This window comes from Cetobacterium somerae, assembly GCF_022430525.1.
In the GTDB taxonomy this organism is placed as follows: Bacteria; Fusobacteriota; Fusobacteriia; order Fusobacteriales; family Fusobacteriaceae; genus Cetobacterium_A.
Genome location: NZ_CP092520.1, coordinates 403,699 through 461,369, shown reverse-complemented (window position 1 = coordinate 461,369; position 57,671 = coordinate 403,699). Strand labels below are relative to the sequence as shown.

Here is a 57,671-nt window from a genome sequence, read left to right as displayed (position 1 = left end):
TGTTTTTCCGGAATTTTTAACTCCAGAAATTGCAAAAAAATTAGTTTTTTTACTTTTAGTTAAGGAATTATAATCTTCTAGAGTATTAATATTTTTTAAGATGTTTTTATCATCAAAAATAGTATATTTTAAATCAATAAATTTAATATCAAGTTTGTTCATTAGGTTTAAAACTTTAAAATCGTCATTATCAATAGCATCTTTAATTATAGAAAGCGATTTTTTAGTATAAATCCCAAGTAAAGGATGAATAAATCCATCTTTATCTCTAACTATAAAAGCGTCATGATAAGGTGAAACGAAACTAGCTATATATTCAATAAAATCTTTAGTTAAGTTAGGAACATCACATGGAACAGTAAAAATATAATCTAAGTCACTTTCTAAAATACCTTTATATAAACCAGATATAGGACCAATTTCTTTATAATCATCATCAATTCTAATAAAATTATCTGTAGAAATATCCTGTTCACTATTTAAGGATAGATAAATTTTACTAAAATCGCAAAAAAGATGGTTTAGTCGATTTAAAAAAGTTTCGTTGTTATATTCCAATAAAGCCTTATTACAGTAATTCATTCGACTGCCTTTTCCACCTGCTAAAATTAAAACATTAATATCTTTAATTTTAATCAATTAAAATCACCGTAACCTTATCTCCTTCGTTTAAACATGGTGTTCCTGGTGAAATTTCAACAATAGCATTTTTTCCAATAAGAGATGATATAGTTCCTGAAGAATGTTTTTGATCGTTTAAACAAATATAACCGTTTTTAAAGTATCCTCTAATAAAACGTCTTTTAGAAGATTTTTTATTGAAACTACCTTTAACTATTCCTTCGACAATTGCTGTATTTTTTATACTGTTAGAACTAAGTTTAGATAAAATTGGTCTCCCTAAAAGTTCAAAATTAACTAAAGATGCAAAAGGATTTCCTGAAAGAGAAAGTATTAATTTTCCATCCTTTTCAGATGCTAAAACAGGAGTTCCAGGTTGGATATTAATTTTCCAAAAAAGTCTGTTGGCATTAAGTTCTTTTATTACATCGTGCATAATATCTTTTTTTCCAACAGATACCCCACCTGTAGTTATTAATAAATCTATATTTTTAAGTTCTTTGGATATAAAGTTTGAAACCAATATTGAGTCATCGCTCATTGGAGGATACATAACGCCTTCAATTCCTAAATGTTTTAATTTACTGATAAGAGTGAAAAGATTACTGTTATAAATTTTACCTTTTTCTAGAGTTTCTCCTGGCATAGTTAATTCGCTTCCTAAACTTAAAATACCAACTTTAGGTTTTTTTAAAACTTTAATAGTATTAATTCCTAAAGAAGCAAATACTCCAATATGATTATATGTAATGATTTCACCTTTTTTTACCACAAGATCATTAACTTTTAAATCTTCACCTAAGAAACAAAAATTTTCAAAGGGTTTAAGTTCTTTAGTTATATATAAAACTTTAGTTTCTTCGTTAAAAACTACATCTTCTTGTTTAATAACACAATTACATCCTTCAGGAATCGGTGCCCCAGTCATTATTCTAAAAGCTTCTTTAGAAGAAATCTTTTTATTAGAAAAATCTCCTGCAAAAATTTCAGAAATAACATTAAATGCTATAGGATTTTCGACACTAGCACCGTTACTATCGTTACTATTAAAAGTAAAACCATCTAAAGGAGAACGATTAAATGGAGGATTGTTCAAAGGAGATAAAATATCTTCGGCTAAGACAAAGCCTAAACTATCTAAAATATATTTTTCTTCAACAGTGTTTAAGGGTTGTATTTGTTTTAATAGAGTTTCAAGGGCGCACTCTAAGCTAATTTGCTCCATATCAATAACACCTCGCATAAATTTAATTAAATAATTTCTTTTTAATAATATAACATAAAATATGGAAAAAAAGTATTTAAAAATTATGATATAATATAATAAAAACTAGGGGAGTAAAATATGGAGATAGATATATATAAATTAGGGGAAAGATATAATTTAACAGAATCAGAAGAGTTAGCATTAAGTTATATAGTAAATAATATAGATAAGGCTTTGGAAATTGGTGTTAGGGGAGTAGCGAAAGAATGCTTTGCATCAACTTCAGTAGTTATGAATTTATCTAAAAAATTGGGGTATAAAGGATTTATAGATATGGTTTATAGATTAGAATTGACTTTAAAATCAAATGTAGAAAAAAAGAGTGTTACAGAAAATTATTGTTTAGATTTTTCTTTACAAAAAGGAATGAAGTTTAAGAATCTTTTGAAGCGAAAAAAAAATAAGCCAATTTTTGTTCATGGAGTAGGTTTTTCAAATCCCATTGCAAAATATATCTCGGATAAACTAATGGTAATTGGTTATTTTTCTATGATGTCAGAATATATGGAGAATGTAGAAAGAGATTATGAAGAAAGACCTGTATTAATAGTAGTTTCAAAATCAGGAGAAACAGCAGCAATTTTAAATTTATGTCAAAAAGCTAAAGCAAAAGAAGTACCTATAATAGTTTTGACTGGGATTAAAAATAGTAGTATGGAAGAGCTCGCTGAACTAAGTTTTGTAATAAAAAACAGTAATTTACTAGATGATAGAAATTTAGAAAAAAATGATTTTTTTGGAAATGCTATATTGTTTTTTGAAGAATTAGTAGAAGAATATTTAAAATAATGATGGAGGATTTGTTCCTCCATTTTTTATTTGGATTAATTAAATTGACAAAATTAGAATAAAACATTATAATTAAATCATCTTTTAATTTGATAATCAAATATTTTAAAAATATATAATAATTGGAGGGAGATGAGAGTGTTTAAAATAAGATATAAATCACATCATGATGTTAAGGATATAATTTTATCTAAAAATAGAAGAAAATTAAAGTTACCGCAGTCATATTGGAGATTGATGGAAAAAGAACCAGAAGATTTAGATGGTGGAATATATGTACATGTGCCTTTTTGTGATAAAATTTGTTCATTTTGCAATATGAATAGGAAGCAGTTAGATAATGATTTAGAGGATTATACAAAATTTTTAGTGAAAGAAATAAATAAGTATAGAAATAAAATTTATATACAGAAAAAGAAATTTTCAGTAATATTTTTTGGAGGAGGAACACCTACGATATTGAAGCCTCATCAGCTTGAAGTAGTTTTATCAACTTTAAGAGAGGTATTTCCTTTGAGAGAAGATTATGAATTTACATTTGAAACGACACTTCATAATTTGACTTGGGAAAAGTTGGAAGTTATGAAAAAGTATGGAGTTAATAGATTGAGTATAGGTATACAGACTTTTTCAAATAGAGGTAGAAAATTGCTGAATAGAACCTATGATCAAGATTTCGTAAAAAAAAGATTAAAAGAAATTCAAGTAAAGTTTCGAGGATTAGTTTGTCTAGATATTATATATAATTATTTAGACCAAAGTATCGAAGAAGTTAAAGAGGATGCTAGAATCGTATCAGAAATATCTCCTGATAGTGTAAGTTATTATTCTTTAATGATTCATGATGGATCTGAAATATCAAAAGATTTAAATTCTGGAGAGAAAAACTTTGATTATAAAACTGAACGAGATAAAGAATTACATGATGCATTTTTAGACTTTTTATTGGAGAGTGGGTACAAAGTTTTAGAGCATACCAAATTAACAAAAGGAACAGATTCATATAAGTACATCAGAAATGTCCATAAATTAAAAGATTTAATTCCAATTGGAATAGGAGCAGGAGGAAGAGTTCAAAATATAGAGTTGTATCATTTAAATAGATTAGTTTCTTTTTATTCCTTAGATACGGAAGAAATAATGAAATTAAAGAAAATCTCAGGTATCACTCAATATGAAGATGTTCAACTAGAAAAGCTAAGTAATATAGTGAAGGAAAAATATAATGAAATATATGAGGTTTTAAAAGAGTTAGAAAAAACTGGGTATATATCTATAGATAGAGAAAAAAATTTTTATAGATATACAAAGAAAGGAATATTTTGGGGAAATAATATATCTGCACTCTTAGTTGAAAAATATCTTGAAAATAAATTATAAAAAAATAGGCATAAGAATGTAAGAATTCTTATGCCTATAATATTTTATTTAGTTTGTTGAAGTATTTTCAACATCATCTAAATCTGATTTTATTTTTTTTAAGAAATCTACTGTTCCCCAAAATAGAGGAAATTTTTTTGTAGGAATATCAGTAGCTACTTGGACATCTGTTGCATTATCTTCTTGAGAAGGAGGAGGCAGTGTAGCGCCAAGAGCTGAAAAAATAAATCCAAGAGAAAAACTTGTTAAAAATATTCCTGAGATAGTTTCTAGAACGCAAAGTAATCGTATATATGCATTTAAAGGAGAAATACTTCCAGAACCTACAGTGGTAAGACTTCCTAAACTAATATAAAGATGATTAAGGAAATTTTCCAAATTAAATGTAGAGGGTTTATCAACACCTATAAAAAGATTGTCTTGTGCCATTAGATTTAAAATATAATAGAAAGAACCAAAAGCCAATCCTAAAGTAATGTATGTTAAAAAGGTAGTAAGAATATCTAATCCTTTAATTTGTCTTTTTTTATTTATAAGCATAATAAATTGTTTAGATACAATAATAATTATTAAAGACATTGAAACCAAGATGGAGATAATATGTAGAAATTTAATAATAAAACTATCTAAGAATATATTTAAAAATATATAATCAACTCCACCTAAAATTGGAATTAATAAAATAAAATATAAAATTAGAAAAATAGAAAAAATCACATGATTTCTTAAAAATCTTTTTAGTTTTGGTCTGAAAAAATAAACAAATGGATATATAATAAAAAACATAGATATTATCATTATAAAGCTACTAGTAATAAATTCTCGGGAGGAATTTATTGTGTTTGAAGTATAAAGTTCCCAAGCTGTAAATAAAATCGAAATTATTAAAGAAAAAGTTCGTATTTGTTCCTTTTTTAAATCATTTATACTTTTGATATTCTTAATACTTTTGATATTATTTAATAGTCTTAAGAAAAAATCTTTATAATTTATCATAATTTTAAGTATCCTCCAAAAAAATATTTTCTATAACAAAATTTACTGAAAGATTTTCAATTTCCTTTAAAAATTATAGAAGAAATATTTGACAATTAGAACAAAGAGTAATAAACTTGAAAAGTAGAAAGATATTAATAAATTAATTTAAAGGGGGAGAACAAATGTCAAAAGAAAAAAAAGATAATCTGATACTGAAGTTAGTTATTGGAGTTATCGCAGGATTAATTATTGGATTGTTTTCTAATGAATCAGTAATTGGAGTAATTCAAACTATTAAATTTATATTAGGTCAAATTATTTCATTTACAGTTCCATTGATTATTTTAGGATTTATAGCACCTGCTATAACAAAAATGAAAGCTAATGCGAGCAAAATGTTGGTTGCTATGTTAATATTAGCCTATCTATCATCACTAGGAGCAGCTATATTTTCAATGCTTTCAGGGTATATGATTATTCCGATGTTAAATATATTGACAGTGGTTGATGGCTTAAAAACACTACCACCAATGATATTTAAGTTAAATATACCACCGGTGCTTTCTGTTATGTCAGCTTTAGTTTTAGCTTTATTTTTAGGGTTAGCAATAGTATGGACAGATTCTAAAAAGTTAGAAGCAGCTTTAGATGAGTTTAACAATGTTATTTTATCGATAGTTTACAAGATAATAATTCCAATACTACCACTTTTTATAACAACAACTTTTGCAACACTTGCATATGAAGGTAGTATAACAAAACAATTACCAATATTTTTAAAAGTCGTTGTAATTGTTTTAGTAGGACATTTTATATGGTTATCTATTTTATATACAATAGGTGGAGCGGTATCAAAGCAAAATCCATTAAATTTATTAAAATCTTATGGACCTGCATATTTGACTGCTGTAGGAACAATGTCTTCAGCAGCAACTTTGCCAGTAGCTTTAGCTTGTGCTAAAAAATCAAAAAGTTTAGATGATGATATAGCAAATTTTGCAATTCCTCTAGGAGCTACAGTTCATCTATGTGGATCAGTTTTAACAGAAGTTTTCTTTGTGATGACAGTTTCTCAAGTGCTTTATGGAACACTTCCTTCAGTAGGGACAATGGTATTATTTGTAGTTTTATTAGGTATATTTGCAATAGGTGCTCCAGGTGTTCCTGGAGGAACAGTAATGGCATCACTTGGAATAATATCATCAGTATTAGGTTTTGATGATACTGGAATAGCTCTTATGTTGACAATATTTGCTTTACAAGATAGCTTTGGAACGGCTTGTAATGTTGTTGGAGATGGAGCTTTGGCACTTATATTAAATGGGATTTTTAAAAAAGATAAAAGTCTGCAAAATTAAAAAAATAAAAAACTCTCCAGACTTGTAAAAGGAGAGTTTTTTTTATATAATATTCTAATCATTGTTTTGCGGAGGAGAGATGTATAAAAGTTATATATATGAGGATATAGAAAATAAACTTGAAGAGTTTCAAGAATTAGATAAGAACTTTTTTTTAGATAAAGAGGGTATGTATTATACTATAGAAAATAAAAATGAAATTATAGCATATATTTTATTAGAAAAAAATGAAAATGATTATGAGTTAAAAAGAATTTTTGTAAGAAAGGATGAAAGATTTAAATCTTACGGAACAAAACTTTTACTTTTTATTATTAATAAAAAAATAAAAAAAGGAAATTTAATTGTAGGTAAAGATAATTCAATTTCAGATTTTTTAATAAAGATAGGTTTTAAAAAGAAAGAAGATGGAGAGTTTATAATAGAAGATGTAGAAAATAAAGATTTTAGAAAAAAGGAGGGACAAAAAACAGTAATAGCATCAATATTTTGGAATATAATTTTGGCTGCTACAAAAATAGGATTTGGATATATAGGTAAATCAAGAGCATTATTAGCAGATGGATTTAATTCGCTTTCAGATGTTGTAACTTCTAGTGGGATTTTATTAGGAATTCATTTTAGTAATATACCAGAGGATGAATCGCACCCTTTTGGGCATGAAAAGATAGAAAGTGTAATTGGAGTAATAATGGGAATTTTTATGATACTTACAGCTTTTGAGTTAGGAAAGGGAGGAGTAGAAATTCTTTTTTCAGGAGAAAAAAGAGAAGTTCCTGAAATGCTAACAGTTTATTTTGCCCTATTTTCATCAGTTGTAAAATATTTTATGTATAAACAGAAAATAAGAGTAGGATTAGAAACAGAAAATAGTGCTCTGATAGCAGATGCTAAAGATAGTAGAAATGATATATTTGCATCTCTTGGTGTGGTATTAGGAATTTTATTGTCTATTTATGTAAATCCAATATTCGATTTAATAATAAGTATATTAGTTGCTGTATTGATATTTAAAGAAGGAGTTAGTGTAATACTAGAAACAACAGATACTATCTTAGATAAACAAGATATGGAATTCATTGAAGAAATAAAAAAATATATATATGAAAATACAGATATAAAAAATGTTCATGATATTATGATGAGAAAATCAGGTGATAAGATATTTTTAGAATTACACATAAGAGTGCCAAAAGACATGAGTGTTTATAATGCACATAAAATATCAGATGACTTAGAAAATTCTATCAAAGAGGATTTTCCATTGGTAAAGAATGTTATTATTCATTTAGATTGTTTATTGAATTAAAAAAAGTCTGCTTAATTGCAGACTTTTTATACATCATCATACTTTTCAAAATCATTATGTTTTAACATTGTTTGCACCTTTTTTATGTAAGCATCCTTCAATTCAGAGTAATTAGTTAAACCATGTGCAATTTTTTCAGGTGGTTCACCTGCATGAACTTTAGTTCTAAGAGATTTGTAAGCATTAACTCTAGAAAGAGTTAGAACAAAATCTTTAACAGAGTCTTTAATAGAATCATACTCTTTATAAGTACGATTTGTATGCTTGAAAGCATTCATACCAAAAAGATTATTTTTTTCTTTAAAAACTTTTGATGTTCCCCAACCACTTTCAATAGCAGCTTGCGAAAGAATAAGTGACGTGGGATATTTAATCATTCTTTTTTTTAGTTCAGACCAATTATATGCTGAGACCTTATAAGATTTAAAAATTCTATCTAATTCTTTTTTTTCCTCAGGAGTATGAGAATTTTTTTTAGATAATATTTCTATTATAGAAATATCTCTATCAATTTCTTTGTTTACGATTTCAATACTAGGCAGGAGCATTGAAATAAAAACTTCTTTTCTATTACGTATGCTTAATTTTTTCAAATCCAATCCATCTAAAGAGTAAACATGATTTCCAGTAGGTTTATTCTCTAAATCTTTTAATGTTTTTACTTCGATAGTTTTATAGTTAATTTCGTGTGGGATATGGAAATCCCCATCAATAGAGAATGAAAAAGATGAATAAAGGAAGAAAATGAGCATACTAATAATTAATTTTTTTAACATAGCTTCTCCTTTATCAATATAATATTTTTAATATACGTTAAATTATACATTATGATATATTAAAAATCAATAAAAAATTTACACGGAGCTAAAGGTATAGTATAATGAAACGATATAAAATATTAAATTATGGTAGGAGAGGGCAATAAATGTTAGAGCAAAAAAAATCATTATTTTCAATAACGATTCCAATATTTTTAGAGCTATTATTAGTAACTGTAGTTGGAAATATTGATACTATAATGTTAGGTAGATTTAGTGATAAAGCTGTAGGAGCAGTAGGGGGAATGAGCCAAGTTTTATTAATCCAAAACACAATTCTAAGTTTTATTTGTTTGGGGACAACAATTCTTATGTCTCAGTATGTTGGTGCAAAAAATCATAAATCTACAAAAGAAGTTATAGCGGCATCCTTAGTAATGAATGTGGTTATTGGTGCAGTTTTAGGATTAATATATTTAGTTGCATGGGAATGGATTTTGATAAAGATAAAATTACCATTGAGTCTTAGAGAGATTGGTATGAACTACTTTAAATTAGTAGGTGGACTTTGTATATTTCAAGCAATATCTCTTACAAATGGAGCAATATTAAAAAGCTATGGAAATACAAAGCCTATGCTATTTATAAATGTTGGAGTTAATTTATTAAATATCTTAGGGAATGGAATGTTTATTTTTGGATGGTTAGGAGCACCAATTTTAGGAGTAACAGGTGTTGGACTATCTACAGTTTTTTCAAGATTTATAGGTGCGATAATTTCATTACTTGTAATGACAAATTATTGTAAATTTAAAATTGTAGAAGATTTGAAGAGATTTACTCGTGAAAAAGTTAAGCAAATTTTATCGATTGGAATTCCTACAGCAGGAGAACATTTAACATGGAGTTTGACACAAGTTATAATTTTAGCTATGGTAAATACGATGGGAACAATTGAGATAACAGCAAGAACGTATTTAGCACTTATATCTTCATTTATTATGATTTTTTCAATTGCTTTAGGACATGGAACAGCAATACAAGTAGGACAACTTGTGGGAGCCGGAGATAAAGATAGAGCATATAATCAATGTATGAAAAGTTTAACTTTATCTTTTATAGCAGCAGCGTTAGTTTCAGTTATAGTTTATTTTTTAAGATTCCAAATAATGGAGTTATTTACTAAAGATATGGAAGTTGTGAAAGCAACGGCAAAAGTTTTTCCATGGTTGATTTTTATAGAAACTGGAAGAACGTTTAATATTGTAGTTATAAATGCACTTCATGCAGCAGGAGATATAAAGTTCCCAATGATAATGGGATGCATTGTTATGCTAGGAGTAGCGGCACCGTTATCGTGGTTATTGGGAATAAGAATGGAATGGGCATTAGTTGGAGTATGGATAGCTAACGGAACAGATGAGTGGATAAGAGGTTTTGCAATGTTATGGCGTTGGAAAACAAAAAAATGGATGGCTAAAGGATTTGTATAGAAATAAAAAAACGGATTTTTAAATCCGTTTTTTTTATTTAAATTAATAACTTAAAATTCCAAATTTAACAAGTATCATAGCGATAGAATAAATAACAGGAAATGTAATAGCAGTTCTTAAAATAAAGAATTTAGCTACATCTAATATAGAGAATCCCATTTTTGAATTAACAAGAATCATACCAGTTTCACTTAAGAATATCAATTGTGCGAAAGAAAGCGTTCCAACTATAAATCTAGCTACTTCACTTGTTGTATTTTCAATAAATAAAGCAGGTAGATACATATCAGAAAAACCAACAATCATAGCAGGAGCCATTTGTGATGCTACTTCATGAGTAAAGCCTAATCCTCTTAAAATAGGCATTAAAGGCATAGATAGAATATTGAAGAAGCTAGTATTTTCTGCAATAACTAAACCAATAGATCCAACACACATAATAACAGGAATAAAAGTTACATAGATAACTAAAACTTTAAAAAGAGAATCCACAACAATCTCTTTTTCAGATGCTTTACCAGCTGTAGTAGTTGCTAAGTGAAGAGCTTCAGCAAAACTTCTAGCTCCACTATCATCAACTTTATTACCTTCGTAATACTCGTTTTTAAATTTTTTTAAAGGTAATCTAGCAATTATAAAACCAGCAATTATAGTTGAAAAAGCAATAGTTCCATAAAATATCCAAAATATTTTAGAAAATTTTAATAAATCAGCAACAACAGCAGCAAAAGATATTCCTACTATTGAGAATGATGTAGCAATAATTGCAGCTTCTCTTTGAGTATAATATCCTTTTTGATATTGTTGATCAGTAACTACAATTCCAATAGTTCCATCTCCAAGAAATGACGCAAGAGCATCGATAGCGGCATATCCTGGAACTTTAAATATTTTTCTCATAATTGGAGCGATTAAAGTTCCAATAAATTCAACTAATCCAAAAGATGTAAGAAGTGGCATAAGCATAACTCCTATGAAAAAAGTAACCATAAGAGGAGGAATCATATCTCCAGCCATTAATCCACCAGTGTTCTCATTACTTAAAAATTCAGGGGCAAGTCCAAGTGAGATTAAAATGAACATAAAAGAACCACCAATTCTTAAAATTCCACTTAATTTATCTGTAACGAATAAATCATTTAAGTATTGTTCTTTAAAATTCTTTTTGATAAATCCAAGAGTTGTTCCAGTAATAGTAATAACAGAACAAAACATTATTAAGAAATTAACCCAACTTGAAAAATTATTTAGAACAAAGTTTTTAAGGTGACCCATAATAATAGATGATTCACCACCAATTGTAATAGGAGCTAAGAATGCTAAAAGCCCTATGAAAGAATAAATACCAAATTTTAGTATTGCCATTATAAAAAACCTCCAGAAATTATAAAATTTCTGCCAAATAAAAAAACATACTTTAAATAAAAGTATGCCTGAATTGAGAACTTATGTTATTAAGCGTATTACTATGGCAGCTTCGTAATACTTAATTCACAGGAACATGTCGTCATCGCCATCGGCCTTAGGCTCAAAACATATAAGTGAACTAACCTCTGTTTAAATTGTCAGTTAAGTATACATGAAATAAAAGAGAATGTAAAGAAAAAAATAAAATAAATAAAAAGGTTAAAATAGAATTTTAAGTAGTTATCTTTATAAATATAAAATGTGGAGGCGAAGAGGTTATGTATTCAAAAGATGATATGATTTTATGGTCGATGATAAGTTCTATGGTTGTAAATATTGGCAAAATAGAAATTTTGGCTTTTTCACCTGAATACTTATTTCGAATTTTTAAAAAATCTAGTGAATTAGGTATAAATATATTAAAGGGTAATTATAAAGAAGTATTAGAAGTTATAAATATATTAAAAGATGGGACTGAAAAAGAAAAAATTAAAATTTTTTTTAGTGATTTTAAGATGTTAAAAAATTTAAGAAAGCAAATAGATGAAGAGAAGAAAATAATGGCTAAAAATGATATAAAGTTTATTACATACTTTTGTTATAATTATCCCCAAAAATTAAGAGCATCCAAAATACCTCCATTTGTGTTGTATTATAAAGGAGAAGAAATAGATGAAAAAAATCTAGATAATTCTATTTGTATAGTAGGAACAAGAAAACCAGAAGGAAAAAATATAGAGGAGTTTACAGAAGAAATTATAAAAAATATGAAGGGAGATTTGAAATACAACATAAGTGGATTAGCTGTTGGGTGTGATTGTATTGGACATAAAGTTAGTTTAAAATATAATATAAAAAATATAGCTATATTAGGTCAAGGATTAGGGAGTGAAATTTATCCAAAAGAACATTTAAATTTAGCAAATGAAATATTAAATAAAGGTGGAACGATTATCTCTGAAATACCTCCAAGTTTAAAAGTAAAAGGGATATATCTTCTTCAAAGAAATAGAATCCAAGCTTATTTAACAGAAGAATTATTAATCTTAGAAACAGGAAAAAAAGGTGGAACTGTGACGACTTTGAAAGTAGCTTTTTCTGAAAAAAAGAGAGTTTATATTAGAAATATAAAAATAAATCAAACTATATTTAATATGAAAAATATATCTAAAGTTACATTTATAAGTTCCTATTCTGATATAAATTTAATTAAAATTTTAACTTCTAAACCAAATACTCTTTTTACTTTTGAATTTTCTTGAGATATAATAGAAGAGAAATTTAGAAGGAGGTATTTTAGATATGATTTTATTAGATGGAGCTATGGGAACAACAATTTCAAATATATATAAAATAGAGGACAAGTGTAGGGAAAAATTAAATTATACAAAACCTGAATTGATAAATGAAATACATGAAAAATATATAGCGTCAGGAGTAGATTGTTTAAAAGCAAACACTTTTAATTGTTCTAAAGAAGCCTTGAGAAATTATGGTGAAAACGAAGAAAAAGCTTATGAATATGCATTTTTAGGAGCAGAAATTTGTAGAAAAGTTGCTAAAAAATATAATAAAAAAAGTATTGGTACTTTCTGTTTGCCAGATAAAGATCAAATAGATGGAATTTTGGATGGTAATGTGGACATAATTATGATTGAAACCATTTATAATTTAAACAAAGGTCTACAGAGTCTAAATTTAGTAAAAGAAAGAATGAAAAAGAAAAAACTAAAAAAACCTTTAATGATTTCATTTGCAGTTAATAAAGACGGAAAACTTTATTCTGGGGAAAAGCTTGTGGATATATATGAAAATTTTATAGATGATTATATTGTTTCAATAGGAATTAATTGTAGTGAATTAACAGAAGGGGTTATTGAAGCATTAAAAAAAATAAAAAAAGAAACAAATTTGAAAGTGTCATTTCATCCAAATTCTGATGGAAATATAAAAAAATTTGTAAAAGATATAAATAGATTATTAAAAATAAAAGTAGTTGATATAGTTGGTGGATGTTGTGGTACAGATTTTGATCATATAAAAATGTTGAAAATGAGTTTTGAAGAGAAATTATAAAAGTGGTGTACCTGACGAGAGTTGAACTCATGACCTACTCCTTAGGAGGGAGTTGCTCTATCCAACTGAGCTACAGATACACTTTATATTTTGAATGTAACATATAAAAAAATAAAAGTCAAGATAAAAAATAGTGATAAAAAAGAAGTTTTTTTACTTAGGAAAAAAACTTCTTTTTTAGTTTTTTCATATGCTTGACAATGGGTTTAATTATAAAGTATAATTAACAATATGTTTCATATAATTACAATTTTGGAGGGGTTTTATGAAAAGAGTTTCGGTTTTATTAGGAGCATTAGCTCTTACGACAATGGCATCAGCAGCACCAACAAAAATTGGAGTAACAGTTTATCGTTATGATGATAATTTTATGTCAACAGTTAGACAAAGAATTGAAGAAGTAGCAAAGAACGATAAGAATGTTGAAGTTTTAATGAACGATTCACAAAATGACCAATCTAAACAAAATGACCAAGTAGATGTATTAATTGCTAAAGGGGTAGATGCATTAGCAATTAACTTAGTTGATCCAGCAGCCGCATCAACAATAATTCAAAAAGCTAAAGCTGAGGATATTCCGGTTGTATTCTATAATAAAGAACCATCTAAAGCAGATATGGAGAGCTATGACAAAGCTTATTATGTAGGAACAGATTCAAAAGAATCAGGAGTTATTCAAGGGGAAGTAATAGCTAAGCATTGGGCAGCGAATCCAGCTTGGGATTTAAACAAAGATGGAGTATTACAATATGTTCTTTTAAAAGGAGAGCCTGGACATCCAGACGCAGAAGCTAGAACAACATATGTAACACAAACTTTAAATGAAAAAGGAATAAAAACACAAGAATTACATATGGATACTGGAATGTGGGATGCTGCTATGGCAAAAGATAAGATGGAAGCATGGTTATCAGGTCCAAATGGTGAAAAAATAGAGGTTGTAATTGCAAATAATGATGGAATGGCAATGGGAGCTGTTGAGGCATTAAAAGCTAATGGAAAAGCAAAAACTCCTGTATTTGGAGTAGATGCTTTAGCTGAAGTTTTAGTTATGGTTGAAAACGGAGATGTTGCAGGAACAGTACTTAATGATGGAATGAACCAAGGTCAAGCAACATACGAAATTGCAAAAAATTTAGCTGAAGGAAAAAAACCTACAGAAGGAACAAAATGGGAATTAAAAGATAAAGTATTAAGAGTACCTTATGTAGGAGTAGATAAAGACAATTTAAAAGATTTTAAAAAGTAGTGTGTAGGGGAGGTATGAGCCTCCCTTTCTTTATAAAATATTTAGATTTTAAGGAGTGGGTATGGAAAAATATTTACTAGAAATGACAGAAGTATCAAAGTCTTTTCCCGGAGTAAAAGCTCTAGATAAGGTAAATTTAAAAATAAGACCTCATACAGTTCATGCTTTAATGGGAGAAAATGGAGCTGGGAAGTCAACTTTAATGAAATGTTTATTTGGAATTTATTCAAGAGATGAGGGGAAAGTTTTCTTAGATGGAAAAGAAGTTAATTTTATTTCAGCTAAAGATGCTTTAGAAAATGGTGTATCAATGGTTCACCAAGAACTAAATCAAGTTTTACAAAGAACTGTAATGGACAATGTTTGGTTAGGGAGGTATCCTTTAAAAGGAATATTTGTAGATCATAAAAAGATGTATGAAGATACAAAGAAAATATTTAAAGAGTTGGAAATTGATGTAGATCCAAAAGCGAAAGTTTCAACATTATCTGTATCACAGATGCAAATGGTTGAGATAGCAAAGGCCTTTTCATATAATTCTAAAATAATAGTAATGGATGAGCCTACATCCTCTCTAACAGAAAAGGAAGTTGGACATCTTTTTAAGATTATCAAAAAGCTTACAGATAGAGGTTGTGGTGTTGTATATATATCTCATAAAATGGAAGAAATAAAAGAGATTTGTGATGATATAACAATACTAAGAGATGGACAGTGGGTTACTACAACGAGTTTAGAGGGACTATCTACTGACGAGATAATAAGTATGATGGTTGGAAGATCTTTAACTCAAAGATTTCCTGAAAAAACAAATATTCCAGAAGAGGTTGTGCTTCAAGTAGAAAGTTTAACAGCTAAAAATCAACCGTCTATAAAAGATGTAAGTTTCGAATTAAGAAAAGGAGAAATATTAGGAGTAGCTGGATTAGTTGGATCTAAAAGAACAGATATAGTTGAGACTATATTTGGAATTAGAGAAAGAGAAAGTGGGAAAGTAATAATAAATGGAAAAGAGATAGAAAACAAAACTAGCTTAGAAGCTATAAAAAATGGATTCGCACTTGTAACAGAAGAAAGAAGAGCTACAGGAATTTTTCCTCAACTTAATATTGAATTTAATTCATTAATATCTAATATGACTAATTATGAAGGTAAAAATAAAATTTTAAATTCATCTAAAATGTATGGAGATACAAAATGGGTTATTGACTCGATGAGAGTAAAAACACCAACTCAAAAAACACCGATAGGGAATTTATCTGGTGGAAATCAACAGAAAGTAATAATAGGACGATGGCTTTTAACGAGTCCAGATATATTAATGCTAGATGAACCAACAAGAGGTATAGATGTAGGAGCTAAATACGAAATTTATCAATTAATGTTAGATTTAGCAAATAAAGGAAAAGGAATAATAATGATATCTTCAGAAATGCCAGAGCTTTTAGGAGTTACAGATAGAATACTTGTTATGAGTAATGGAAGAGTAGCTGGGATTGTTAATACTAAAGATACAACCCAAGAAGAAATTTTAAAATTAGCATCATTATATTTATAAATTACAGGAGGAAGAAATGGAATTTTTTAAGGGTAAAGATACAAAAAAACTTCTATTAGATGGAGGGTTATATTTAGTATTGTTGATACTTATAGCAGGAATAATTATAAAAGAACCATCTTTTCTAAGTTTTAGAAATATGAGAAATATACTAACTCAATCATCAGTTAGAACAATATTAGCTTTAGGAGTAGCAGGAATAATAGTTACTCAAGGAACAGACTTATCTGTAGGAAGACAAGTAGGGTTATCAGCAGTAATTTCGGCGACATTATTACAGGCAATGACTAATGTAAATAAAGTATTTCCTAATTTAGATACATTACCAATTCCAGCTGTTATAGTTATAATTGGAATTATTGGAGCATTTGTTGGATTTTTAAATGGATTTGTTGTAGCATACTTAAATGTAACTCCATTTGTTGCAACGCTAGGTTCGATGATTATAATCTATGGTGCAAACTCTTTATATTATGATTATGTTGGAGCTTCACCAATAGCAGGATTTTCAAAGAGTTTTACTAATTTTGCTCAAGGCTATTTCACAATAGCAGGATTTAGATTTAACTATCTGATTATTTATGCAGCATTAGCAGTATTGTTTATATGGATTTTATGGAATAAAACAACTTTTGGAAAAAATTTATTTGCAGTAGGAGGAAATCCTGAAGCGGCTAAGGTATCAGGAGTAAATGTAAAAAAGACATTAGTGTTAGTTTATACATTATCTGGAATATTCTATGCTTTTGGTGGAATGCTGGAGGCTGGAAGAGTAGGAAGTGCTACAAATAACCTTGGAAATATGTATGAGATGGATGCTATAGCAGCTTGTGTTGTAGGAGGAGTTTCATTTTCAGGAGGAGTAGGAACAGTTCCAGGAGTATTAATAGGGGTTATAATTTTTACTGTAATAAACTATGGATTAACTTTTATAGGAGTAAATCCATATTGGCAATATATAATAAAAGGATTAATAATAGTTATGGCAGTTGCATTAGATACGTTAAAATATGTAAAGAAAAAATAGAAATAATAAAAAGAATCTAGAGGTATACTCCTCTAGATTCTTTTTTTAATCTATATATTTGATGGTTTCTTTTAACTCTAAACTTTTTTTTATATTAATGACTCTTTGATTTTTACTACCACGCCATTTAAGATTTAAATCTTTTTCTTCTATTCGAAACTTTCCATCGACTAAAATATCACATAATTCTATAAGAGATAATAACTTTGGGCTTTCAATAATAGCTTCCCAAGTAAAACCTGACCAAATCCAGATATCTTTTTCAGGAAAAAGATTTTTAAATTTCTTTATAAAAGACACAAGAGGATCTATATTGCTGATATATGTAGGATCTCCTCCTAATAAAGATAATCCTTTTATACTTTTATCATATTTTTTAAAATAGTTTAAAATATCATTTTCAATTTCTTCAGTAAATAGAGAACCATAATTTGGATCCCAAGTATCAGAATTAAAACAATCTTTACAATAGTGTGAACAACCACTTACAAAAAGACTAACTCTAATACCTTCCCCGTTAATCATATCTGTATATTTAATACCAGAATAATTCATAATCAATCTCCCATCATTTTACATATGTTTAACTCTATTTATAACCTCTTTTTGTTTTCCTTTATTGAAAGGTCTAGAATCAGGTTGAGCTAAGTAACCACATACTCTTCTTATAACATTCATTTTAGTAGAATCATGATTTCCACATTGTGGACATTCAAATCCTCTTTCTGTTGCTAAAAATTCTCCATTAAAGTTACAGATGTGACATTTATCAACTGGTTGATTAATTCCCATATAGTGAATTCCAATTGATTGAGCATATCTTAAAACTTGATATACAGCTTCAAGGTTTTTCTTTAAAGAATCAGTTTCAATATAACTGATATGCCCACCAGCTGCTAAAGTATGTCCAGGAGCCTCTAATCTCAATTTCTCAAAAGGATTTATTTTAATTTTAGAAGAAACGTGGAAAGAGTTATCGTAATATTCTTTATCAGTGATTCCTTCAATCGGACCAAACTCTTTTAAATCTATTTGGGCAAATCTATCGCAAAGAGATTCAGAAGGTGTAGAATAAAGAGCGAATCCTAATTTTGTTTCATCTTTAAATTCTTTAACTTTTTTAGAAATATATTCTAAAATTTTAAATGTTTTATCATATGATTCTTCATCTAAGGCAAAGTTTTTACCATATATAAGTTCAGAAACTTCGCTAAGACCAATGTAACCAATAGATACAGTAGCATATCCGCCCCAGATTAAATCTTTGATTGTTTCTTTAGCTTGTTTCTCAGAAAGAGCACCGGCCATCCAAAGAATTGGAGCAATTTCTGCAGGAGTATTTTCTAAATATTTAGCTCTGAATATACTATTTTCTTTACAAAGGTTTAAAATTTCATCTAATTCTTTATAGAATCCAGCTTCATTACCTCTATTTTTTATAGCGATTTTAGGTAAGTTAATTGTAGTAGCTCCAATATTAAATCTACCTGAGTATTTTTCATTTCCATTTTCGTCCCACCAAGGAGATAGGAACGCTCTACATCCCATAGGATAAACAACAGTACCGTTTTTAACTTGTTCTGGTGTAACGAATAAGATATCAGGATAAACAGATTTTGTCATACATTCAAAAGCAAGTTGAGATATATCCCAGTTTGGATCTTCAGGATTGAAGTTTAATCCATCGCAAACAGCATAAACGATTTTAGGGAATATAGCAGTCTCTTTTTTTGCTCCAAATCCTTCCATTCTAGTTTTGAATACAAATTTTTGAACTAATTTACCTTCCCAAGATGTTTCAGTTCCTATTCCTATAGTAGTAAAAGGAGTTTGACCATTAACTGTAGATAAACTATTGATTTCATATTCTAAACCTTGCATAGACTGTTTTACAGACTCCTCAGTCATGTCTACAGTATAATCAAAAGCATTTGGATATTTTGCTTTTAAAGATTCATTAGAGTAGTTGATATCAGTTGTAGAAAGAATTGAATCAATTTCACTTTGAGTTAATCTTTCTATATACTTTAATCCTTTTGCAAAATGTTTTTTAAATGTTTTAACAATATATGGAACAAGTGCTCTGTCAAGGTAAGGAATAGAACATCCACCATAAGTATTCGAAGAAACAGAAGCGATAATTTGTACAATATGTCCAACTGCAACTTCAACAGAGTTAGGTTCTAACATTTTAGCATTACCGATATTGCATCCACCTTTTAACATTTGTTCAATATTAACTAATTCACAATTTGTCTCTCTAAAAAGAAGGTAATCTAAATCATGTATATGTATTCTTCCGCTTTCATGAGCTTCTTTTAGATGCTTTGGTAGAATTCTATTTAGATAATAATCTTTTGATGAAATACCAGCTAATAAATCTCTTTGCACAGAAATTGTTTTTCCATCTTTATTGGCATTTTCATTTAACATATCTTCATTAGATGCATCAATTAATTCTCCAATTTTTTTATATATAACTTGTTCTTTTTTTCTTAACTCATTTTTAACAGTACGATATTCTTGATAAGAAAGTGCAATATCTTTTTCAGAAGATCCCATAAGTTTTTTAACAACAATATCTTGGATTTCCTCAACATGCATCTTAGGAGTATCAAGATTTTCTATTTGAGACGCTATTTTCTCAATAAGATCGGCATTAACTAATTTTTCTTTTTGATTGAAAGCCATAGTAATAGCTCTGACAATTCTACTTTTATCAAAGGTTACAGTTGATCCATCTCTTTTAATAACTTCTTTCAAAGAAATCACCCCATTTTTATTTTTTTCTTCAATCATTATACACATTTTTATATAATTCTACAAACGTGTAAAAAAGTAAAAATGGTTAAAAAAATGGTTAAAAAAAAATATTTGACAGAAAAATATAGAGTTATTAAAGCAAAATGAAGTTGAAAAAATAATCAAAATAAAAAAAATAGATCAAAAAAAATTCATAGAAAAAATAAAAAAACACAATATATATTGTTTGGTTTAAAAAAATAACACAAGATATTGTGTTAGAATGATTTTTTTATTTTTTGAAATATAAAAAAATAAAAAAATATCAAAAAAATATGCTATAGTATTTTGAAATACTAATATAAAAGGAGGGGTTTTATGTTTGATAAAAATATCTATATTTCAAGAAGAAAAAAATTAAAAGAATTGGTGGGAGATGGATTAATCTTGATTATAGGAAATTCAGAATCACCAATGTCTTATGCGGATAATGCGTATAATTTTATACAAGATTCAACATTTTTATATTATTTTGGATTAAATTCACCAGATTTGATTGGGGTTATAGATATAGAAAATAATGAAGAATATATATTTGGAAAAGAATTTACAATAGATGATATAATTTGGATGGGACAACAAAAAACTTTTAAAGAAAGAGCTGCAGAAGTAGGGATTGGAAAATTTCTAGAATTGGAAAAATTGAGAGATATATTAGAAAAGGCTAAGTTAAAAAAACAAATTATTCATTTTACTAATCAGTATCGTACTGAAAATAGTTTGAAAATCTCTAGATTACTAGACTTTGATTTGGATGATATAAATGAAAAGTTTTCAAAAAAATTAGTGGCTGGAATAATAGAAATGAGAAATTCAAAAAAAGACTATGAAATTATAGAATTAGAAAAAGCTACAAATGTTACAAGAGAAATGCACTTAACAGCTATGAAAAATGTAAAGCCAGGAATGAAGGGGTATGAATTGGTAGCGCTGTTAGAAGCAGCAGCAAAAAAATATAATGCTACAACATCTTTTCATACTATTTGCACAACGAATGGTCAAATTTTACATAATCATTTTCATGGGAATACTTTTAAAGAGGGAGATGTAGTTCTGTTGGATTGTGGTGCTAGATTAGAGAATGGTTATTGTGGTGATATGACGACAGTTTTTCCAGTTTCAGGAAAATTTGATTCTAGACAAAAGGATATATATTCATTATTAATTGAGATGTTTGATAGAGCAGAAGAATGCACAAAACCTGGAGTAACAAATAAGTTTGTTCATTTAGAGGTTTGTAAAGTTTTAGCCAAAGGAATGATTAAAAGAGGTATTATGAAGGGCGATATAGATGAAATAGTTAATGTAGGAGCACATGCATTATTTTTTCCACATGGATTAGGACATATGATAGGCTTAGATGTTCATGATATGGAAAATTTTGGTGAAAATAATGTTGGTTATGATGAGACTACAAAAAGAGAAACTCAATTTGGATTAAAATCTTTAAGAATGGGTAAAGAACTAAAACCAGGGTATGTTTTAACAATTGAACCAGGTATTTATTTTATTCCTGAATTAATAGAAAGATGGAAAAAAGAAGGTAAATTTGAAGAATACATTAATTACGAAGAGGTAAAAAAATATTTAGATTTTGGCGGAATGAGATATGAAGGAGATTTTTTAATAACGGAAAATGGAAATAGAAGATTAGGAGATAAAATGCCTAAATATTTTAATGAGATAGAAGAAATTTTAAAAAACAACATCTGACCATTCTGAAAAAGAGCGAAAATGTTCTAAAAACAAAAAAATAAAAGAATACAAAAACTATTTAAAAACATTGTTGACATTTTAGTACGGATATAGTATTATTAATTGAAACCGATGATTAAGTAAATTTAATACCCCCCAAAAATTTATTTAAATCTTTTTATTTTAACACTCCCCCGTGTTATAAAAAACTCCTTTTACCCCAAAAGGAGTTTTTTTATTACAAAATATAAGAACTGCCCTCTGAAATTTCAGAAGGCAGTTCTTTACATTTCAAATATATTATTTATTTTTAAAATATTGTTTTCAAAAACTTCAAATTCTATATAAGTATAAATGTCTTCAATACTGTCTTGAAATTTGTTTTCAAAAGCAATAACATTTTCATTTAAGCAATCTTGAATTTCTTTTTCACTTAAATCGTTATGTATATCATAATAATTATTTTCAATCATAAAATTATTTAATTCTTCAAAAGTCATTTTTTTTCCAATTAAAGAAAGTTCGTTTTTTAACATAGAATCCTCCTACAAATTAAAACATGATAGCATAATGAATACCAAAAGATTCATTATTTTTATTTGAACTATTTTGATCAACTTGAGAAAAATGGTTATTTATTTGATAAGTGTAGCTTACAGAAAGATTATTATTTAGGTAAAATCTAATTTGATTTTGCCATTGTAAAGAGTCGTGAGTTTGCTTATTAAATTCAGAGCTATTTTTTGCACCAAAATCATAATCAAGCCAACCACTAAATCCAAATTTCATACCATTTTCAAATTTATAAATAGTACCACCATAAGCAATATTAAATAAATATCCATCCCATTGATCTTCGTTTCGACCATAATTCTTTTCTACATACCTAGCATATAAATTTGTTTTAAAATAATCAAACTTCATATACTTCATTTCTGGAATTGATATATAGTTACCAATACCAACATAATATTTTCTAAGTCCTTCATTTTGTCCAGTCCATTGACTTTTGCCATGAACATTATCAAAATCAAATTGAGTTGCAATAAACCACTCTGATATAGGTCCGAAAGATAGATTGGTTCCAGTTAAACCATCTAGTGATATTCTAGGTGAAATTTCACCATAAGTATAGTTAGCATCAATACCATTTTTGTCACTTAATTTAGAGTTTTTAAAGATATTTGATCTATCCACAAACCAATATAAATCTAAAAGATTATATCTAGTCGTCCCTTGTACCTCTAATATAACATCTTTTTCTGAAGTTCCCCAACCATTTGGCAAGGCATTACCTTTAATAAGGCTACCTTCTAAAACAGTAAAATTCCAAGGTTCATATTTAGCATAACTTACTGTTGAAAGTATAACTGAACCTAAAAGTAAAAATTTCTTTAATAACATAATCCCTCCGTGTTAATATTCCCGTATAAAGCTTTCAATCTCCATTAATAGAAGATTAATATTTTCTTTAGTGAGTACGCAAACTCTAAAAAACTTTTCATTTAATTTATCAAAAGATTGAGCTTTTCTAATAATAATACCTTTTTCAGATAGATAATTATAAAGAATATTGGCATCAAATCTAGAGCTTAAAATTTCACAAAGAATAAAATTACTATTTGAGTTATAAACTTTAAACTCTTTAAAGTTTTTTAACCCTTTAAATAGTAAATTGAAATTTTCGTTAAAATTATTATGACACATATTTATAAAGTCATAATCTCTAAACATTGCTTCACCCATTAGAGAAGCAAAAATATTTATATTCCAAAGATTAGGAATAATATTTAAAGAGTCTAAAATCTCTCCTTTTGAAACAATAGAATATCCAAGCCTAATTCCAGGAGTAGAAAAGAACTTAGATGTTCCTCTAATAACTATAAATTTATCATACTTATTAACTAAATTGATAGCAGAAGTTTTAGAAGAATCTGTAAATTCAATATATGTTTCATCAATCATAATTGGCTTTTTAAAATTTAAATAAATTTTTTCAAGATCTTCAACAGAAATTAATGTTCCTGTAGGGTTGTTTGGATTGCAGATAATAATCATATCAAAGCAATTAGAAGAAATAAATGAGATTAAATGATCTATATTGATTTGAAAGTTATTTTCTTTTTCATAAAAAAACTTAGTAATTTTTGACCCAACCTTAATTAGTTCATTTTCATATTCAGAATATGCAGGTGATAAAAGTAAAGTATCTTTTGGAGAAATAATTTTAATTGTAGAAGATATAAGCTCTGTAGCTCCACTACCTAAAACAATATTTTCTGAATTACAATTACAGTAGCTTGAAATACTAGCCTTTAATTCTATATAATCAGGATCAGGATAAATACTTGCAAGTTGTAAGTTATCTTTTAGTTTTTTTAATCCTTTAGGACTAAGTCCAAAAGGATTTATATTTGAACTAAAATCAATAATTTGATTTTCATTAATACCCAATGTTTCTGATAGTTGATGAAGATTTGCTCCATGATTATTTTTCATAAAACCCCTCCATTATTTAAAATATATAACTATTTTAACAAATATAGTTTTTTTTTGCAAAAGAATGTTATAAAATATAGATATAATTAAAAATAAAAAGGGGAATAGTAATGAGAAATCCAAAAGTAGTCGTAATAGGAGGTGGAAGTGGGCTTTCTGTAGTATTAAGAGGGTTAAAACACTTTCCAATAGATGTAACAGCTATTGTTTCTGTTGCAGATAGTGGTGGAAGTAGTGGTATTTTAAAGAAAGAATTTAATATACCGGCACCAGGTGATTTAAGAAATGTAATGATAGCATTAAGTAACGTAGAGCCTTTGATAGAGGAAGTTTTTCAGTATAGATTTAGAGAGGACTCTTCAATAGGAGCTCATCCATTAGGAAATTTATTGATAACAGCAATGACTGAGATTACCGGAGATGTACAAGTTGCACTTCGAAGACTTAGAAAACTTTTTAATATTAATGGAAAGATACTTCCTGCAACTTTAGAAAAAATAGAATTAATAGCAGAAAAAACAAGTGGTGGATTTGTATTTGGGGAGTCAGATATACCAGTTTTAGGAGAAAAAATAAAAAGAGTTTTTTATGATGGAAAAGTAAATAGCCCGAAGGAAAACATCAAAGCTATTGAAGAAGCAGATTTAATAGTATTTTCAATAGGAAGTCTTTATACAAGTATTATTCCAAATTTACTTTTGGAGAATATGCAAGAGGCTTTAAAGAGATCAAAAGCGCAAAAAATTTATATTTGCAATGCTATGGGACAAATGGGAGAAACAGAAAATTATAGTGTTGCAGATCATATAGAATCAATAAATAGGCATGTAGGATTTGATATGATTGATAAAGTAATTGTTAATTCGGTTGAGATACCTGAAGAAATACTTAAAAGATATAGTGAAGAAGGAAGTACTCTAGTTGAGTTAGATATAAATAGATTAAAAAAAATGAGAGTAAAAGTAATAAAAGAACCTTTGATAAAAATAGATTCAGAAAAAAGAGTTAGGCATTTATCACACAAATTAGCTGCAGTTATATATTCACAAATAGAAAATCTTGAAAATTTTTATGATGAATAAAAGGAGGAGAAAATGTTATTAAAAAAAGAGAATGGGTGGAAAAATAAGGATTTGGAGAGGGAAAAAATATTTGATTTTTGTCAAGAATATAAAACTTCTTTAGATTTAGGAAAAACAGAAAGAGAATATGTAAGATTTGGTTTAGAATTAGCTAAAAAAAATGGGTTTGTATGTGCTAATTCAAAGGAAAGATTAGAAGTAGGGGATAAAGTTTATTATGTAAACAGAGAGAAAAATTTGGTTTTAGTAGTGGTGGGAAAAGAAGATATAAAAAAAGGAATAAATTATGTAGTTTCTCATATTGATTCTCCAAGAATAGATTTAAAGCAAAATCCACTATATGAGGAGCTAGAACTAGCGTATATGAAAACGCATTATTATGGTGGAATAAAAAAATATCAATGGGCATCAATACCTTTGTCTTTACATGGTGTTGTTATTTTAGGTAATGGAGAAAGAAGAGATATTATAATAGGAGAAAAAGAGGATGATCCTGTATTTACAATACCAGATTTATTACCACATTTAGCAGCGAAATATCAAGGAGATAGACAAACTTCTGAAGTTATAAAAGGTGAAGAATTACAAATAATAGTTGGATCTATACCAACTGAAGTTAAAAATAGCGAAATTAAAGAATTAATAAAATATCAAATTTTAGAAGAGTTAAACAGAACATATAATATGATAGAAGAGGATTTTATATCAGCAGAATTTCAATTAGTTCCAGCTTTTAAAGCTAAAGACATAGGGTTGGATAGATCTCTGATTGGAGCCTATGGTCAAGATGATAGAGTTTGTGGTTATACTTCATTGAGAGCAATATTAGATTTAAATGAAGTTCCAGTAAAAACAGCTGTTTGTTTTTTAGCAGATAAAGAAGAAACAGGTTCCCATGGATCAACGGGATTACAATCTAATTATTTAGAATATTTTACAAGTGATTTAATCAACAAAATTCAAGGGACATATAATGATTTAGATTTAAGAAAAACTCTTTGGAATTCAAATGCATTATCATCAGATGTAAATGCAGCAATGGATCCTATATTTAAAGGAGTTCATGAACCTCAAAATGCAGCAAAATTAAATTATGGTATTGTTGTAACTAAATTTACAGGAGCTAGAGGTAAGAGCGGAACAAATGATGCAGATGCAGAGTATGTATGGAGTATAAGAAACCTATTAAATACTCATGGAATTACTTGGCAAATTGGTGAATTAGGTAGAGTTGATGAAGGTGGAGGAGGAACTGTTGCTATGTTTTTAGCTGAAGTAGGAATAAAAACGATAGATGTGGGACCAGCACTTTTAGCAATGCACTCACCATTTGAAGTATCGTCAAAATTAGATATATATGAAACATATAGAACGTATAAAGTATTTTTTGAAAAAATGATTTAAGAAATAGAAAAGCTCTCTATTCTAGACAACATTTCTAGATTAGAGAGCTTTTAAAAGTTTGTTTAAAAGTTTGTTTGTTTTTATAAAAGTTTTTTAGTTTGTTTTCCTTATAGTCAAAAAAATTGGTATCATTAAAGATATTTATATAGACTTAAGGAAAAAAATGTAAGAATTTCATCATATTTAGTTCCTCCCTCGAAGATAATCCACTAAAGATAAATATCCTGACTCTTTTCATTCTACTCGTAAACCTTCCCAGAAATAAATCCAGTGGTATAAAATACTTTCGTCCAAATTACAGTGGCGGGGCCGTAGAGGAATCAAACCTCATTTCCTTATCTAAGTGTCATGTTATATTATTTAACATTAATATGAATATACTCCATATATTGTTTAAAGTCAAGGGTGAAATTTAAATAAAAAAAGTTTCCATTTTTTGATAACATATGTTATTATAACAAGTGTTATTATACTTGGAGGTGAATTTAAGTGAAAATAGGAGATTTAAATATAGAGGTACCAATTATTCAAGGAGGAATGGGAATAAGAGCATCAATGTCTAGATTAGCTTCAGCTGTAGCAAATCAAGGTGGAGTTGGTGTTATATCAGGAACAGCTATTCCAGCAGAAGAATTTAGAGCAGAGATAAGAAAAGCAAAAGAGATGATTATAGAAAAAGGTGGAGCACTTGGAGTAAATATAATGGTAGCTGCATCAAATTTTGCAGAAGCTGTAAAAGTATCAATAGAAGAGAAAGTTGATATGATAATTTGTGGAGCAGGATTTTCAAGAGATATTTTTGAAACTGTAAAAGGAACAGGAGTTAAAATTGTACCGATAGTTTCAAGTTTAAAATTGGCTAAAATAGCTGAAAAGTTAGGTGCAGATGCCATCGTTGTAGAAGGTGGAAATGCTGGTGGACACCTGGGAACAGATAAAGATTCTTGGGATATAGTAGAAGAGATTGTAAAAGGAGTTTCAATACCTGTTTTTGGTGCAGGAGGAGTTATAACACCAGAAGATGCAGAAAGAATGATGGCTTTAGGTGCAGATGGAATTCAAATGGGAAGTAGATTTATAGCAACTGAAGAGTGTGAAGTAAGTCAAGAGTTTAAAGAGATGTATGTTAATTCAAAAGAGGGAGATGTAGTTCAAATTATGAGTTCTGCAGGTCTTCCAGCAAATGCTATAATATCACCATATGTAAAAAGAGTTATTAATGAAGAAAAGTTAACTCCTAAAAAGTGTACAAGTTGTTTAAAAAAATGTAGTAGAAAATTTTGTGTAAAAGATAGTTTAATAAAAGGTCATGAAGGAGATTCATTAGAAGGAATTTTCTTTGCAGGAAAAGATGCGTGGAAAATTAACGAGATTTTATCAGTGAAAGAAGTGTTTGATTTATTTAGAAGTAAAGTTGTAAAATAATATAAAAATAAATAGAAATCTAGTACGTTAGTACTAGATTTTTTTTATATTCATGATATAATCAATTGATAAAAATAGAATTAGGAGGATTAAAGTTGAAAGTTATATTTTTTATTCTAACTTTTTTTGCGGTTTTAGGAGCCTTAGATAGATGTTTTGGAAATAAATTGGGGTATGGAAAAAGATTTCAAGAAGGAATATGTGTAGCAGGTCCTTTGATACTTGCTATGTTAGGAATTTTATCGATAAGTCCATTAATTTCAAAATTTTCAAAACCATTTGTTGAAAAACTTTACTTTTTAACTGGGATAGATCCCTCGATATATATAAACTCAATTTTAGCAACAGACATGGGAGGATATTTTTTAGCAAAAGATTTAGCAATAAATAAAGAATTAATTGATTTTTCAGGAATAATATTAGGTTCAATGCTAGGAACAGTAGTAATTTTTACAATGCCTGTAGCTTTTGGAATTATTGATGATTTGTCAAAAGAGAATTTTTCTAAAGGAATATTAAGTGGTGTAGCTACAATTCCTTTAGGTTGCTTTGTAGCAGGAATAATTATGGGACTTGATATGATTTTAATAATTCATAATCTAATTCCAGTAGTAGTTTTTTCAGGAATTATTTGTGCAGGATTATGGTTTTTTCCAGAAAAAACTTGTAAAATATTTGATAAATTTGGTAAAGGAATGACAATAATAATAACTTTAGGATTAGTTTTAACTATTATAGAAACTATGTTTGGATATTCAATAATTCAAGGATTAAATCCCATAGATGAAAGTATGAAAATAGTTACAAGAGTAGCTTTAACTTTAAGCGGAGCTTACCCATTTTTATATTTTATAGAGAAATATTTTAAAGAAACTTTAAAAAAAATGGGATCTTTATTAGGAATAGATGAGAGTGGGACCGCTGGTTTTATGGCATCTTTAGTGAGCAGTATACCGATGTTTGGAATTTTTAATAAAATGGATAATAATAGCAAAATAATAAATAGCGCATTTGCAGTAGCAGGTTCATATGTTTTTGGAGGACAATTGGGATTTGTGGCAGGAGTTTCTCCGGATAATATATTACCTTTCATTGTAGCCAAATTAGTAGCTGGATTTAGTGCAATTTATCTGGCTAAAACTATGTTTATTAATAAAAAAGAAAAAAATAAAAGCTTTATATTAAATAAAAATTTCAAAATAAACTAGGAGGGATGAATTTGGAAAAAATTATATTAGAATTAAAAGAAAGATATATGGAAATTTTTGAAGAATTAAAAGAGTTAAATAGCTATCTTTTTGAAAATCCAGAATTAGGTTTAAAAGAGTTTAAAGCAAGAGATAAACATTGTGAAATTTTAAGTAAGTATGGATTTTTTATAGAGAAAGGTTATTGTGGAATTGAAACAGCCTTTTTAGCAAATTATGTAGGAGAAAAACCTGGACCAAGAATAGCTTATTTAGCTGAATATGATGCGCTTCCAGAAATCGGTCATGGATGTGGTCATAATATTTTAGGTGTAACTAGTAGTGCTGCTGGAATACTTTTAAGAGAGTTTGTAAATATATATGGTGGAGAAGTATTAGTTATTGGAACGCCAGCGGAAGAAACAGATGGAGCAAAGGTGGCTATGGTAAAATCGGGAGCATTTAATAATATTGATGTTGCGATGATAGTTCATCCTACAAGTGGAAATTTACACTTGAGAAGTAGTTCGAGTCAGGCTATGGAAGCTTTACAATTTACATTTAAGGGGAAAACTTCTCATGCAGCTGGATCTCCTCACTTAGGAATAAATGCCTTAGATGGTGTAATTACGCTATTTAATACAATAAATGCATTAAGACAACAAATACTACCAACTGATAGAGTACATGGAATTATAACAAAAGGTGGAGAAGCGGCTAATATAATCCCAGATTTAGCTGTAGCTAATTTTTATGTAAGATCAAGAAATAAAAATGAATTGGATACACTTTTAGAAAAAGTATTAAATTGCGCTAAAGGTGCTGCAATTTCTTCAGGAACTAAATTAGAAATAGAGAACTATGAAACAAGTTTTTTAGACTTAATAACAAACAAAACCTTAATGAATCTTTATGAGGAAAGTTTAAAAGATATCGGAATAACTGAAATGAAAGATTCGGAGGATAGTGGATCTACTGATGCAGGAGATGTAAGTCATGTGTGTGCCACAATTCATCCATATTTACCTTTATATAAGGATGTAATTAGTCATAGTAGAGAATTAGCACAGTGTACAATTGAAGATGGAGCTTATAAAGGTATGGAAGAAGCTGTATTAGCTCTTGTTTTAACAGGAATAAAAATATTAAAAAGTGAAAAAATATTAGATGAAATAAAGTTAGAATTTGATAATAGAAAATAATAAAAAAGGATTGTCCTAAGTATGACAATCCTTTTCTTTTGTTTAAAGTTATTTTTTAGCTAAAAGGTCTCTGATTTCTGTTAATAGAATCTCCTCTTTACTAGGACCAGGAGCAGGAGGTGCCTCCTCTTTTTTACGAAGATGATTAATACCTTTAACCATCAAAAAAATACAAAATGCAATTATAGTAAAATCAACAACAGATTGGATAAAATTACCATATCGTATAGCTGCCTCAGGCACAGTTCCTTCAGCAGGTTTAATAACATACTTCAAATTGCTAAAATTAACTCCACCTAAAAATATACCAATAATAGGCATTAAAATATCATTTACAATAGAACTAACAATTTTTCCAAAAGCACCACCAATAATAACACCAACAGCTAAATCTATAGCGTTTCCTTTTATGGCAAACTCTTTAAATTCTTTTAAAAACATTTAATAGCCTCCTTAATTACAGCAAGATTAAGAGATTTCAATAGCCTTAATTACATCACAATCAAGAGCATTACGATATAAACCTAAAACTGTAGGAATTCCATCAGATTCATCAGATTTAGACACCATAAACTCTTTGATTCTAATTTTGTGGCATTTTTTACATTTATATATATAGTATAGTTGACTCATCTCGTTTCCATAATCATCAGTAAAATTTTTCTTCGCTAGTCCTAAGAATTCAAAGTCGTGTACAAAGTGCAGCATAGGTTTCCCTCCTTTTATTATAAAAGTATTATGCTAAATATATACTAAATAAAAGTTAATTTCTTTTTCTAGCTAAAAAAAATTATAAGATTTTTCTATTTTTCCTTTTCAATGTTACTGCAGCACCTGTTATGAATGTCATGAAATCTGCAAAAGGTAAAGAAAGCCAAACACCATCAATTCCTATAAAATCAGGTAAAGTAAATATACCAATAATAATAAACACAAAACTTCTTCCAAAAGATAAAATATTAGCAAAAGTAGATTTTTCCATAGATTGAAGATAAGATATATTTATAAAGTTTGCTCCTAAAAAAATAACAGCTGAGGAATAGATTAAAAGACCTCTAGAAGCAAGTTTAATTAATTCTATATCGCCATTAAAAAATTCTATAATAAAATCTCTTTCAAAATAAACAAAAGAGAGAATTGATAAAGCAACGATTAAAGAAATTTTATGTCCTAAAATTAAAGTTGCTTTAATTCGATCTCGATGTTTAGCACCAAAATTATAACTAATGATGGGTTGAATTCCTTGAGCTAAACCATTAAAAATCATTCTAAAAACATAGAAAATATATGCAATTATACTAAAAGCAGCAACTCCAATCTCGCCAGTTAAAATCATTAAAGTAGAGTTGAATAAAATTGTAATAACAGCGACAGCAAACTCTAAAATAAAAGATGAAAAGCCATTTGAACAGATTCTTTTTATAATTTGTAAATTTAAAGTTTCTTTTATAAATTTTATATTACAGTCTTTCCTAAAGAAATATGAGAGTAAAAATAATGCAGATGCCATTTGAGCAATTCCAGTAGCATAAGCAGCACCATACATTCCCCACTTAAACTTAATTATGAATAAAGCATCTAGTAAAATGTTGACGATTGCACCTATTCCCATAGAGGCCATAGCAAAATTTGGGCTATTATTGTTTCTAACAACTGCATTTAAGGATATAGAAAGCATAAAAAATATACTAAAAATAACTCCAGGAATTAAATAAGCTTTGGTTAAATAGAAAAGTTTCTCACTGCTTCCAAGCAAGAAAATTATTTTATCTTGAAAAATAAGAGTTAATGAACAAATAAGAATATATGATATAACATTTAAAATAATCATATGTGAAAAGTATCGGTTAACTTCTTTTAAATTTCCTTCTCCTTGCTTTATAGAAATAACTGTTGCACCACCAGTTCCAAACATCAAACTTAAAGCTATAGTCAGTGTAATAATGGGATAAGCTAAGTTTATAGCAGCTAAACCATCTCCACCAATTCCTCTACCAATAAAAATGCCATCAACAATAACATAGAAAGCCGATATTAACATTCCCATAACAGCAGGAAAAGAAAAATTAAAAAATAACCTACTTATAGAATCCTTCTCTAAATCAATTGAACGAAATTTCATTATTAACTCCTTTTAAAATTTTTACGCTGAGGTAGATTATAACATAAAAAAAAGAGACTGATAAGTCTCTTTTTAAATTCCTTTTAAGCTATAAAAATTGGAGTATTAACATGCTCTAAAATGTTTAAACCCATACGATTAGTTACTTTTTCAAAGAAAAAAGAATGACTAAGATTTCCCATGATTAAAAGAGAGGTTTTATTAAGTTCAAAATAAAAATCCTCAATATCATCTAAAGGTGAAGAAAAACCTCTTAGATTTGGAAGTACTCCTTTATCGTGAATAAGTTCAAGTAGAGTATGCTCATTTTTCTTATAGTTCCATGTAAAAACATCAAGTTTTTCAATATCTGTATTTGAAAATAAAGTAAGGAAGTTATAAACACTTTTATTAACTTTTATTCCATCATCAGATACAATACCAATATTTTCAAAACTTAAAGGCTTACCTCTTAAAACTATAATTGGTCTATAGATAGTTTTTAAAATTTCTAAAAAGAGATCTCCTAAAAATAATCCTTCTTGATAAACAAGAAGATCATTTAATCTTAAAAGATTTTTTAAGTTTTCTGTAGTAACTTGAACGATTGTAAGTAGGTGAGCATTTAATTTGTGTTCAATTAATTTTTCTTTTGTTTTATCTAAAAAATCATCTTGAAGCTCAGAAAAATCTTCAAGAAGATTTGCTGAGTCCTCAGAATTGTTAATAAAAGGATTTACATTTAATGCATAAACAGGAGTTATCTCAAAACCAAATTCTTTTTTTAATGAAAGACAACTTTCAATTATTAAATTAAGATCATCTCCACTTTTAAAAATAACAAGTGCTTTTTTCATAAAAACCTCCAAATATATTGATATCTATAATTAATTTATTGAAAATAGTTCATTTTTCCTTTTTAATTTCAAAAGAAATCCATTGAATTTCAAAAATATTTATATCTATATAATAAAAACCATTAGTTTTTATTATTTTTTTTAAAATTAATTTAAGAAAAAGATTTATTTGTAAAGATGCTACAATTGATACTACAAAACAAAGATTACCTGTTTTACTTTCCACTCCTTCAATATTTTTTTTTGGATAAATTTGTTGTAATAAAGGAGAATTAGGTAAAATACAACTAACTTGTCCAAAATATCCTGCAACGGCTCCATAAATAAGGGGTATGTTGAAAATTTGACATTGTTCTTCAATATTGAACTTAGTAATTATATTATCACAGCAATCGAAAACGATATCTATGTCTTTAAAAATAGTTTTAAAGCAACATTCTTCAAATTTATAATTAAAAATTTCTACATTAATCAAAGAATTAATTGAGTTAATATATTTTTTTCCCTCTAAAACTTTAGAGAAACCAATATTTTTTTCCGTCGATAAAAGTTGGCGATTTAAATTAGTAATATCAAAATTATCAAAATCGATGAGTTTAATTTTCTTTACTCCTAGCCGAGCTAAAGAGTCTAAAACAAATCCACCAAGACCACCAAGGCCAATAACTAAAATGTTTTTTTGTTTTATAATTTCTTGTTCAAATTCACTTAATGAGTCAAAATTTTTGATATATCTTTTTTCCATTAGCCACCACCAACAGGTGGAAAAATTGAAATAACATCGTCATTACAAAGTTTTGTATCTAAAGAGCGATGAAAGCCATTAACTAAAAATATAGATACTTGATCTTGTGAAATGTTAAAGATTTTAAGAAGTTGAACTCCTGTAATATCTTGATAAAACGGTATTTTTACAATATTTCCTCTATTATTTCTAAGAGTAGCAAAAAAGCGAATCTCTAACATAAATCTTCTAATCCTAGTTTTTGTAGAGTTTCTTTTGTAGGGAAGGCATTTTCCCATCCACGAGCTTTGTAATATTCAGGAAGCATTATGTCAAGTTTACTTTTAAGTCCTTTGGAAGGACCATTTACAATAGCTTCTTTTAAAAGACGTTTAGGAAGTTGGTCATCTTCAGGTTTCATTCCGGCCCTTTTATTGAAAACTCTTTCTAGATTATAAATTCGTTCACCAGTATCTAAAAGTGATGTTACAGTGTGCTCCGTACCAGTAGCAGCATTTAAGAAATTAGTATAATCCTCTGCATTAAGAGCAAAAGAAGTAAACAGACATATTCCCATAGAATCGATAACAGCAGTTAAATCCTGGAATATTTTAGTCCAAGAGGCTTTATTATCTGTAACAGTCCGATCTAGTAACTCAGGATGAGCTAGAATTTCTGGAGATATCATATAGCCTCTAACGTGACATCCTCCACGATTACTAGTAGCATAATTTAAACCAATGCCTTGTATTCCACGAGCATCGTAGGCAGGAAGTTCTTGTTTTTTAACAGACATTGATATTTCAGGGTGACCATAATGTTCACATAATCTTTGTGAACCTAAAGCCATTAATTTGCCAAGAGAGGTTTCTCCAAATCCAATTCTCTTTGTCCACTCAACTACAGCAATTTTACTTCCAAACTTTAAAGGAATACCTTCGCAATCATTGTCAGAAATAAGGCCTTTTTCGTATAGTTCCATTCCAGCTGCAATAGTACAAGGTACAGAGATTGCATCTAATCCAAGTTCATTACACCAAAAATTAGCTTCATTAATTGTAGGTATATCGTAGACTCCACAATTTCCACCATATGCCCATAAAGTTTCATATTCAGGACCACCAATTTCTTTTCCTTCTCGTTCTACAACTCGTCCACAACCTATTGGACATCGGTGACAGTTATATGTTCTTTTTAAATATTTCTCAGTAAGAGTTTCTCCACTTATATTTTCTGCATTTTGAGAATATGATCCTTGCCAATTGTTTGTAGGAAAACTTCCAGTTTCATTTATAATATTTACAAGAACAGCAGTTCCATAAGTAGGTAGACCAGTACCAGTTACACCATCTTCTTTTATTTTTTTCATTGCTATAACTAATTCTTTTCTTAGAGCATCTGGATTATTAACAGGGATTGAATTTTTTGAGGAATTAACAACAATTGCTTTTAAATTTTTAGATCCCATAACAGCTCCTACTCCAGATCTACCAGCAGCTCGATCAGTGTCATTTATAATAGCAGCCATTAGAGAGAGATTTTCACCGCCAGGACCAATATTCAAAACAGAAGCTTGAGGATATTTCTCTTTTAAAAAAATATCAGTTTCAGTACTAGTTTTTCCCCAAACATGATGTGCATTTAAAATTTCGACTTTGTCATCATTAATATATAAATATTTAGGAGTATTACTTTTACCTTCTATGATAATGCCATCAAAACCTGAATATTTTAATTTAGCCCCCCATTCACCACCGGAGTTAGAGCAAGCAATCATACCAGTAAGAGGAGATTTTGTAACAACAACATATCTGCCACCTGTTGGAACAGATGCTCCAGTAACAGGTCCAGTCATAATAACTAATTTATTTTCGCTCGATAAAGGATCAACACTAGGATCGATTTCGTCTAAAAGAATTTTACTCCCTAGTCCTCTTGCACCAATAAATTTTTTAGCAATTTCTAAATTTAAAGGCTCTACTTTTATTTCATTGGTTGTTAAATTGATTCTTAATAATTTTTCATTATATGATGTTTTCATAAATACATACCTCCATATAAATTATATTAATGACTATAAAAACCTATTATTGCGAGTATACCTCATAAATAAGTTATTATCAATAGAATAAGTTAAGAAAAAATATATCTTTTTCAAGAAATATGATAAGATAAATTCAACGATATTATTTGGAGGGGATGATGGAGTTTTTAATAACTATAATTGTAGCTATAGTTGGAGGGAAAATTGGTTTAAAATTAAAAATACCAGCAGGAGCTATGATTGGATCTATGGTTTTGGTTTCGATTTTTAATTTATTTTCAGGTAAGGCTATAATGCCACAAGAATATAAGATATTGACACAAATAGCTACAGGAGCATTTATTGGTGCAAGAATAGAAAAGAAGGATATTTTAGGATTAAGAGAGGTATTAAAGCCAGCAATACTAATAGTTAGTTGTATGGCATTAATGAATTTTATTTTAGGGTATATACTTTACAAGAATTCATCATTGGATTTAGCAACAGCATTATTTTCAACTGCTCCCGGTGGTATGATGGATATGACACTTATTGCTCATGAGTTAAATGCTGATTCAGCTAAAGTTGTAATGTTTCAACTAATTAGATTAATATCTGTAATAGGAGTTATCCCTATTTTTTTAAAGAAAATAATAAGAAAAAAAGGAGAGGCTGAAGTAGTAAAAACTTATGAAAAAAGTAAATCTGATAAGAAAAATAGTTTAGAGAATATAATTTTAACAATAGTTGTTGGAATTGTAATAGGATATATAGGGTATTTATCAAAAGTACCAGCAGGAGCCTTGAGTTTTTCTATGATTGGAGTTGGAATATTTAATATTTTTTTGAATAGAGGAGTTATGCCAATTCCTTTGAGACAATTAATTCAGATGTTTGGAGGAGCTTTGATAGGAACTAAAGTATCTTTAAAAGATGTTTTAGAAATGGGACAGTTGTTACATTTGGTTGTTATTGTTATTATAGGATTTTTATTTATGAATATTATTATTGGCTTAATAGTTTATAAATCAAGTAACTTTAATATAGCAACGTCTCTTTTTTCAGCAGCACCAGGAGGAGTATCAGATATTTCTATTATTGCAAGTGAAATGGGAGCGGATACTCCAAAAGTTGCGATTATCCAATTAATGAGATTGGTATCAATTGTAAGTTTTTATCCTATATTAATTCAAATTATTGTAAAAATAATAAAATAAAAAAGAACTCTTAAAAAATTAGAGTTCTTTTTATTATATTTTAAAATTAAAGTAGTGGTTTAATCGAATTTTTAAGTTCATCACAATTTGTAAATAATACACTATGAAAACCTATTTTTTTAGCTTCTTCAATATTATCGAAATTATCATCTATAAATAGTGTTTCACTAGGATCTAAATTATATTTTGAAAGAAGAATTGCATATATAAAATGATCAGGTTTTAAAGTATTAACTTGATATGAAATAACGCCACCATTCCCAATTCTTAAAAAATCATGCTTATTATACATTTTCTCATAAACATCTTTTTGAAAGTTAGAAAGATAATAAATATTATATCCATAATCTTTTAATGATTTTAAGAGATTAACATTTGCTTCAATAGGAATAAGCATTTCGTGCCACTTATCAAGAACAATAGATATCTCTTTTTTTAAATCAGGAGCTTTTGTCTTAAAAATCTTTTCAGCAATTTCATAGTCGATAGAACCACGATCTAACTCTTTCCATTCGTCGCTTAAAAAAATTAATTTGTATAACCTATCTTCAATATTTTTTTCAAATCCTAATCCTTTTAAAAATTCTTGTGGATGAAAATCTAGCAGAACATTACCAATATCAAATACTATATTTTTCATAATGCCTCCTTTAAAAAATAATTTAGGGTTATTATAAACATACCTCATAAATAAGAAAACATCAATAGCAATTTATAAAAAATCTTTTTCTTTTACAAAAAGTTTTTTTATATTTTTTAAAGTTCCAAAGATAATGACTTTATCACCATTTTCTAAAATACTTTCACCAGTTACACCAACAGAGACATCATCATTTTTTATAATAGTTAAAATTTGAAGAGTGTAGTTTAAACGAATATTAGAATTTTTTAATTGAACTTGAGATAACTCCTCAGGAAGATTAGTTATTGTAACTTCAGCAATAACTTCGGTTTTAAAAACTCCAAGAATCATTATCGGATTATGCTGATTTTTAAACATTGCTTTAATACCAATTTTACTTATAAAGCGATCGAAATTATTTTTTACAAAATTAACTTTTAAAAGAGAGTACCAGATAATAATAAGTGCAATTATTGCGATAAGAACTTTAACAATTAAATGAAAAATATTTCCATCAGTTAGTCTCATAAAAAAATTTATAACCATGGAAACAATTGTAACAGAAAATATATAACCAAAAAGTATTGTTACAAAAGCCAATTTTCTTCGTTTTCTAGAAGATGTAATAAGCTCACTTTCAACAGTTGTAAAACCACAAGTTGTTAGCATAGAAATAACTTGAAAACGTGCAGTTTCTTCTGTAAGTCCAGTAAGTCTAAATAAAATAGTAAATATCTCACAAATTAAAAGATAGGTTAACATTAAGCTAAAAAATGCTAATATTGCGAAATCAGTACTCATAACACCACCTTTAAAATCTATTTAGTTAAAATAATTATGATACATTAAAATACTATTAAAAAAATAAAATCCTTTTTAATTAAATATAAAATTCAATAATATTTAAATAAAGAATATGTTATAATAAAATTAAAAAATAGTTAGGAGTTAGATAATGAAAAAATTAGTATTATTTATAGCGATACTATCGCTAGTTGGATGTATGAAAAAAGAAGTTAAATTTGGAGATGAAAACTTAGAATTAAAAGGAACTAAATTATATTATAAAGATAAGTTATTTACAGGTTTTATTACTCAAGAAGTACCTTTTACTGATAAAGTTATAAAAGTAGAATATATAAATGGAGTTATAAAAACAGAAAAATAAAAAAGATATCTTAAGGGTATCTTTTTTTTTATTTAAAAGGAATACTTATATATTTTTAGAAAAAATACATAAGTAAATTTTGGGAGGATGAGAGTATTATGGAGTTTAAATTTAAATTTTTAGGTAAAACTTGTTGGTTTTTAGAAGTTGACAAAAAATTTAAAATCGGTTGTAATCCATCATTTATTTTAAAAAAAAATAGTGATGTTAAATTAGTCTCTCCTATGGATGATTCTTTTAAAAATATAAAGCTTTGGTTAATTACAGAGTGTAATCCTGATTCTTTTGACGAAGAGGGAGTTAAGGTTATAGAAGATGAAGCTAAGATTATTTCAAGGAAAGAGTGTGGAAAATATTTACGAGATAAAAAAAATGCAAATATCTATTTCGTAGATTGGTTTAAAAAAATAGACCTAGAGATAAAAGGTTATAAAATAGTAATTGAGGTCATTCCAACATATAAAGGAGGAGGGTTTTTATCAAATCCAATATTAGGAAAAGCGAATGGGTATCTTGTAACTATAATAGATAAACTTGGTAAAGTAAAAAGAATTTATGTAACAGGAGAAACAATTTATCAAGAGAATATAATAAAAACATTGATATATTATCCTATAGATATTATGATTGCAAATATAGGACATATAAAAAATAGCTATTTCGGTGGAGAAAAAAGTATGGATTTAGTTATGCTGAACAGCTTTATAAGAACATTGAATCCTACTGAAGTGATAACTATCTTTTCAAAAGGTGAAAGTTCTAGAAAAGAAATGAAAAAATATATAGATTTAATTGAAGTTGGAGAAGAAAAAGATATATAAAAAAGGATGAAGAATTTTTTCTTCATCCTTTTATTTTTTTTACATAAACATGCTAACTCCAGGTCCAATAGGTAATCCTAAGTAAGTCCATGCAATAAACATAATTGACCATCCAATTAAGAAAACTAATGAATATGGAAGCATCATTGCAATGATAGTTCCAATTCCCATAGATCCTTCTTTTTCCTCATATTTAGATGCAAATCCAACTATGATAGGGAAATACGACATTAGAGGAGAAATTATATTAGTAGTCGAATCTCCAATTCTATATGCTAATTGAGTATACTCAGGAGTTAATCCCAATTCAACGAACATAGGTATGAAAACAGGAGAAAGCATTAACCACTTAGAAGAAGCTCCACCAATAAATAAGTTAACAAATGCAGTTAAGAATATTAATCCTACAGCTGCCCAAATTCCAGATATTCCAAGATCTTTTAAAACATCAGCTAATTTAACAGCAATAACAATTCCTATATTTGATTTAGAGAAAACATATACGAATTGAGCAGAAACAAAGATAATAACTAAAACTTGTCCACAAGAAGCCATTGCTTTAGTCATTGACTTGATAACATCTTTGTGTGATTTTACAGTTTTTGCCGCAACACCATAAGCAAGTCCAGGAATAAAGAATGCCAACATAAGAATGTAAACAATAGAATCACTAAAGAAAGGTTTTAAAATTTCCATAGTTCCAGGTTCTCTATTATTTTCAGCTATAAACTTTGTAATTTCTTCAGGAGTTAATCTAAAAATAGCATTTTCAGGAATAACCATAAGTAAAACTAAAATAATAAATCCGATTGTAGCTAATCCAGCAGCTCTTAATCCTTTTTTCTCTTCAGGACTAATTTGATCGTTTAAGTTAATATCAACTTTAGGACCATTATAGTCTCCTAATCTAGGTTCAACAACTTTATCTGTTATCCAAGCTCCAACAGCTGTTATAAAGAAAGTAGAAGCAAACATAAAGAAGAAGTTTGCAGTTGGAGTAACAGAATATCCAGGTAAAACAATTTGTGCTGCAGATGTTGTAATTCCACCAAGTAATGGATCAGTAGTACCGATTAAAAGGTTAGCAGAGAATCCACCAGAAACTCCAGCGAAAGCAGCTGCAATACCAGCAAGTGGATGTCTTCCAAAAGATAAGAAAATTACTGCTCCAAGGGGAATTAAAACAACGTACCCAGCATCTGATGCAATATTTGACATAACTCCAGCAAAAACAACAATAGCTGAAACTAGTTGTTTAGGAGTTGAAATAACAATTTTTTTAATTATAGAATTTAGTAATCCAGTTCCCTCAGCTAAACCAACTCCAAGCATAGCAACAACAATTGACCCTAATGCCGCATGCCCTGTAAAGTTTTTAACTGTTGAACCGAAAATTCCTCTAATACCGCTTCTAGTTAAAAGATTTTGAACATAAGTTGTTTTTTCAATAACTTGTCCGGTAGTTCTTGAGATTTCTTTATAGTTTACAGAAACACCAGTGTAAGAAAGTATCATAGAAAATATAATAGTTATCACAAAGAAACCAAAGAACATGGCAACTGGGTGAGGTAACTTATTTCCTGTAACTTCAACAAAGTTTAAGAATCTCTCAAAAAAGCTCATTTTTTTTGTTGCAGATTTTGTAGACATTTTTTCCTCCCTAATAATAAAGTGAATTTATGGAATAAGTGCAAAAATTGAAAATATTTTTTCACAATTTCCATTTATGAAATATATCGAGTCTATTGATGTGGTATAGTCTCAACTGATTTTATCATAATTTGTTCTATAAAGCAATACAAAAATCAAAAAAAACAAATAAAAAACGCATTTAATAAATCATTAAATGCGTTTTACAAACTTATAGTTTTTAAAATAAACAATTATTTAGAAAAATAGCTTGCATTTTCTCCAGCGATTTTACCAAAAACAGTTATATCAACAACGGCATTTCCACCTAATCTATTAGAACCGTGTATTCCACCAGTAACTTCACCAGCAGCATAAAGACCTTTTATAGGCTTTCCATTAGATAAAACCTCAGCATTTTCATTTATTTTGATTCCCCCCATAGTGTGATGAACAGCAGGAGCAACTTCTACACTATAAAAAGGACCTTGTGATAATAAAGTTGGTAAACTTTGTCTATTAAATTCAGAATCAACACCAGCTTTAACACTTTCGTTATACTTTGAGAAAGTTTTCTCTAACTCGTTAGAAGGGATATTTAAATTTTTAGCGAGTTCTTCAATTGTATTCCCTTTAGTCAAATATCCTTTTTTATCATAACTATCTATAGCTTTTAAACTCTTTTTAACATTTTCATCAAACATAAGGTATGCACTTCCACCTTTTTGATTAAGTTCTGCTTTAGAAACAACATCTCTAGTATCTAACTCATTAATAAATCTTTTACCATCTCTATTAACAAGAATAGCTCCATTACCTCTAACAGCTTCAGTAATCATAACACTATTAGTAGGAATAACTGTTGGGTGTGTTTGAATTTGTTCCATATCAACTAAATCAACGTTAAGAGGCTTAGTCATAATTATTCCATCACCAGTAGCACCTTTGTGATTAGTAGTTCCAAATCCTTTTAAAGAAGCAACATTTTCAACAATTAAATCTGAGTTAGCTCCAAAACCACCAGTTGCAATAACAACTGCTTTAGAATTTATATTATATTTTTGTCCATTTGGAGCTTTAACAACAATTCCTTTAACGGCTTCACCATCATAAATGATAGATTCAGCAAAAGTTGATAATTTAATATCAACTCCTGATTCTTTTGCAGTTTTAGAAAGAGCTGCAATCATATTTGGTCCAACAGGAGCTCCCCCAGTAGGTCTATGTGTTCTATCTACACTTTGTCCACCCATTCTTCCAAGATCAGTTAAATCAGCGCCTTTTTCTATTAGCCAGTCTACAATTTCAGCAGAAGAATTAGCCATTTTTTCAACTAAAGTTTTATTATTTGTATTTTTTCCACCTTTCATAGTATCATCTATAAAAATTTCAACAGAATCTTTAATACCTTTATTTTTTTGGATAGAAGTTTCAGCAGCATTAAGTCCACCCGTGGCATAATTAGTATTTCCTCCAAGAATAGCTGCTTTCTCAACTAATATAACATTTGAGCCCTTATCTTTAGCAGCAATAGCAGCAGAAAGACCTGCTCCACCTCCACCAATAATAACAACATCTGTTGTCACATCGTTATAAACTATAACCTTTTTTTCTTTTGGAGTTAATTTTGCTTTAGATTCTTTAATAGCTCTATCTACAGCTCTTTTTAATCCAACACTAGTAGAAGTAGCACCTGCAACATTATCTACTTTAACAGATTGAGTTTCAATAATATCAGTGATGATAGAATTCATACCATCTTTTGTAAAATCACTTTCTTTTTCTTCCAAAATGCTGATATTTTTAATCTCATTATTTACAATATCAACTTTTACTTTAATATCACCATTATATCCTTTGGCAGAAGAAATAAATTCTTTTCCTTGAGCTAAAGTTGTCATTAAAAGTAAAGAAGTAAAAAGACTTATATACTTTTTGTTAAAAAATTTCATAAATATAACCCTCCCATAATTCATGTATGTAATAATACTAATATACAACTTTAATAGTTTAGAATAAAAGTGAATAAAAATCAAGAAAAATATAATAAAAAATGACGGAAAGTACAAATTCCGTCATTTTTATATTCTAAACTATTTTTTTACCGTGATATTCTGTACTAGGAATTAATTTATTAATTTCTTCAAAATTATCAGATGTTACTCCACCACATACGATAATTTTTATTTTATCTTGAGCAATTTTAATAAATTTATTTAAAAGTTCAGCTCCTTCAAAGGCAGTAGCTTTTTTACCAGAGGTTAAAATTCGATCTATTCCAATTTCTGCTAGTTTCAATATTTCATTTTCTGGATTTTCGATTTCGTCAATAGCTTTATGGAAAGTTATGCTCATTGGCTTTGAAAGTTCAACAAGCTCTTTTAAAAGAGGATAATCAATTTTATTATCTTTTGTTAAAACGCCAAAAACAACTCCAAGTACACCAAGCTCTTTACAAACCTTAATATCCTCTTTCATAATTTCAATTTCAGCTTGAGAATAGCAGAAATCTCCACCTCTAGGTCTAATCATTACAAAAGCAGGAATAGCAAGTTCTCTAATTTTTTTAATAGTTCCATAAGATGGAGTTGTTCCACCTTCAAATAGATTTTCGCAAAGCTCAACTCTATTAGCTCCTTTACTTATGGCAGTAATAGCTTCAGAATATGAACCAACGCAAGCTTCTAATGTTATAGGAGATTTGATTATTTTAATTTCATTATTTGGAAAAATAATTCCTCCTTTTAATACTTTTGCAAAAACACCTTCACGAGGCATTATACAATCTCCAACTCTGTGGTATATTTTACAGTGATGATGACATTGTTTTCCTTTTTGAGTTATTTCAAGAAGAGATGTACCAATTTGTAGTATGCTACCAACGGCAAGATTTTTTAAGTCTATACCTTGAATTATTAGATTTTCTCCAAAAGCTCCAAAATCAACATTTCCCCCCTTATTATTGAAATCATCAATCTTTTCAAGTTCTAATAAACTAATTTGTCTATGCCAATTTCCTCCATGAGCATCTTTTTCTAATCCAAAGTTTTCAATCAAAACTCCACTTTCAACAACAACTTTTTCAGTCCCCTTATTTTCACTTATACAAATTGCTATAACTTTTCCCATGTTATCCTCCTATTTTGTTCATACCCTTTGATTCTATATCGTTGATATTCTCACTATTATTCATGTGATGTTCTTTTGGTTTTTTATCGTAGATAGCTTTCTCAATAATCATCGCTAAAGTTTCTACAGAAGTCTCATCTTTTAAATATGGCATTAAATCAATTCCTTTATTATAATGTAAGCATAGTTTTAAAAATCCGTTAGAAGTTACTCTAACTCGATTACAACTATCACAGAATCTATTTGAAAGAGGACTAATGAAACCAACCTCTCCTATAAATCCAGAAACTTTATAATAAGAAGCAGGTCCGTCAGTAGAGAGATTCGAATTTTTTTCTAATAAATAATGTTTTTTTATAAGATTTAAAATGTCTGAATTCTTAACAGAAGTAAATTTTTTACCTTCTCCAATTGGCATTATTTCAATAAAACGTACACCAATATCTAAATATTTAGTTAAATTGACAAAGTCTAAAATTTCATTATCATTGATACCTTCCATGATAACAACATTTAAACGTATTTTTTCAAAATTTTTTAAAGTTGCTTCTTTAATAGTTTTAAAAATTTTATCAAAATCACCGCCACGAGTAATTTCATTATATTTTTTAGCATTTAAACTATCTAAACTTATATTAATTCTATTTAATCCATTTTTTTTAAATAAATCTAAATTTTCCAAAAGTTGAAATCCATTTGTAGTGATAGCGATTTTTTCAATTCCTTTAATATGATTTATTTTTTCCAAAATTTCATTAAAATCTTTTCTAACTAAAGGTTCGCCACCTGTTATTCTAATTTTTTTTATACCAATTAAAGAAAAAGCTCTAACAATTTTTTCTATCTCCTTACTACTTAATAGATCACAATTATTATAAAAGTTTGTATCTTTTTCAGGAAGACAATACTGACATCTTAAGTTACAATGATCTGTTATAGACAATCTTAAGTAATTTATTTGTCTTTTATTTTTATCTAACATGGGCACTCCTTTATAATAGGTTTAAAGATTAATTATCATAATCTTTTTTAAATTCAATTTTAGCATTAAGAAATTCTTCCATTTCTTGTAAAAGTTGAAATAAAGTGGCTCTATTTTCAAATTCTGCTCTGGTTTTAGGAAGAGGAAAGTTTGAAAATAATTCTTTTAATTCTTTATGCTCTTTAATTAATGGAGTAGTTTTTTTATCAACTTCAACATTTTCTGAAACTTTACTAATGAAATCAGCAATAATTAGACTATATTCATGAGTAATGTATAATCTTTTAAAGCATGTTCTCATTCTAGTTAAAATTCTATATTGTCTTCTTCTCATAGAGAAAAAGTTTAAATTTTCATTACATTTATCAAATAAGGAATTATCATAGTCTAATAAAGAAAATTTACGTCCTTCTTCTATAGTAGCTTTTAAAGATTTAAAATTTTTATCTTCATTTACAGATACACAACTACATTTTAAACTTTCAGAAATATCAGAAAGAATTTGCTTTAAAATTAAATCGACTTTCATTTTAATTAAATCGATTGTTTTAGAATTAGTTGGCATATAAAGATTTAAAATATTTCCAACAGATAGTCCTAAAATTAAAACATAAAATTCATTAAGTAAAAAATCTAAAGAGATTGATTTTTCACTTAGAATATGTGTGGCTAATACAGTAGTAACTAAAAAACCTTGAACAATTCTAAATTTGATGCATAATGGCATAAAAAGAAGAATAAAAATTCCTAAGGTGATATAATGGTATCCTAAAAATGATGATAATAATATAAAAAGAGACATTCCTAAGATAACTGCAAAAAACCGCTCGATTGTAATTTTTATACTATCACTTTTAGTTGCTTGAATGGAAATAATAGCGATAATACTCGCAGTAAGGCCATATTTTATGCCAAAATAATCAGCAAGATAATAAGATAAAAAAGAAGCTAGAGCTGTTTTTATAACTTTATGATCAAAATATTTAAACATAATAACTCCTTTTAATTAAAAATACTAAATTTAAAATTTTCTGCGATTTCTTCAAGAACAGCAATTCCACCGATAGAATTACCTTTAAGATCTAAAGATGGACCAAAAACTCCAATTCCCATTTTTCCAGGAACAACAGATAAAATTCCTCCACCCACACCAGATTTTGAAGGAACACCAACTTTTATTGCGAATTCTCCAGAACCATCGTACATTCCACAAGTTGTCATAAGTGTTTTAGCAATAGTAGCAATGTGTTCACTAACTATTCGATCTCCATTTTTTAGAATGCCTCCTCTAGCTAAAAACAATCCAATTTTAGCTAAATCAATAGCAGTAACTTCAATAGAACACTGCTTAAAATAAATGTCTAAAACATCTTCAACATCTCCAGCAATAAGTCCTTCACCTTTTAAAAAATAAGCCATAGAACGATTTTTATTTCCAGTTTCTTTTTCACCTCTATAAATTTCTTCATTAACTTTTAAATCATTATTTTCAGATATTAGTTTAATAAAATTTAGAACTCTATCAAATTTTTCATTACTATCTTTTCCTTTTATCATAGAACATACTTCAATAGCACCAGCATTAATCATGGGATTAAATGGCTTTCTCATTCTGCCAGTTTCTAATTTTCGAATGGAATTAAAAGCATCACCACTAGGTTCCATTCCTACTTTAGAAAAAACATATTTTTCTCCTCTATCAAGTAGAGCTAACATTAGAGTTAAAGGTTTTGAAATACTTTGAAGAGTAAATTTAACATCAGCATCTCCTGCTATAACACTTTCTTCAGATGTATCTATTATACATATACCTAGGTGATTTTTATCAGCCGTAGATAAACCAGGAATATAATCAGCTACTTTTCCGAGTTCACACATATATTTGTTTCTATTAATAACACCTTCTAAAAAACTTTTCATAAGCATCCTCCATAATTATGTAATTCTTACTTATGATTATATATAAAAAAAGGAAAAATATCAAAATAAATAATAATCTTACTTAAGTTCTTTATATTTTTTTCTAAATTGTAAAGGCGTATATAAAAATTTACCTTTAAAATTTAAGGAAAATTTACTAGAATTTGAAAAATTTAATTTAGATGCAATTTCTGTTACAGATAATTCAGTTTCTATAAGAAGAGTAGAGGCATATTCAAGCTTTTTATTTATAATATACTTAGATGGACAAATATTGTAATTTTTTTTGAAAAGTTGAATTAAAATATTTTTATTAAAACCAAATATATTTTGTAAGTAGTTTATTGACAAACTAGGATTATCAAGATTATTATCAATGAATTTAGTTATTTTTATAATATTATTTTCAGAAAGTACTTTAAAATCTAAGCTATTTTTTTCATTTAAAAGCTCAAGCATTATTTTTGTTAGAAAATTTAAAATGAGAATTTTATTATTTTTTAAAGTATTTAAAGTTTCAAAAAGTAAGGAAGATTTTTTTTCAATTTTCCAAGGTAGTTTTTTCATAGAATAATTAATATCTTTTATATTAAAATCTTTAAGAAATTTATCTTTTATGTGTATAGTAAGATAGTTAATTTCGTTTGTTAATACTTTATATTGACCTAAAGATATTCCATTTGTTACAAGGGCTTCATTTTCATTTAATATTATAGTATCTTTTTTAAAACCTATTTGTCCTAATTCGCAAAATCTTAAAGTTAAACCAAAACTAGAAAATAAAGAAGGATTAAATTCTTGAAAAAAATTTTTTTTAATTAAAATAATATCACAATATTTATCAGAGTATATTTCATAAAATTCTTTATCAGAAGAAAAATATTCTAATTTTTCTTGGAACATCTCTTTATTAAAATCATAAACATTAGATATTAAAGAAGTATTTTTAACTAAAAAATCAATAACAGAATACGTATATTTATTGGTTTTCTTGATTGCATCTATACTTTGACATGAATCTAAAGAATAAAGGGTTCTATTTTGATAATATTCTAAAGCTAGCTTAAAGTTTTTTTCTTTTGTTTTATTAGTTATAAAAATTGAAGATTCTTTTTTATTTAAAATATCATAAATATTAAAATTTTTATTTAAAGCTTTTTCATGAAAAAATGTAATTATTTCTAATTGATCTTCTAAAACAAATTCTTGAACACTTTCGATAAAAAATTTATATAGATTAAGAATTTTTAAATATTCATAAAAAAGAGTTTTATTATTATTTTTTATTAAATCCTCTAATTTGTAAATAATATTTTGATTCATAAAATCACTTCCTAAATTTTATTTATTATAATATATTATATTTTTTTTAAAAACAATCTTTTTCTCTAAAAAAAAGTGAAAAAAAGTACTTTTTTTAAAAAAATATTTTATTTATATGTACGAAAATTGTAAAAAAGTAATTTGTGAAAAAAATAGTATTATTTTTTACTATAAAAAAAGTGACTAAAAGATATTTTTTATAAAAAGAAAAAACTTTATACTCATTAAGGTTAGTAATATTTTTAAGGAGGAAAAAATTGAGTATAAAGGTCAATAAAAAAGAGTATAATTTTATAAAAAACAAAACTCTTTTAGACTTTTTAAGTGATTTGGGTATAACAATTCCAACATTATGTCATGATGAAAGAATAAAAAAAAATGAACAAGAATGTGGAATATGTGTTGTAGAAGTAGATGGCAAGTTAGAGAAAGCTTGTAAAACTATGCTAAAAGATAATTCTACAATAAAAACTCATAGTGAATTAGTGCTTAAAAAACGAAAAGAGATATTGGAGAATATAATTAAAGAACATGCTTTAGATTGTTTAGGATGCAAAAAATCAGGGGAATGTAAATTACAAGATTATTGTTATGAATATGAAGTTCATCAAAATAAGAATGATTTTAAGGAAAGTTTATTAATAGATAATTCCAATCCATTTTATGTAATAAATCCTAATAAATGCATAGCATGTGGAAAATGTGTGGAAATTTGTAAAAATTTACAAGGAAGTAATATATTAGAAATTAAGGAAGAAAATGGAAGGAAATATGCAGGTCCTATAAAAGAAGAGAAAGTTAATAATACTAAATGTATGTCTTGTGGAAATTGTGTGAGTGTATGTCCTGTAGGAGCTTTATTACCAAAGGAAAAAGAACAATATAGATCATGGGAAACTAAAAGTGTTAGAACTACTTGTTCATATTGTGGTGTAGGATGTCAAATTGATTTTTTAGTTAAAGATAATAAGATAGTTGAAGCAAAACCAGCAAATGTAGCTCCTAATGATGGACTACTATGTGTAAAAGGTAAATTTGGTTATAAGTTTGTAAATCATCCAGATAGGATAAATACACCATATATAAGAAAAAATGGTAAACTAGAAGCATCATCGTGGGAAGAAGCTTACAATCTTATTCAAAAAAATATAATGGAAATTAAAGAGAAATATGGTTCAGATTCTTTTGGAGGACTAACTTCAGCAAGATGCACAAATGAGGATAATTATATTTTTCAAAAGCTTTTTAGAGCAGTAATTGGAACAAATAATGTTGACCATTGCGCTCGTCTTTGACACAGTTCAACGGTTGCCGGGTTAGCAACTACGTTGGGAAGTGGAGCTATGACTAATAGTATAGAAGAAGTTGTAGACTCAAAAGTTATCTTTATAATAGGGTCAAATCCTAGAGAGAATCACCCTGTTATAGGATCTAAAATAAAAACAGCTAAATTAAATGGCGCAAAAGTGATTGTTGCCGATCCAAGAATGATCGATTTAGCTGATGACGCAGATGTATTTCTGCAATTAAATTTAGGAACAAATATTGCTCTTGTTAATGGAATGATTCATATAATAATAAAAGAGAATTTGTATAATAAGGAATATGTAAAGAAAAATACAGAAAATTTCGATGAATTAGTAAAATTAGTAGAAAAATATACACCAGAATATGTAAGTAATATATGTGGAGTACCTAAAGAGTTAATAGAGAAAGCTGCGAGAATTTATTCAAGTGATGTAGCATCAATTTTTTATGCTATGGGAATAACTCAACATAAAGCAGGGACTAATGGAGTAATGAGCCTATCTAATTTAGCTTTATTATGTGGAAATATAGGGATTAAATTTGGTGGAATCAATCCTTTAAGAGGTCAAAATAATGTCCAAGGTTCTTGTGACATGGGAGGCCTTCCAGATTCATATCCAGGATATCAAAAAGTTTATAACCCAGAAGTAAAAACTAAATTTGAAAAAGAATGGGGAGTTAAATTAAATGATAAAATTGGATATACTATTCCAGAGATGATGCATAGAGCTTCGCATCATCAATTAAAATGTTTATATATAATGGGAGAAAATCCAATGGTTTCAGATCCGGATATAAATCATATAAAACATGCTTTAGAGTCTTTGGATTTTTTAATTGTTCAAGATATATTTATGACTGAAACAGCTCAATTAGCAGATGTTGTATTACCAGCACTATCTTTTGCTGAAAAAGATGGAACATTTACTAATACTGAAAGAAGGATACAAAGAGTTAGAAAAGTTGTAGATAGGGAAGGTGTAGAACCTGATTGGAAAATTATAAATAATATAATGAATGTTTTAGGATATGAAAAAGTTTATAAATCTGCAGAAGAGATAACAAATGAGATAGCAAAAGTAACTCCTCAATATAAAGGACTAAATTATAAAATAATTGACAAAATAGGAGTACCTTGGCCTATAGGAGAAAATAAAAAAGGAACATCGATATTGCACATGAATGCTCCAATGAGAGGAAAGGGATTGTTTATTCCTTCAGAACAAGAACTTTTAGGAGAGAATCAATGTAGTCAGTACCCGTATTTATTAACAAATGGTAGAAATTTATATCACTACCATACAAGGACAATGACTGGAAAAGTAGATGGATTAAACGAAAAATCTCCAGATTCATATATAGAGATACATCCACAAACAATGAGAAAGCTAAATATAACAAGCGGAGAAATAATAAAGGTTATATCTAGAAGAGGAGAAATTTTAACGAGAGTATCTCCTAATGAGGGAATATTAGAAGAACTATTCTTTATGCCTTTTCATTTTGCAGAAGGAGCTTGTAACGTATTAACTGGAGCAGATCGTATAGATGAAAAATGTGGAATTCCAGAATTAAAAGTAACAGCAGTAAGAATAGAGAAGTTAATTTAGTGGAGGAGTTATGAATTTTCAAATAGAAATTGATGGAGTTTTAACAAATATAAAGTCTACACAAACACTTTTAGAAAAATGTAAAGAGATGGGTATAAATATACCCACTCTTTGCCATCATGAAGATTTAGGATCACAAAAAGTTTGTGGAATTTGTATTGTTGAATGCAATGGAGAACTTTTAAAATCTTGTGAAACATATCCAGAAAAAAATATGGTTATAAAGACGAAGACTGCCGAAATAACTAAAAAAAGAGAAGAAATATTAAAAGAGATTATGAAAAATCATCCAAATGATTGTTTAACTTGCGAGAAATCAAAAGGAGATTGTGAATTACAAAATATATCTTTTGAATATAATATAGTAAATAGAAATTTATTAGATTTAAAGAAATATGAAATAGATAATAGTTCATCAGGGATAACTAGAAATATGAATAAATGCATTTTATGTGAAAAATGTGTCGCTATTTGCAGAGAAGTTCAAGGATTAGGAATTTATGAAGTTATAGAAACTAATGGGACTAAAGAAATTATAATAAGAGATAGAAAGCTATTAGGAGATACTGAGTGTGTTTCTTGTGGACAATGTGTAAAAATTTGTCCAGTAGGAGCTTTAACAGAAAAAAATAGTGTAACAGAATTAAATAGACTTTTAAAAAATTCAGAAAAGCATATAGTTGTTCAGATGGCACCAGCGATAAAACATACAATAGGAGAAGAATTTTTTATTAATCCTGGGGTGGATGCAACCTCGAAAATGGTTGGAGCTTTGAAAAAATTAGGGTTTGATAAAGTTTTTAGTACAGATTTTTCAGCAGATGTAACAATAATGGAAGAGGGAACAGAGTTAATCGAGAGATTAATAAAAGGTAAAGGAGAGCTGCCAATGTTTACTTCTTGTTGCCCAGGATGGGTTAATTATGTGGAACAATCATACCCAAATTTTATAAAAAATTTATCAAGTTGTAAGTCTCCTCAGCAAATGTTTGGAGCATTAGTAAAATCTTATTATTCAAATAAATTGAATATTCCTAAAGAAGATATTTATGTTGTTTCAATTATGCCTTGTACTGCTAAAAAGGGTGAAAGTGAAAGAGTAGAAATGCAAGAAAATGGAATTAAAGATGTAGACTTAGTTATAACAACAAGAGAGTTTGCTAAATTAATAAAAATGAATAATATAGATTTTAATTCTTTGCCAGATGATTTAACTTACGATTCATTTATGGGATTAGGATCAAGTGCAGGAAGAATTTTTGGATCTTCTGGTGGTGTCATGGAAGCAGCACTAAGAACGGTAAGTCATATTTTAACTGATGGTCAATTAGAAATTATAGAATTTAAAGATCTAAGAGGATTTGAAAATGTAAAATCTGCAGAAATAATTTTAGGAGAAAGAAAAATTAAAGTAGCCGTAATAAATGGTATTGGATCAGCTAAAAGAATTTTAGATGCCATAGAGAGAAAAGAGATTTCATTTGATTTTATTGAAGTAATGGCATGTTATGGAGGTTGTATAAGTGGTGGTGGAGCACCAATTCCAGATAATTTAGAAGTTAGGAAAGCTAGAATGAAAGGGATGTATTCCTTTGATTCTAATTCAACGCTTAGAAAGTCTCATGAAAATATAGAGGTAATTAATCTTTATAAAAATTATTTAAAAGAACCTTGTGGTCATAAAAGCCATCATATTCTGCATACCACATATTCGAATAAAATAAAAGTATGAAATATAAAAAAAGTGTAATTTTATTAGCCGGTGGAAAAGGAAGTAGATTAAATTATGTTGATAAAAGTTTTTTAGAATTTAAGGGAAAGCCATTTTTTGAAATTATAATAGAAAAACTTGAAAATTTTTCAGAAATCATAATTATATCAAATTCTCCAGAAAAGTATTTAAAATACAATGTGAAAGTGATAGAAGATGACATAAAAAATATAGGACCATTAGGTGGAATTTTTACAGGATTAAAAAATGCTTTGAACGATGAATGTTTAATTTTATCTTGTGACACTCCATTTATAAAAAAAGAATTTATAGAGTATTTAGGAAAAATAAAAGGTAATTATGATATATCAATACCTATTCATAATTTTTATAAAGAACCTCTTTGTGCACTATATAAAAAAAATAGTTTGAGTGAGATTACTGATTCTATTAAAAGAAAAGAATTTAAAATAGCTAAAATTTTTCAGAAATTAAATGTAAATTGGATAAATATTGATAAATTAAAAAATTCAGAAGAGATTTCTAAAGGTTTTTTTAATATTAATACTTTTGAAGATTTAGAAATAATAAAAAAAATGTAGGATAAATTCTAAATTTATCCTATTTTAATTTTATTCTATTTTAGTATAAAAAAAATTAAAATAATACAAAAAGAATAAAAAAGTTGTAAAAAAACTAGTATAATAGTATAATTATTCATATTTTATGAGGAGGGATTCAAAATGAAAAAGTCCGTATTTTTAACGAGTTTATTAATATGTACAAACATTTATGCAGGAGAAATTCTAATGGGAACGACAACATCTTTAGATGATACAGGTTTTCTAACTGAGATTTCAAAAACATTAAAAAATGAAAAAGGGATTGAATTAAAATGGATTGCTAAAGGGACAGGGGAAGCTTTAGAACTTGGAAAAAGAGGAGATGTAGATATTTTATTTACTCATGATCCTGGAAGAGAAGAAAAATTCATAAAGGATGGGTATGGAGTAAAAAGACATCCGTTGATGCACAATTATTTTGTAGTTGTGACTGATAATGAGAAAGATTTAACAAATTATCCTAAAAACTTAAATAAATTATTAAGTAAGATAGCAAAAGAAAATTTAATATTTATATCAAGAGGTGATAAATCAGGGACACATTCTAAAGAGTTAGCTATGTGGAAAGAAGCAAAAATTGATAAGAATTTTAAAAATTATAAAGAAGCTGGTTTAGGAATGGCTAAAACTTTAAATTTAACTTCTGAACTACAAGGATTTACATTATCTGATAGTGGAACATTTTTAAAAGTAAAAGATAATTTTAAATTACAAGAAGTACCTTTAGATGAAAAAGAACCTTTAAAAAACATATATTCAATTTTAGAATTATCAAATGTTCAAGAGTCAAAAAAAGATGATATTAAAATATTCATAGAGTTCATGCAGTCAAAAGAAGCAGAAGAGATAATGAAAAATTATGGAAAAAATGAATTTGGTACACCATTATTTTTTGTAGGTAATTAATGTGAATAAAGAGATAATAGAGATTGTTTTACTATCTTTATTTGTGACAGGAGTTGCAAGCATTTTAAGTTCAATAGTTGGATTTTTTATAAGCCTTGGATTATTTTTTAGAAAAGATAAAATTTTTAAAAAAATATTGGAGTTTTTTAGAGCTTTAACAGGAGTTCCAACAATAATATTTGGATTAGTAGTACTTCTAATGCTTTCAAGAAGAGGGATTTTGGGACCTTTAAATCTGCTGTTTACACCAACAGCAATAATAATAGCACAATTTTTATTGTTATTGCCACTTGTTATAACATTATGTTCAGAGCTTTTAGAAGATGATGGTAGTAGAATTTTAACAACTTGTAAAATTTTACATATACCGTCAAATAAATTAAATAGAGTTTTTTTTAGAGAGTTAAAAACTAGGTTTTTAGGAATATTTTTAGTAGCTTTTGCCAGAGGAATTTCTGAAGTAGGATCAGTTATGCTAGTTGGAGGAAATATTAAAGGTTATACTAGGGTAATGACGACATATATAGCTTTATCAACATCTATGGGAAACTATAGTACTTCTTTAGTGATAGCATTAATTTTGTTTAGTATTTCTTTTCTATTGAATTTCTTAATAAAATGGGTGAAATAATTGATAGAGATAAAAAATTTAAAAAAATATTATAAAGATAGACTAATTCTAGAGATAACAAATTTAAATTTTTCTAAAGGAAAAATTTATTCAATATTGGGAAGAAATGGTGCTGGAAAAAGTACTCTTTTAAAAATATTAGGTGGTATTTTATCTTATGATGAAGGAAATTTAAGATATGATAGAGATAATGTAATTTTATCTACACAAGAACCACTATTTTTTAAAGGAAATGTTATTTATAACATAACTGAACCATTTAAGTTGAGAAATTTGAAAATAGAATTAGATAAAGTAACTATTTTTTTAAAAGAGTTTCAGATAGAAAAATTGAAAGAATCATCAGTAGATAATTTGTCTGGTGGAGAAAAAGCAAAAATTCAATTTATTAGAACAATTCTTTATAATAAAAAAATATTACTTTTAGATGAGCCTACGGCAAGTATGGATAAAAAAAGCACATATGTAGTAGAAAGAATATTGAGTGAATTAAGGGATATGGGGTGTTTAATAATTATAGTAACACATGATTACGAACAAGCAGTAAGAATAAGTAATTATATTTACGAAGTAGATGAAGGAAAAATAATACAAAGGGGGACGTAATGTCTAAAGGTTTAATTAATAAGGTTTTTGATAAAGAAACTACAAGAAGAGAATTTTTAAAATTAACTGGAAAAGGAGTTGCTGGATTTGCAGTAACCTCTTCAATCTTGTCAATGTTTGGTTTTGGTGAAGAAGCAATGGCGGCAATAGCTTTACCAGAAGGATTATTAGTAGTGGATAGATCAAAATGTACAGGGTGTCAGCGTTGTGAAATAACATGTACATTGCAAAATGATGGAAAAGTTCAACCATTTTTATCTCGAATTAAAGTTGGAGAAAATTATAACTTTGGAACAACAGGCCCTAAAATAAATTACCAGTATGAAGATGGGCAAATGGGGAATTTAAAGATGTCTCCAGTAACATGTAAGCAGTGTAGAGAACCGTTTTGTGCTAATGCTTGTCCCAACGGAGCTATAGCAGCTGATGCAAGAACAGGAGCAAGAGTAGTTTTAAAAGATAAATGTGTGGGATGTGGAGTTTGTACAGAAGCATGTCCATGGAATTTGCCTACAATAGATACAGAAAATGGATATGCGACAAAATGTACAACTTGTGGGTCATGCGTTAGAGGATGCCCTACAGATGCTTTAAAAGTTATTAAGTGGGAAGATATTAGCAAAGCACATTTTTTTAGTAAGAGATAATTGAGGGGGATAAATAAAAGATGAGTAAATCATATGGATGGGCAGGAAATATTTTAAGGGTAAATTTAACAACAGGAATAATAACAAAAGAACCTACGTCTAAGTATAAAGATTTTATTGGTGGAATGGGAATAGGATATAAAGTTATATTTGATGAAGTACCAGCAGGAACAAAAGCTTTTGATGAAGCTAATAAAATAGTATTTGCAGTAGGACCATTAACAGGGTCAGGAGCACCTTCAAGTTCTAGAACAAATATAACATCATTATTTCCATCAAATCCTTACAATGCTGTAGGAGATTCACATATGGGAGGAAATTTTGCAGCTCAATTAAAATATGCAGGATATGATGCTATAATTATTGAAGGAAAATCAAATAGACCAGTTTGGTTAAAAATAGATAATGACAAAGTTTCTTTAGAAAGTGCAACAAATGTATGGGGTAAAGGGATAAAAGATACAACAGCTCAATTAGGAGCAATAATGGGAAAAGAGGCTTCAATAGCAGCAATAGGTCAAGCAGGAGAAAATATGGTAAATCTTTC

At 27.9% G+C, this 57,671-nt stretch carries 53 protein-coding genes, 1 tRNA gene, 1 pseudogene and 1 riboswitch (2 of these 56 only partly in view); of the genes and pseudogenes, 27 read left to right on the top strand and 28 right to left on the bottom strand.

The annotated features are described in order from the left end of the window. Both mobB and MKD34_RS11115 read right to left on the bottom strand, forming a co-directional pair. Positions 1-639, bottom strand: partial view of a molybdopterin-guanine dinucleotide biosynthesis protein B gene (gene mobB / locus MKD34_RS11120; protein WP_240220395.1) — the 5' portion only. 456 nt of this gene lie to the left of the window's left edge; the window shows 639 of its 1,095 coding nt (coding positions 1-639); the start codon lies at positions 637-639; its stop codon lies beyond the left edge, outside the window. Continuing rightward, on the bottom strand, positions 632-1,846 hold the full coding sequence (locus MKD34_RS11115; RefSeq protein WP_240220393.1) for a molybdopterin molybdotransferase MoeA: 1,215 nt from the start codon (positions 1,844-1,846) through the stop codon (positions 632-634). The genes mobB and MKD34_RS11115 overlap by 8 nt, the downstream gene beginning before the upstream one ends. A gap of 120 nt (positions 1,847-1,966) precedes the next feature. Here MKD34_RS11115 and MKD34_RS11110 point away from each other — a divergent pair, with 120 nt between their 5' ends. Then, positions 1,967-2,677, top strand: coding sequence for a MurR/RpiR family transcriptional regulator (locus MKD34_RS11110; protein ID WP_240220391.1), 711 nt, complete (start codon positions 1,967-1,969; stop codon positions 2,675-2,677). A gap of 138 nt (positions 2,678-2,815) precedes the next feature. Next, positions 2,816-4,057 (top strand): coproporphyrinogen-III oxidase family protein, encoded by a 1,242-nt coding sequence (locus MKD34_RS11105; protein WP_240220389.1) that lies wholly within the window; start codon positions 2,816-2,818, stop codon positions 4,055-4,057. Between the two features lie 48 nt (positions 4,058-4,105). On the opposite strand, the gene MKD34_RS11100 is transcribed toward MKD34_RS11105, so the two are convergent. Further along, positions 4,106-5,053, bottom strand: coding sequence for a potassium channel family protein (locus MKD34_RS11100; protein ID WP_240220387.1), 948 nt, complete (start codon positions 5,051-5,053; stop codon positions 4,106-4,108). Positions 5,054-5,217: 164 nt separating this feature from the next. On the opposite strand from MKD34_RS11100, the gene MKD34_RS11095 reads away from it, so the two are divergent. Next, complete coding sequence (locus tag MKD34_RS11095) at positions 5,218-6,393, top strand: dicarboxylate/amino acid:cation symporter (protein ID WP_240220385.1); 1,176 nt, start codon at positions 5,218-5,220, stop codon at positions 6,391-6,393. 79 nt (positions 6,394-6,472) lie between these two features. Then, entirely contained in the window at positions 6,473-7,702 is a 1,230-nt protein-coding gene (locus tag MKD34_RS11090) for a GNAT family N-acetyltransferase (RefSeq protein ID WP_240220383.1), read from the top strand. Positions 7,703-7,728: 26 nt separating this feature from the next. Here the strand turns inward: MKD34_RS11090 and MKD34_RS11085 are convergent, their stop codons facing one another. After that, the gene (locus MKD34_RS11085; protein WP_240220375.1) at positions 7,729-8,478 is read right to left on the bottom strand and encodes a glucosaminidase domain-containing protein; all 750 of its coding nucleotides are present in this window, start codon (positions 8,476-8,478) and stop codon (positions 7,729-7,731) included. A 149-nt stretch (positions 8,479-8,627) separates the two neighbouring features. On the opposite strand from MKD34_RS11085, the gene MKD34_RS11080 reads away from it, so the two are divergent. Next, the gene (locus tag MKD34_RS11080; protein ID WP_240220373.1) at positions 8,628-9,953 is read left to right on the top strand and encodes an MATE family efflux transporter; all 1,326 of its coding nucleotides are present in this window, start codon (positions 8,628-8,630) and stop codon (positions 9,951-9,953) included. A 42-nt stretch (positions 9,954-9,995) separates the two neighbouring features. Here MKD34_RS11080 and MKD34_RS11075 read toward each other — a convergent pair whose 3' ends face one another. Continuing rightward, a complete protein-coding gene (locus MKD34_RS11075) occupies positions 9,996-11,318 on the bottom strand; it encodes a YjiH family protein (RefSeq protein ID WP_240220371.1) in 1,323 nt (440 codons plus the stop codon). A gap of 320 nt (positions 11,319-11,638) precedes the next feature. Here MKD34_RS11075 and MKD34_RS11070 point away from each other — a divergent pair, with 320 nt between their 5' ends. Further along, entirely contained in the window at positions 11,639-12,622 is a 984-nt protein-coding gene (locus MKD34_RS11070) for a DNA-processing protein DprA (RefSeq protein WP_240220369.1), read from the top strand. A gap of 40 nt (positions 12,623-12,662) precedes the next feature. Then, positions 12,663-13,436 carry a homocysteine S-methyltransferase family protein gene (locus tag MKD34_RS11065; RefSeq protein WP_240220367.1) on the top strand — a complete coding sequence of 258 codons (774 nt, stop codon included), beginning with the start codon at positions 12,663-12,665 and terminating at the stop codon, positions 13,434-13,436. A gap of 3 nt (positions 13,437-13,439) precedes the next feature. Here the strand turns inward: MKD34_RS11065 and MKD34_RS11060 are convergent. Beyond that, a tRNA-Arg gene (locus MKD34_RS11060) sits at positions 13,440-13,516 on the bottom strand. Positions 13,517-13,701: 185 nt separating this feature from the next. On the opposite strand from MKD34_RS11060, the gene mglB reads away from it, so the two are divergent. The 3 genes from mglB (at position 13,702) to mglC (ending at position 17,270) form a co-directional block, all read left to right on the top strand. Then, complete coding sequence (gene mglB / locus MKD34_RS11055) at positions 13,702-14,685, top strand: galactose/glucose ABC transporter substrate-binding protein MglB (RefSeq protein ID WP_185892227.1); 984 nt, start codon at positions 13,702-13,704, stop codon at positions 14,683-14,685. A gap of 61 nt (positions 14,686-14,746) precedes the next feature. Next, the gene (gene mglA, locus MKD34_RS11050; protein ID WP_240220365.1) at positions 14,747-16,243 is read left to right on the top strand and encodes a galactose/methyl galactoside ABC transporter ATP-binding protein MglA; all 1,497 of its coding nucleotides are present in this window, start codon (positions 14,747-14,749) and stop codon (positions 16,241-16,243) included. A gap of 16 nt (positions 16,244-16,259) precedes the next feature. Continuing rightward, on the top strand, positions 16,260-17,270 hold the full coding sequence (mglC, locus tag MKD34_RS11045; protein ID WP_023049652.1) for a galactose/methyl galactoside ABC transporter permease MglC: 1,011 nt from the start codon (positions 16,260-16,262) through the stop codon (positions 17,268-17,270). Positions 17,271-17,315: 45 nt separating this feature from the next. Here mglC and nrdG read toward each other — a convergent pair whose 3' ends face one another. Next, entirely contained in the window at positions 17,316-17,825 is a 510-nt protein-coding gene (gene nrdG / locus MKD34_RS11040; RefSeq protein ID WP_240220362.1) for an anaerobic ribonucleoside-triphosphate reductase activating protein, read from the bottom strand. A gap of 18 nt (positions 17,826-17,843) precedes the next feature. Further along, positions 17,844-20,033, bottom strand: a complete 2,190-nt coding sequence (gene nrdD / locus MKD34_RS11035) for an anaerobic ribonucleoside-triphosphate reductase (protein WP_240220360.1) — start codon at positions 20,031-20,033, stop codon at positions 17,844-17,846. Between the two features lie 357 nt (positions 20,034-20,390). Here nrdD and MKD34_RS11030 point away from each other — a divergent pair, with 357 nt between their 5' ends. Continuing rightward, entirely contained in the window at positions 20,391-21,785 is a 1,395-nt protein-coding gene (locus MKD34_RS11030) for an aminopeptidase P family protein (RefSeq protein WP_240220358.1), read from the top strand. Between the two features lie 266 nt (positions 21,786-22,051). Here MKD34_RS11030 and MKD34_RS11025 read toward each other — a convergent pair whose 3' ends face one another. From MKD34_RS11025 to MKD34_RS11015, 3 genes are read right to left on the bottom strand one after another with little or no spacing between them, the layout of a single operon-like run. Continuing rightward, positions 22,052-22,303, bottom strand: a complete 252-nt coding sequence (locus MKD34_RS11025) for a hypothetical protein (RefSeq protein ID WP_240220356.1) — start codon at positions 22,301-22,303, stop codon at positions 22,052-22,054. 16 nt (positions 22,304-22,319) lie between these two features. After that, positions 22,320-23,171: an outer membrane protein OmpK gene (locus MKD34_RS11020; protein WP_240220354.1), complete on the bottom strand. Its 852-nt coding sequence runs from the start codon at positions 23,169-23,171 to the stop codon at positions 22,320-22,322. Positions 23,172-23,183: 12 nt separating this feature from the next. Further along, on the bottom strand, positions 23,184-24,266 hold the full coding sequence (locus MKD34_RS11015) for a pyridoxal phosphate-dependent aminotransferase (protein ID WP_240220352.1): 1,083 nt from the start codon (positions 24,264-24,266) through the stop codon (positions 23,184-23,186). Positions 24,267-24,376: 110 nt separating this feature from the next. Between MKD34_RS11015 and MKD34_RS11010 the strand changes: the two genes are divergently transcribed. The 5 genes from MKD34_RS11010 to MKD34_RS10990 all read left to right on the top strand — a co-directional run bounded on the left by MKD34_RS11010 (position 24,377) and on the right by MKD34_RS10990 (position 30,566). Beyond that, positions 24,377-25,348, top strand: a complete 972-nt coding sequence (locus MKD34_RS11010) for a gluconeogenesis factor YvcK family protein (RefSeq protein ID WP_240220345.1) — start codon at positions 24,377-24,379, stop codon at positions 25,346-25,348. A gap of 12 nt (positions 25,349-25,360) precedes the next feature. Further along, the gene (locus MKD34_RS11005; protein WP_240220337.1) at positions 25,361-26,752 is read left to right on the top strand and encodes an aminopeptidase; all 1,392 of its coding nucleotides are present in this window, start codon (positions 25,361-25,363) and stop codon (positions 26,750-26,752) included. A 200-nt stretch (positions 26,753-26,952) separates the two neighbouring features. Continuing rightward, a riboswitch (cobalamin riboswitch) is annotated at positions 26,953-27,132 on the bottom strand. Positions 27,133-27,289: 157 nt separating this feature from the next. Beyond that, positions 27,290-28,177, top strand: a complete 888-nt coding sequence (locus MKD34_RS11000) for an NAD(P)H-dependent flavin oxidoreductase (protein ID WP_240221598.1) — start codon at positions 27,290-27,292, stop codon at positions 28,175-28,177. Between the two features lie 95 nt (positions 28,178-28,272). Continuing rightward, complete coding sequence (gene eutH, locus MKD34_RS10995) at positions 28,273-29,385, top strand: ethanolamine utilization protein EutH (RefSeq protein WP_240220335.1); 1,113 nt, start codon at positions 28,273-28,275, stop codon at positions 29,383-29,385. Between the two features lie 5 nt (positions 29,386-29,390). After that, the gene (locus MKD34_RS10990; protein ID WP_240220333.1) at positions 29,391-30,566 is read left to right on the top strand and encodes a M20 family metallopeptidase; all 1,176 of its coding nucleotides are present in this window, start codon (positions 29,391-29,393) and stop codon (positions 30,564-30,566) included. A gap of 48 nt (positions 30,567-30,614) precedes the next feature. Here the strand turns inward: MKD34_RS10990 and mscL are convergent, their stop codons facing one another. The 7 genes from mscL to MKD34_RS10955 form a co-directional block, all read right to left on the bottom strand. Continuing rightward, positions 30,615-31,007, bottom strand: a complete 393-nt coding sequence (mscL, locus tag MKD34_RS10985) for a large-conductance mechanosensitive channel protein MscL (protein ID WP_023051067.1) — start codon at positions 31,005-31,007, stop codon at positions 30,615-30,617. A gap of 27 nt (positions 31,008-31,034) precedes the next feature. Further along, the gene (locus MKD34_RS10980) at positions 31,035-31,274 is read right to left on the bottom strand and encodes a hypothetical protein (RefSeq protein WP_023051068.1); all 240 of its coding nucleotides are present in this window, start codon (positions 31,272-31,274) and stop codon (positions 31,035-31,037) included. 82 nt (positions 31,275-31,356) lie between these two features. Then, the gene (locus MKD34_RS10975; protein WP_240220331.1) at positions 31,357-32,688 is read right to left on the bottom strand and encodes an MATE family efflux transporter; all 1,332 of its coding nucleotides are present in this window, start codon (positions 32,686-32,688) and stop codon (positions 31,357-31,359) included. An 83-nt stretch (positions 32,689-32,771) separates the two neighbouring features. Beyond that, entirely contained in the window at positions 32,772-33,524 is a 753-nt protein-coding gene (locus tag MKD34_RS10970) for a hypothetical protein (protein WP_240220329.1), read from the bottom strand. A 49-nt stretch (positions 33,525-33,573) separates the two neighbouring features. Beyond that, positions 33,574-34,269, bottom strand: coding sequence for a HesA/MoeB/ThiF family protein (locus MKD34_RS10965; RefSeq protein WP_240220318.1), 696 nt, complete (start codon positions 34,267-34,269; stop codon positions 33,574-33,576). Beyond that, the gene (locus MKD34_RS10960; RefSeq protein ID WP_240220315.1) at positions 34,269-34,490 is read right to left on the bottom strand and encodes a MoaD/ThiS family protein; all 222 of its coding nucleotides are present in this window, start codon (positions 34,488-34,490) and stop codon (positions 34,269-34,271) included. The genes MKD34_RS10965 and MKD34_RS10960 overlap by 1 nt, the downstream gene beginning before the upstream one ends. After that, positions 34,484-36,289 (bottom strand): aldehyde ferredoxin oxidoreductase family protein, encoded by a 1,806-nt coding sequence (locus tag MKD34_RS10955; RefSeq protein WP_240220313.1) that lies wholly within the window; start codon positions 36,287-36,289, stop codon positions 34,484-34,486. The genes MKD34_RS10960 and MKD34_RS10955 overlap by 7 nt, the downstream gene beginning before the upstream one ends. A 161-nt stretch (positions 36,290-36,450) precedes the next feature. Between MKD34_RS10955 and MKD34_RS10950 the strand changes: the two genes are divergently transcribed. Then, the gene (locus tag MKD34_RS10950) at positions 36,451-37,488 is read left to right on the top strand and encodes an AbrB family transcriptional regulator (RefSeq protein WP_240220311.1); all 1,038 of its coding nucleotides are present in this window, start codon (positions 36,451-36,453) and stop codon (positions 37,486-37,488) included. 46 nt (positions 37,489-37,534) lie between these two features. Here the strand turns inward: MKD34_RS10950 and MKD34_RS10945 are convergent, their stop codons facing one another. Both MKD34_RS10945 and MKD34_RS10940 read right to left on the bottom strand, forming a co-directional pair. Then, the gene (locus tag MKD34_RS10945; RefSeq protein ID WP_240220308.1) at positions 37,535-38,128 is read right to left on the bottom strand and encodes an HAD-IA family hydrolase; all 594 of its coding nucleotides are present in this window, start codon (positions 38,126-38,128) and stop codon (positions 37,535-37,537) included. 72 nt (positions 38,129-38,200) lie between these two features. Continuing rightward, positions 38,201-38,911 (bottom strand): hypothetical protein, encoded by a 711-nt coding sequence (locus MKD34_RS10940; RefSeq protein WP_240220306.1) that lies wholly within the window; start codon positions 38,909-38,911, stop codon positions 38,201-38,203. 154 nt (positions 38,912-39,065) lie between these two features. Here MKD34_RS10940 and MKD34_RS10935 point away from each other — a divergent pair, with 154 nt between their 5' ends. Further along, positions 39,066-39,278 (top strand): hypothetical protein, encoded by a 213-nt coding sequence (locus tag MKD34_RS10935; protein WP_240220303.1) that lies wholly within the window; start codon positions 39,066-39,068, stop codon positions 39,276-39,278. Between the two features lie 98 nt (positions 39,279-39,376). Further along, positions 39,377-40,099 carry an MBL fold metallo-hydrolase gene (locus tag MKD34_RS10930; RefSeq protein WP_240220300.1) on the top strand — a complete coding sequence of 241 codons (723 nt, stop codon included), beginning with the start codon at positions 39,377-39,379 and terminating at the stop codon, positions 40,097-40,099. Between the two features lie 39 nt (positions 40,100-40,138). Here the strand turns inward: MKD34_RS10930 and MKD34_RS10925 are convergent, their stop codons facing one another. From MKD34_RS10925 to MKD34_RS10890, 8 genes and pseudogenes are all read right to left on the bottom strand, one after another. Continuing rightward, on the bottom strand, positions 40,139-41,749 hold the full coding sequence (locus MKD34_RS10925) for an AbgT family transporter (RefSeq protein WP_240220298.1): 1,611 nt from the start codon (positions 41,747-41,749) through the stop codon (positions 40,139-40,141). Positions 41,750-41,982: 233 nt separating this feature from the next. Next, positions 41,983-43,680: a flavocytochrome c gene (locus tag MKD34_RS10920; protein ID WP_240220295.1), complete on the bottom strand. Its 1,698-nt coding sequence runs from the start codon at positions 43,678-43,680 to the stop codon at positions 41,983-41,985. A 136-nt stretch (positions 43,681-43,816) separates the two neighbouring features. Beyond that, positions 43,817-44,422, bottom strand: a complete 606-nt coding sequence (locus MKD34_RS10915) for a copper homeostasis protein CutC (RefSeq protein ID WP_240221578.1) — start codon at positions 44,420-44,422, stop codon at positions 43,817-43,819. A gap of 162 nt (positions 44,423-44,584) precedes the next feature. Then, positions 44,585-44,857, bottom strand: a pseudogene (locus MKD34_RS10910) (MOSC domain-containing protein); the annotation flags it as partial. 1 nt (position 44,858) lies between these two features. Further along, positions 44,859-45,839, bottom strand: coding sequence for a GTP 3',8-cyclase MoaA (gene moaA, locus MKD34_RS10905; RefSeq protein WP_240220281.1), 981 nt, complete (start codon positions 45,837-45,839; stop codon positions 44,859-44,861). 28 nt (positions 45,840-45,867) lie between these two features. After that, complete coding sequence (locus tag MKD34_RS10900) at positions 45,868-46,830, bottom strand: aromatic acid exporter family protein (protein WP_240220279.1); 963 nt, start codon at positions 46,828-46,830, stop codon at positions 45,868-45,870. A gap of 11 nt (positions 46,831-46,841) precedes the next feature. Then, the gene (gene glsA, locus MKD34_RS10895) at positions 46,842-47,759 is read right to left on the bottom strand and encodes a glutaminase A (protein ID WP_240220277.1); all 918 of its coding nucleotides are present in this window, start codon (positions 47,757-47,759) and stop codon (positions 46,842-46,844) included. Between the two features lie 78 nt (positions 47,760-47,837). Continuing rightward, a complete protein-coding gene (locus MKD34_RS10890; protein WP_240220275.1) occupies positions 47,838-49,082 on the bottom strand; it encodes a helix-turn-helix domain-containing protein in 1,245 nt (414 codons plus the stop codon). A 257-nt stretch (positions 49,083-49,339) separates the two neighbouring features. On the opposite strand from MKD34_RS10890, the gene fdhF reads away from it, so the two are divergent. From fdhF to MKD34_RS10845, 8 genes are all read left to right on the top strand, one after another. Continuing rightward, positions 49,340-52,000, top strand: coding sequence for a formate dehydrogenase subunit alpha (fdhF, locus tag MKD34_RS10885; protein WP_240220273.1), 2,661 nt, complete (start codon positions 49,340-49,342; stop codon positions 51,998-52,000). Between the two features lie 10 nt (positions 52,001-52,010). Beyond that, entirely contained in the window at positions 52,011-53,732 is a 1,722-nt protein-coding gene (locus MKD34_RS10880) for a 2Fe-2S iron-sulfur cluster binding domain-containing protein (RefSeq protein WP_240220270.1), read from the top strand. Beyond that, complete coding sequence (gene mobA, locus MKD34_RS10875; RefSeq protein WP_240220267.1) at positions 53,729-54,313, top strand: molybdenum cofactor guanylyltransferase; 585 nt, start codon at positions 53,729-53,731, stop codon at positions 54,311-54,313. The genes MKD34_RS10880 and mobA overlap by 4 nt, the downstream gene beginning before the upstream one ends. Before the next feature lie 141 nt (positions 54,314-54,454). After that, entirely contained in the window at positions 54,455-55,240 is a 786-nt protein-coding gene (locus MKD34_RS10870; protein WP_240220264.1) for a substrate-binding domain-containing protein, read from the top strand. 1 nt (position 55,241) lies between these two features. After that, positions 55,242-55,871, top strand: a complete 630-nt coding sequence (locus MKD34_RS10865; RefSeq protein ID WP_240220251.1) for an ABC transporter permease — start codon at positions 55,242-55,244, stop codon at positions 55,869-55,871. After that, positions 55,872-56,477: an ABC transporter ATP-binding protein gene (locus tag MKD34_RS10860; protein WP_240220249.1), complete on the top strand. Its 606-nt coding sequence runs from the start codon at positions 55,872-55,874 to the stop codon at positions 56,475-56,477. Continuing rightward, positions 56,477-57,124, top strand: a complete 648-nt coding sequence (locus MKD34_RS10855; protein WP_407933865.1) for a ferredoxin-like protein — start codon at positions 56,477-56,479, stop codon at positions 57,122-57,124. The genes MKD34_RS10860 and MKD34_RS10855 overlap by 1 nt, the downstream gene beginning before the upstream one ends. A 20-nt stretch (positions 57,125-57,144) precedes the next feature. Then, positions 57,145-57,671 carry the beginning of an aldehyde ferredoxin oxidoreductase gene (locus MKD34_RS10845; protein WP_240220246.1) on the top strand. Its footprint extends 1,582 nt past the window's final position, so only the first 527 of its 2,109 coding nucleotides appear in the window; the start codon lies at positions 57,145-57,147; its stop codon lies beyond the right edge, outside the window.

Excerpts from the sequence above, each read along its gene's own strand:
- MKD34_RS11115 (WP_240220393.1), bottom strand. The coding sequence starts at position 1,846 with ATGGAGCAAATTAGCTTAGAGTGCGCCCTTGAAACTCTATTAAAACAA.
- MKD34_RS11110 (WP_240220391.1), top strand. The coding sequence starts at position 1,967 with ATGGAGATAGATATATATAAATTAGGGGAAAGATATAATTTAACAGAA.
- MKD34_RS11100 (WP_240220387.1), bottom strand. The coding sequence starts at position 5,053 with ATGATAAATTATAAAGATTTTTTCTTAAGACTATTAAATAATATCAAA.
- MKD34_RS11095 (WP_240220385.1), top strand. The coding sequence starts at position 5,218 with ATGTCAAAAGAAAAAAAAGATAATCTGATACTGAAGTTAGTTATTGGA.
- MKD34_RS11090 (WP_240220383.1), top strand. The coding sequence starts at position 6,473 with ATGTATAAAAGTTATATATATGAGGATATAGAAAATAAACTTGAAGAG.
- MKD34_RS11085 (WP_240220375.1), bottom strand. The coding sequence starts at position 8,478 with ATGTTAAAAAAATTAATTATTAGTATGCTCATTTTCTTCCTTTATTCA.
- MKD34_RS11080 (WP_240220373.1), top strand. The coding sequence starts at position 8,628 with ATGTTAGAGCAAAAAAAATCATTATTTTCAATAACGATTCCAATATTT.
- MKD34_RS11075 (WP_240220371.1), bottom strand. The coding sequence starts at position 11,318 with ATGGCAATACTAAAATTTGGTATTTATTCTTTCATAGGGCTTTTAGCA.
- MKD34_RS11070 (WP_240220369.1), top strand. The coding sequence starts at position 11,639 with ATGTATTCAAAAGATGATATGATTTTATGGTCGATGATAAGTTCTATG.
- MKD34_RS11065 (WP_240220367.1), top strand. The coding sequence starts at position 12,663 with ATGATTTTATTAGATGGAGCTATGGGAACAACAATTTCAAATATATAT.
- mglB (WP_185892227.1), top strand. The coding sequence starts at position 13,702 with ATGAAAAGAGTTTCGGTTTTATTAGGAGCATTAGCTCTTACGACAATG.
- mglA (WP_240220365.1), top strand. The coding sequence starts at position 14,747 with ATGGAAAAATATTTACTAGAAATGACAGAAGTATCAAAGTCTTTTCCC.
- mglC (WP_023049652.1), top strand. The coding sequence starts at position 16,260 with ATGGAATTTTTTAAGGGTAAAGATACAAAAAAACTTCTATTAGATGGA.
- nrdG (WP_240220362.1), bottom strand. The coding sequence starts at position 17,825 with ATGAATTATTCTGGTATTAAATATACAGATATGATTAACGGGGAAGGT.
- MKD34_RS11030 (WP_240220358.1), top strand. The coding sequence starts at position 20,391 with ATGTTTGATAAAAATATCTATATTTCAAGAAGAAAAAAATTAAAAGAA.
- MKD34_RS11025 (WP_240220356.1), bottom strand. The coding sequence starts at position 22,303 with ATGTTAAAAAACGAACTTTCTTTAATTGGAAAAAAAATGACTTTTGAA.
- MKD34_RS11020 (WP_240220354.1), bottom strand. The coding sequence starts at position 23,171 with ATGTTATTAAAGAAATTTTTACTTTTAGGTTCAGTTATACTTTCAACA.
- MKD34_RS11015 (WP_240220352.1), bottom strand. The coding sequence starts at position 24,266 with ATGAAAAATAATCATGGAGCAAATCTTCATCAACTATCAGAAACATTG.
- MKD34_RS11010 (WP_240220345.1), top strand. The coding sequence starts at position 24,377 with ATGAGAAATCCAAAAGTAGTCGTAATAGGAGGTGGAAGTGGGCTTTCT.
- MKD34_RS11005 (WP_240220337.1), top strand. The coding sequence starts at position 25,361 with ATGTTATTAAAAAAAGAGAATGGGTGGAAAAATAAGGATTTGGAGAGG.
- MKD34_RS11000 (WP_240221598.1), top strand. The coding sequence starts at position 27,290 with ATGGGAATAAGAGCATCAATGTCTAGATTAGCTTCAGCTGTAGCAAAT.
- MKD34_RS10990 (WP_240220333.1), top strand. The coding sequence starts at position 29,391 with ATGAATTTGGAAAAAATTATATTAGAATTAAAAGAAAGATATATGGAA.
- mscL (WP_023051067.1), bottom strand. The coding sequence starts at position 31,007 with ATGTTTTTAAAAGAATTTAAAGAGTTTGCCATAAAAGGAAACGCTATA.
- MKD34_RS10980 (WP_023051068.1), bottom strand. The coding sequence starts at position 31,274 with ATGCTGCACTTTGTACACGACTTTGAATTCTTAGGACTAGCGAAGAAA.
- MKD34_RS10975 (WP_240220331.1), bottom strand. The coding sequence starts at position 32,688 with ATGAAATTTCGTTCAATTGATTTAGAGAAGGATTCTATAAGTAGGTTA.
- MKD34_RS10970 (WP_240220329.1), bottom strand. The coding sequence starts at position 33,524 with ATGAAAAAAGCACTTGTTATTTTTAAAAGTGGAGATGATCTTAATTTA.
- MKD34_RS10965 (WP_240220318.1), bottom strand. The coding sequence starts at position 34,269 with ATGGAAAAAAGATATATCAAAAATTTTGACTCATTAAGTGAATTTGAA.
- MKD34_RS10960 (WP_240220315.1), bottom strand. The coding sequence starts at position 34,490 with ATGTTAGAGATTCGCTTTTTTGCTACTCTTAGAAATAATAGAGGAAAT.
- MKD34_RS10955 (WP_240220313.1), bottom strand. The coding sequence starts at position 36,289 with ATGAAAACATCATATAATGAAAAATTATTAAGAATCAATTTAACAACC.
- MKD34_RS10950 (WP_240220311.1), top strand. The coding sequence starts at position 36,451 with ATGGAGTTTTTAATAACTATAATTGTAGCTATAGTTGGAGGGAAAATT.
- MKD34_RS10945 (WP_240220308.1), bottom strand. The coding sequence starts at position 38,128 with ATGAAAAATATAGTATTTGATATTGGTAATGTTCTGCTAGATTTTCAT.
- MKD34_RS10940 (WP_240220306.1), bottom strand. The coding sequence starts at position 38,911 with ATGAGTACTGATTTCGCAATATTAGCATTTTTTAGCTTAATGTTAACC.
- MKD34_RS10935 (WP_240220303.1), top strand. The coding sequence starts at position 39,066 with ATGAAAAAATTAGTATTATTTATAGCGATACTATCGCTAGTTGGATGT.
- MKD34_RS10930 (WP_240220300.1), top strand. The coding sequence starts at position 39,377 with ATGGAGTTTAAATTTAAATTTTTAGGTAAAACTTGTTGGTTTTTAGAA.
- MKD34_RS10925 (WP_240220298.1), bottom strand. The coding sequence starts at position 41,749 with ATGTCTACAAAATCTGCAACAAAAAAAATGAGCTTTTTTGAGAGATTC.
- MKD34_RS10920 (WP_240220295.1), bottom strand. The coding sequence starts at position 43,680 with ATGAAATTTTTTAACAAAAAGTATATAAGTCTTTTTACTTCTTTACTT.
- moaA (WP_240220281.1), bottom strand. The coding sequence starts at position 45,839 with ATGTTAGATAAAAATAAAAGACAAATAAATTACTTAAGATTGTCTATA.
- MKD34_RS10900 (WP_240220279.1), bottom strand. The coding sequence starts at position 46,830 with ATGTTTAAATATTTTGATCATAAAGTTATAAAAACAGCTCTAGCTTCT.
- glsA (WP_240220277.1), bottom strand. The coding sequence starts at position 47,759 with ATGAAAAGTTTTTTAGAAGGTGTTATTAATAGAAACAAATATATGTGT.
- MKD34_RS10890 (WP_240220275.1), bottom strand. The coding sequence starts at position 49,082 with ATGAATCAAAATATTATTTACAAATTAGAGGATTTAATAAAAAATAAT.
- MKD34_RS10880 (WP_240220270.1), top strand. The coding sequence starts at position 52,011 with ATGAATTTTCAAATAGAAATTGATGGAGTTTTAACAAATATAAAGTCT.
- mobA (WP_240220267.1), top strand. The coding sequence starts at position 53,729 with ATGAAATATAAAAAAAGTGTAATTTTATTAGCCGGTGGAAAAGGAAGT.
- MKD34_RS10870 (WP_240220264.1), top strand. The coding sequence starts at position 54,455 with ATGAAAAAGTCCGTATTTTTAACGAGTTTATTAATATGTACAAACATT.
- MKD34_RS10855 (WP_407933865.1), top strand. The coding sequence starts at position 56,477 with ATGTCTAAAGGTTTAATTAATAAGGTTTTTGATAAAGAAACTACAAGA.